This is a genomic window from Phycobacter azelaicus (assembly GCF_014884385.1).
Classification (GTDB): Bacteria; Pseudomonadota; Alphaproteobacteria; order Rhodobacterales; family Rhodobacteraceae; genus Phycobacter; species Phycobacter azelaicus.
This window is the reverse complement of the sequence record NZ_WKFH01000003.1, coordinates 1383981-1435000: the sequence shown is the minus strand read 5'-3', so window position 1 is coordinate 1435000 and position 51020 is coordinate 1383981. Positions and strand designations below refer to the sequence as shown.

Sequence of the window (51020 nt, the reverse complement as noted above, 5' to 3'; positions counted from 1 at the left end):
AGTACGCGGTAGGCGGTGCCCGGCATTTCCTCGGGCCGGTAGAGCGTTTCGAAGGCAACATATTTGGCACCCTCCTGCACGCCCGCCATATTCAGAAGGTCCGCCAGTTCGAACCCGTTCCAGGGCACCACCATCGACCAGGCTTCGACACAGCGGAAACGATAGATACGCTCCTCTATGGTCATCTCACCAAGGATCTGCTGGAAATCATAGTCGCCGGGTTTGTCCACCAGCCCGTCAATCTTGACGCTCCATGGAGAGGTTGTCATCCGCCCCGCGTAAGCCGCCGGATCGCCCTTGCCGGTTCCGAACTCATAAAAGTTGCAGTAGGTGGTCACGTCCTCCCAGCTGTTAGGCTCCAATTCACCTTCTGCAGCCTGCGCCTGCCCCGCCCCAGATAGGGACGCAAGCCCCATCCCCGCAATGCCCGCGATGATTTGGCGGCGGTTCCAAAAGGCGGCCTCGGGGGTGACATCGGCAGGGGTCAGGGTGTTGGTCCAGCGACGGGCCATTCTTGCGCTCCTTCATATCTGATCGACCAAGAGCTAGCGCAGCAGGTGCGCCGCGCCAAAACATATCCTGTCACGAGTCCGCGATGGCACTGTAACTTGGCATGATCTCGTTCATGGGGCGCGAGGTGCCATCATCCAGAACCATCCGCACGTGCCGGCGGCGCAACTTGCGGGGTTCCGTAACGCCAACCGAATGCGCGATGGTCTCAACCTCGTGGATCACCTCCCGCGCGTAGCGGGCCACGCGCAAGTATTTGTCCTCGACCACCAGCCCCTGCTGCAGGCGCGCATCATGGGTGGTAATGCCAGTGGGACAGCTGTTCTTGTTGCACTTCAACGCCTGAATGCAGCCCAGCGAGAACATGAAGCCGCGCGCCGAGGTCACAAAGTCGGCTCCAGCCGCTAGCGCCCAAGCGACATCACCCGGATTGACCAGCTTGCCACTGGAGATCAGGCGGATGCGATCCTTCATTCCGTATTCGTCGCGCAGGTTGCAGACCATCGGCAACGCCTCGCGCACCGACATGCCAACCAGATCGATCAGGGGCATCGGCGCGGCGCCCGTCCCACCCTCTCCACCATCAATGGTGATAAAATCCGGTGCATCATCAGGGCGCGTAGCGATATTCATGAACATCTCGCGCATGGCCACCTCGGAACCAACCACAGTCTTGATACCTACCGGCTTGCCTGTGACGTCACGCACGCGGGCGATCATGTCCAATAACTCGTCATAACTTCCGATCTCCGGATGACGGTTGGGAGAGATGCTTGCCTTGCCTTCTGGAATGCCGCGAATGGCCGCAATCTCGGCGTTGACCTTGGCGGCGGGCAAAATGCCCCCTTTGCCCGGCTTGGCGCCTTGCGAGAGTTTGAGTTCGAACATCCGCACACAGGGGTGCTCGGCCACCTTGCGAAGCTTGTCGTCGCTTAGATTTCCATGCTCATCGCGTACACCGTATTTTGCGGTGCCAATCTGGAAAACGATGTCGCAGCCACCCTCAAGATGGAACGGGCTGAGACCACCCTCGCCAGTGTTCATCCAGACGCCGGCCTCACGCGCCCCGCGGCTTAGCGCGCGCACCGCAGGCCGAGACAGGGCACCATAGCTCATACCCGAGATGTTAAAGAAGGACGGCGCCCGATAAGGCACCCGCGCCCCAGCCCCAATGACCATAGGCTCTGAACTCGCATATTGATCATCCAGCGGCGGGAATGGTGCGTTCACAAAAATCGCCGTACCCGGCACCGAGGTGTTGCGGGTCGAGCCGAATGCTACTGTGTTCCCCTGCCCTTCGCTGGCGCGACTCACCCATTCGCGCTGCGCCCGGTTGAAGGGCAGTTCCTCGCGGTCCATGGCAAAGAAATACTGCCTGAAGAATTCACCCAAAGTACTAAAGATATGCCGGAACCGTCCGATCACGGGATAGTTGCGACGGATGGCGTCCCTGGTCTGAACCCTGTCCACGACAAAGGGGATGAGCACCACCAGCCCCGTAGCCCCCAGGACAAACACAAAGGCCAGCGCCAGGAATTCCATGGCATTCGCAGTGATACCCATTCAAAAACTCCTATGTGATAGTATATGTGATAAATGAGGCGCGCGGCCGATGACACCGCCGCCCGCGCCTCCCTAGACTGGGGAGGAATGTCGGGGCGGGCAAGCGAGCACTGCTCACAAAAGGGAGATTATCCATGAAATCCATTGTTGCGAACATTGCAGCCACAGTCACAGCCTCGGTCACCGCCCTGTCCGTGGCGACCAGCGCCGTGGCAGAGGATATGGTGAGCTATACCACGACCCTGTCCTTCGACGATGTGACCTTTGGCCTTGAGAATGCCATCACCGACCGCGGGCTTCTGGTGGATCACATCAGCCACGTCGGCGACATGCTGGAACGCACGCGCGCAGACGTGGGGTCCGACATCATTCTTTTCGAAAAGGCGAATGTCTATTCCTTCTGCTCGGCGCAGCTATCCCGGCAAGTGATGGAGGCCGATCCGATGAACATCATGTTCTGCCCCTACGACATCTTCGTGGCGCAGTTTCCCGGCAAGGACGAGATCACCATCGGATATCGGGCCTTTCCCGAAGGCGAGATGCAGATCATTCAGGATCTACTGGATGGTATCGTGCGCGAAGCCATCGAAGAATAAACTACGCCGGACCATATCCTGAAAAGACGCCGTATGTCGGCCTGAAGTCATCCTCCTCAGCAGGCCACAGCACACTGGCCTGCGAAAAATCATTCAACGACTTCAATCAGATAGTACGTGGAAAATTAGCCCAAATTTAACATCCGAAAAATATCACCTCTCCATCGAACCCTTTGGGAAATTTCTAGGGAAGAAGAGGTCTCATGTTTTTCAAATTCAAGGCTACCGAACGTGCGCAAGACCAGGAAGACCTGCTTGGCATATTGGGGGTCTTAGAAAAAACGCAGGCCGTGATCGAGTTCAGCCCAGACGCGACAATCCTGCGCGCAAATGACAACTTCCTCACCTCCGCCGGATATACCGAGGCGGAGGTCCTGGGCAAGAATCACGCGATGCTGCTGGCGCCGGACTACGCGCAAAGCGCCGAGTACAAAACCCTTTGGGCAGCCTTGTGCGACGGCGAGCACTTTACCGATCAATACCCAATGCGATCCAAATCCGGCGAAGAGCTGTGGATCCAGGCCACCTTTGCCCCTGTGATGGGCGCCGATGGCCAGCTGCGCAAAATCGTCAAAATCGGAACGAATATCACCCATCGCCGCAAGGCCATTCAGGATATTTCACGCGGGCTGATTGCCCTGCGCAATGGCGCGCTCGATCATCGTATCCCGGTATCCGATATCGAAGATCTAGGAGCCGTGGCGCGCGACTTCAACGAGGCTGTCACCCAGCTTGAGACGGTGATATCGACTGTCAAATCTGTCTCGGGCACGGTTGAGAACACGGCCGAAGAGATCAGCCACTCTTCGACCGAACTGTCCACGCGAACCGAAACCCAGGCGGCCACGCTCGAAGAGACCGCCGCCGCCATCGAAGAGCTGACATCCACAGTCAAATCCGCTGCACAGGGCGCACAGGATGTGGAGCAGATCGTCACAGGCGCCAAGGCAACCGCCGAAGACAGCAGCACGGTCGTTCAAGAAGCCATCGACGCGATGGATCAGATCAAGGCCTCATCCGAAAAAATCTCGACCATTCTGACGGTTATTGACGACATTTCTTTCCAGACCAGCCTGTTGGCGTTGAATGCCGGGGTCGAAGCTGCCCGTGCGGGCGAAGCGGGACGGGGCTTTGCCGTTGTCGCATCCGAGGTGCGCGCCCTTGCAAAACGCTCCACCGAGGCTGCGAGCGAAATCAAGCAACTCATCAACGAAAGCTCCACACATGTGGTGCATGGCGTGGATCTGGTGGGCCGCGCGGGCGGGGAATTGAAAACCATCATAGAAAGCGTCAGCACGATCTCGGGCCATGTAAGCGACATCGCACGCGGCACCCAGGAACAATCGGCAACCCTGTCCGAGATCAACACCGGCATGGGACAGCTTGATGAGGTCACCCAGAGCAACGCCGCAATGGTGGAACAGGCGACCGCGGCAAGTCAGACCATGGCCAACAATGCCAAAAGCCTGTCGCAACAGGTCGCGCTGTTTCGCACCAGCTGCACAAGCGGAGTAAACACCCGCGCTCCCATCGAGCAGGCTTCAGCATCGGGTCGCCTCGCGACGACCACTCCTGCACGTGCAGCCGTAGCGAACGGTTGGGACGATTTCTAGGGAGGCTCGCGGCGCATCTTCGCCCAGATGTGAGAAACGAATAAGGCCCGCCAATTCTGGCGGGCCTTGCTATTTTGACACTGCAGATCTTAGTGCACCACAGCATCGTCCGGTTTCGGCCGGTCGCTGGTGCCGATACGATCTCCGATGATCAGCCCCTCGGCCCCGGCAGAAACCGGAACGGTGTCACCATCCCGGATATCCCCGGCCAATAGCAGCTCGGCCAGCGGGTTCTGCAAGGCACGCTGGATCACACGCTTGAGCGGGCGGGCCCCGAAGACCGGATCATAGCCTTCATCTGCCAGCCAAGTCATCGCCCCCTCATCCAGTTGCAGGGTGATCTTGCGATCGGCCAGACGTTTCTCAAGCCGCTTTAGCTGGATCTTGACGATGCCGTCCATATCTGCGCGGGCCAGACGGTCAAAAATGATCGTCTCGTCCAGGCGGTTCAGGAACTCGGGCCGGAAGTGCGCCCGCACCGCATCCATCACGTCACGCTTGGCATCTGCCGCATCGGCGCCCTCGGGCAGCTGGCTCAGCGCCTGCGCACCCAGGTTCGAGGTCAGGATGATCAGCGTCTGCTTGAAGTCCACGGTGCGGCCCTGACCATCGGTCAGCATGCCGTCATCCAGAACCTGCAACAGAACGTTGAACACATCCGGGTGCGCCTTTTCGACCTCGTCGAACAGGACCACCTGATAGGGGCGCCGCCGCACGGCCTCGGTCAAAACGCCACCTTCCTCGTAGCCGACATAGCCCGGAGGGGCACCGATCAGACGCGCCACAGCGTGTTTTTCCATGAACTCGGACATGTCGATCCGCACCATGGCGTTGTCGTCATCGAACAGGAACTCGGCCACGGCCTTGGTCAGCTCGGTCTTACCGACACCGGTCGGCCCGAGGAACAGGAAGCTGCCCAGCGGACGGTTCTCATCATTGAGACCCGCACGCGCCCGGCGCACCGCATTGGCCACCGCCGTCACGGCCGAATTCTGACCGATCACACGGGCGTGCAGGTCATCCTCCATCCGGAGCAGTTTCTCGCGTTCGCCTTCCAGCATCTTGGAGGTCGGGATCCCGGTCCAGCGTTCAACCACACCGGCGATCTGTTCGGGGCGCACGGCCTCTTCGACCATCAGACCCTGCTGTTCCTTTTCCTCGGCCTCGGCAAGCTGTTTCTCAAGCCCCGGAATGACGCCATAGGACAGCTCACCCGCACGGCCAAGATTTCCTTCACGCTTGGCGATGTCGAGTTCGGCGCGGGCCTTGTCGAGCTGCTCTTTCAGATCGCGCGCCCCGGCCAGCTTGTCGCGTTCGGCCTGCCACTGGGCGGTCATCTCTGCGCTCTGCTCCTGCAGGTCCGAAAGCTCCTTTTGCAGGGTTTCAAGGCGATCACGGGATGCAGCATCATCTTCCAGCTTCAGCGCCTCTTCCTCAATCTGCATCTGCAGGATCTGGCGATCCAGCGCGTCCAGCTCTTCAGGCTTGCTGTCCACCTGCATACGCAGACGGCTGGCAGCCTCGTCCATCAGGTCAATGGCCTTGTCCGGCAGGAACCGGTCCGTGATATAACGGTTCGATAGGGTTGCCGCCGCCACCAGCGCCGCATCGGCGATACGCACACCATGATGCAGCTCGTACTTTTCCTTGATGCCGCGCAGGATCGAGATCGTGTCCTCCACCGTTGGCTCGGTCACCATAACTGGCTGGAACCGGCGGGCCAGCGCCGCGTCTTTCTCTACATACTTGCGGTATTCATCAAGCGTGGTTGCACCAATGCAGTGCAATTCGCCCCGCGCCAGGGCAGGCTTGATGAGGTTGGCCGCATCCATGGCGCCATCGGATTTGCCCGCACCCACAAGGGTGTGCATCTCGTCGATGAACAGGATGATTTCGCCGGCGGCTTCGGTAACCTCAGTCAGGACCGCCTTGAGGCGCTCTTCGAATTCACCGCGATATTTCGCACCAGCAATCAGCGCGCCCATGTCCAGCGCCAGCAATTGCTTGTCACGTAGGCTCTCGGGCACGTCGCCATTGACGATGCGCAGCGCCATGCCCTCGGCGATGGCAGTCTTGCCGACGCCCGGCTCACCGATCAGCACCGGGTTGTTCTTGGTGCGGCGGCTAAGGACCTGCATGGCGCGGCGGATTTCCTCATCCCGGCCGATGATTGGGTCGATCTTGCCCTCGCGGGCCGCTTCGGTCAGGTCGCGGGCATATTTCTTCAGCGCATCATAGCCTTCTTCGGCGGTGGCGCTGTCGGCGGTGCGGCCCTTGCGAATATCGTTGATCGCCTCGTTCAGTTTCTGCGCGGTGACATTGCCTGCCTCCAGCGCCTCCTTGGCCTTGGATTTGACCATGCAGAGCGCCATCAGGATGCGTTCAACCGGAACGAAACTGTCGCCAGCCTTGTCAGCAATCTTTGCGGCCTCATCCAGCACCTTGGCGGTCTGCTGGTCGAGATACATCTGCCCCGCATCACCGCTGACCTTGGGCAGTTTGGACACGGCCGCATCGGCCGATCCCGCAACCTGGGTGGCATCGCCGCCCGCACGGGTGATCAGGTTGGCGGCAAGCCCCTGATCGTCATCCATCAATGCTTTCAAAAGGTGTTCGGGCACCATGCGCTGGTGCTCTTCGCGCAGGGCAATGGTCTGCGCCGCCTGCACGAAACCGCGTGCACGCTCGGTGAACTTGCTCAAGTCCATCTCTCTCTCCTTTTACAAGCGCCCGATCAATATGGCAGCGCCCGCTTGGCGGCACGCCCCGGTCCGGGCCTCACACTTCAACTTGGGAAGTCTTCGCCTCCCTTCAAGCCCATGTTGACCGGAAAGCGGTTCATTTTCTCTGACCTTGATCAAATCCCCTGCACGAAAAGAGGCACCAGATACCTTGCTTTTTAGGGTTTTCGAACCGCCGCGTAAGGATTAGGAAAGCGCAATTTCCTTTTCCCTGCCGCCCAGAAAACCGGAGTTTCGCCATGTCTGCCACACCGCTTGCTGATGACCGCCTGATCGTTGCCATGGATGTCCCCAATGCGCTTGACGGGCTGAAACTGGCCGAAACGCTGGGCGATGCGGTCTCTTTCTACAAGATCGGCCTTGGCATGCTGACGGGGGGCGGGCTGGCCCTGGCGAACGAGCTGAAGCAGGAGCACGGCAAGCGGATCTTCCTCGACATGAAGCTGTTCGACATCGGCGCCACGGTGGAAAACGCGGTGCGCGGGCTGGCGCAATTCGATCTCGACTTTCTGACCGTGCATGGCGACCCTTACGTGGTGCGCGCCGCCAAGGAAGGCGCGGCGGGCAAGGAGATGAAGATCCTTGCCGTCACCATCCTCACCTCGCTGGATCGCGCCGATCTGGACAGCGCGCTGATCAAACCCGGCGAGATCCGCGATCTGGTGCAGGAGCGGGCTGGTAATGCCTTTGCCGCCGGCGCCGATGGCGTCATCGCCAGCCCGCAGGAGGCTGCCCTGATCCGCACCCTACCTGAAGCTGAGGGCAAGCTGATCGTGACCCCGGGCGTGCGCCCAGCCGGTGCGGATCTTGGCGACCAGAAACGCGTCGCCACCCCAGCCACGGCCATAGCGGATGGCGCCGACCATATCGTCGTCGGCCGCCCGATCTGGAAAGCCGAAGATCCGCGCAAGGCGGCTGAGGCCATTCTGTCCGAACTGCACAGCCCGCAGGCAAATCAGCCCAATCGCGGTTAAGTCCCGCCAAAATCACGCGCAAAGCGGCGTCCGGAACGGAAACCTCTCACACCGTTTCGGACAACTATGGCGTCATCTGCGCAATTTTGCACATTTTTTGAGCAAAACGGATTGCGTTTGACGTGCACCTTTGGGCTGCTGGATTCTCGCGTTCAATACCGGATGACCAAGCGTCAACGTCATAATAATTAACAAGAATACCAATCAGCGCCGTATGCGATAGGATACGGCGCTGTGTCCCTAAAGGCACAGCCATCGGTGACACGAACAATTCACATAGGCGCAGAATTTGCGTCACTCGGCCGGATCGGCGAGTCTGGAGCCAACACTCCCCAGACGAACTGGTCTTCCTGAGGTTCGTCACCTGCCCCCGCCATCATGTGCGGGGGATTTTCTTATCAAAGCCTGTCAGCATCGGGTCTCAACCGGTCTCCGCCAGATACTGCACTATCTGAGTGGTAAAATGCGGCACCGCCAGTGGATGCGCGCAATAGTCCTGCGGGTCCATAAGCCGCCAGCGCTGCCCTTCCGAGCCAAGCCGGATATCCGACACCAGCCCCGCAGGCTGGTGCGAGACGAAGAACCAGACCCACCCACGAGGACGCTGATAGTGCCGGGACCATGACAGATCATCCACCGTCAGCCGCAGGCCGATCTCCTCCTCGGTTTCACGCAGAGCGCAAGCTTCAGGTGTTTCATCCCCTTCCCGCCCGCCACCGGGCAAGTCCCAATGACCAGGATAAGGGATATCCGGCTTGTCATCGCGCTGGATCACGACGATCTGCGACCCAAGAAACAAGGCCAGTTTTGCACCGGAAAAAGACATTCTCGGAACATGTGCCCCTTGTGGCCTAAAGACAATATGTTCTTCGCACAGTACTCTTGCGTCCCGTCACCGCAATGACGATTCATCTCTGGTTGCCAATGTCCTCCAATCCCGCCGCTCTCTGCCGCGACTGCCTGTCCCAGATCCCGGCGCCCTCGCGCCGACCGCTGCGCTGCCCCGCCTGCGGCAGCCCGCGCGTGAAGGTGCATGACGAGCTGTTCTCGCTAAGCATTGCCCATATGGATTGCGATGCCTTCTATGCCAGCGTGGAAAAGCGCGACGATCCGACCCTGGCAGACAAACCGGTGATCATCGGCGGCGGGCGGCGCGGTGTGGTCTCGACCGCCTGCTATGTAGCGCGCATTCGCGGCGTGAAATCTGCCATGCCGATGTTCCAGGCACTGAAACTCTGCCCCGATGCGGTAGTGATCAAGCCGCGCATGCAGGTCTATGCCGAGGTCAGCCGCACCATTCGCGACATGATGTACGAGTTGACACCGGACGTGGAGCCGCTGTCGCTGGATGAAGCCTTCATGGATCTATCGGGCACCGAAAAACTGCATGGCGCGCCGCCTGCGGTGATGCTGGCGCGGCTGGTCAAACGCATGAAGGAAGAGCTAGGCATCACCGGCTCCATCGGCCTGAGCCACAACAAGTTCCTCGCAAAGGTCGCGTCCGATCTGGACAAGCCGCGCGGGTTCTCGGTGATTGGCAAGGTCGAGACGGCAGAGTTCCTGCGCGACAAACCGGTGCGGCTCATTTGGGGCATCGGGCCTGCAGCGCAGGCTTCGCTGGAACGGGCAGGCATTCGCAGCTTTTCCGATCTGTTGCGCTGGGAGCGGCAGGATCTTCATGCCCGGTTTGGCTCGATGGGGGATCGGCTGTGGCACCTGGCGCGCGGCGAGGACCGGCGGCGTGTGTCCGCCAACGCTCCAGTCAAATCCATATCTAAGGAAACGACCTTTTTTGAAGACACCGCCAGCACCGAGGTTCTGGACGGTCATCTTTGGCGTCTGGCCGAGCAGGTGTCCGACCGGGCCAAGGCCAAGGACAAGGCCGGGCGCATTGTGACCCTGAAGCTGAAACGCGCCAATCATACTGCTCTGACCCGCCGCACCGCTCTTCGCAGCCCCACACAGATGGCCGATACCATCTATCGCACTGCGCGGGCGCTCTTGGACCAGGTGGGTAACGAGGGTCCCTATCGCCTGCTCGGCTGCGGGATTTCTGAATTGGTCCCAGCGGATCAGGCAGATGATACGGGCGATCTGCTGGATCCACAGGCCGGAAAGCGCGCCGAAGCTGAACGCGCCAGCGACGCTATCCGCAAACGATTCGGAAAAGGCGCGATTCTCAAGGGGCGCGCGCTACGCTGAATTCAGAACGCTGAGGACACACTACTCCGCCGCCATGGGACGGGGCGCAACCTCCCGATCCCTGTCATTCTGCGCGTCGCTCCCTGCCGCGGTGATATCGGCAATCACATCGCGCAACACCGCTTGCAGCACAGGGAAATTCTCGTTCGGGCGGATCGCCTCTTCATCCATATAAAGGGAGCGGTCGATTTCTACCTGAACCGCATGCTGATTGCGCGAGGGACGTCCATAGGCTTGGGTGATATAGGCTCCGGCAAAGGGCGCATTCCGGGCGACGCGCAGCCCCGCGCGGGCAAAGGCTGCCTCGATCCGATCGACAATCTCACCGGAGGCGGCCGCCCCGAACCGATCACCAAGCACCACATCCGGCAAGTGGCCAGATCGCCTTGGTACGGTTTCGAGCGCCTCATGCGGCATGGAATGGCAGTCCACCAGAATCGCGTGGCCAAACTGCTGATGAGCGCAGTCCAAAAGGCCCTGCAAGGCGCTGTGGTAGGGCTTCCAATAGTCCGCGATACGCCGATGCGCCTCGGCGATGGGGATTTTACCTCTGTATATGGCACGCCCGCCGGCGACGACCCGCGGGATCACCCCCAACCCGGACGCCACTCGCGGATTTTGCCCGCGCCGCGCGACGCCTTCGATCAGCGCCGGGTCCAGCTCTTCAGGCGAGCGGTTGAGATCAAGATAAGCGCGCGGTTTCTTTGCAGTCAGCAATGGGGCTCCGTACAAGGGCGCCACAGAAAAGAGCTGATCAACAAAGGCATCTTCGGAGCTACGGATGCAATGGTTATCGAGAATCGATTCCCGCAGGAACCTATCCGGGTAGTCGCTGCCGCTGTGCGGAGACGCAAAAACAGCCGCAGAGCGAAGCTTGCGCGGTGAAAACACAGAAAAAGCGGCCTCTGACATCGCGGCTCCCGCCCATTGGTACTAGGAAACAGCATAGAGCGTAAATTTCTGGGGTCAAAAGCTCTTGCACCCTCTCGCGACTCTTATTATAGACCCCTTCACCGGCGCGGCACCCCGCGCCCCATTTGTTTATGGGGAGAGGTGTTGCAAGGGTTTCATGGGCGATTAGCTCAGCGGTAGAGCACTTCGTTGACATCGAAGGGGTCACAAGTTCGAACCTTGTATCGCCCACCATGAATTCATTGTTTTGACCCAAGGGTCGGAACACCCGCTAACCCAGGCGCTGGTTCGCGCCGCAGAACAGGAGAAGGACCATGAAGGTCAAGAACTCGCTCCGCTCGCTCAAGAACCGGCACCGTGACTGCCGCGTTGTGCGTCGCAAGGGCCGCGTATACGTGATCAACAAGACCCAGCGCCGCTTCAAAGCGCGTCAGGGCTAAAAGATCCGGACTGATACAGTCACAGAGACATTGTGAAAACCGCATCTTCGGATGCGGTTTTTTTGTTTTTTCACAGGTGGTTAAGCTTAGATCAAACCGGGCTATCGTTGCTCGACACACTTTTCCAAGTAAAACTGTCGGTTTTTGTTTTCTTTCATCTCAGAATCATTTAATTGACTAAATCAGTCAGAAACGAGCACAAATCTTTGACGGGAGAAAACATGTCCAAAGCAACCACGATCCTGGCCGGAGCCCTGGCAGCCACGATGGCGACCTCTGCTGCTGCAGAAGGCGAATTGAACCTCTATTCCTCGCGCCACTATGACACTGACGAACGTCTCTACTCCGATTTCGAAGAGGCCACTGGCATCCGCATCAACCGCATCGAAGGCAAGGCGGATGAACTGATCGCCCGCATGCAGGCCGAAGGCGAAAACTCTCCGGCGGATATCCTGCTGACCGTGGATACCTCGCGCCTCGCCCGCGCCAAGGATGCGGGGATTTTGCAAGCGATCGATAGTGCAACCCTGGAATCCCGCGTACCCGGTTACCTGCAGGACGAAGACAACCAGTGGTTCGGCTTCTCCCAGCGCGCGCGCATCATTTTCTATGACAAAGAAGACGTCGCAAACCCACCGCTGACCTACCTTGACCTGGCCGATCCGGCCTACAAGGGCATGATCTGCATCCGCTCCTCGACAAACGTCTACAATCAGACGTTGATGGCGGCAATCGTGACCAATCACGGCAGCGAAGCGGCGACAAAGTGGGCGGAAGGTGTGCTTGCCAATATGGCACGCGACCCACAGGGGGGTGACACTGACCAGCTGCGCGGCATCGTCTCCGGTGAATGTGAAATCGCAGTGTCCAACACTTACTATTTCGCGCGTTCGATCCGCAAAGACGTCAAAGGACTGTCCGATTCCCGCGAGATGCTTGGCTGGGTCTTCCCGGCTCAGGATGCCGAAGGCGCGCACATGAACCTGTCAGGTGGCGGCGTTGCTGCACATGCGCCGAACCGCGAGAACGCAATCAAGTTCCTTGAGTACCTCGCCTCGGATCAGGCGCAGGAGTATTTCTCGGCAGGCAATGATGAATTCCCGGCTGTCCCCGGCGTTGGCCTTGCCCCGAGCATCGCGGCTCTTGGTCACTTCAAACCCGACGATGTAAACCTTTCGGATGTTGCCAAGAACATCCCTGAGGCTCAGAAGATCTTCAACGCCGTCGGCTGGAAGTAAGCGACCTCAAAGCAGGCGAATCGCAATCAGGAAAGGCGCAGAGTGCTCTGCGCCTTTTCACCGTTCAGCAGCCGTCTGATCGAAAACGCGCGCTGGATCATCGCAGTCGCCTGCCATTCCGGCACCCTTAGACAGAAAACGGAGTTTCTACAGGATTCGGTTGATAAACACGCTAAGTTTTACGGTCTGCTTATGGACCTGCCGCGCTTTGCCCCCTATAGGTTCAGCTGTTGTTTAAAGGGGATTGAGACAAATGCAGGCTTACCTGATCACCGGATCATCGCCTCTTGCACGAGGGGCCCTGCTATGAAGAGACTCCCGGTTACGATTATCAGCGGTTACCTTGGCGCAGGAAAGACCAGCCTCATCAACCGCCTGCTGGCCGAAGATCACGGGATGAAAGTGGCCGTCATCGTCAATGATTTTGGCGCAATCAACATAGACGCAGACCTGATCAGTGATACGGACGCGGATACCATTGCACTTTCAAACGGCTGCGTTTGTTGCACTATGGGTACCGATCTTGCCATGACGCTGCGCCAGTTAGCCCTGCGCGAAAACCAACCCTGCCACCTTGTCATCGAGGCGAGCGGCGTGTCGGACCCCATCGCCATCACCAATACGGTAATGGCAGAAAGCGGTTTCAGCTATGCAGGGATCATAACCTTGGTTGATGGTAAAAATGCCGAGGCGCTGTTTGACGATGAAGACATCGCACCGCAGATAACTCAGCAAATCCGTGCCGCTGACCTGACATTGATCTCCAAATGTGAATCCCTTGCGCCCAGCCTTTTGGAAAAACTTCAGGAGATCGGTGCACGCACACCGACGGTTCTGAACGGTGCACCGGTATCTGATCTGCTCCTCGACATTGTACCTTTGCCGAAAGGCAAGAGCACAGCCATGCACCCGGCCTACGCCACCTGGCAGCATAGAAGCAAAGCTCCTCTGGACCGGCGTACATTGGGCGAGAAACTAGCGAACCGTCCAAATGGTCTATATCGGATGAAAGGTCATGTTCTGACCTCTGGTGGGGCCTATCAGTTGCATATCGTCGGTCGGCATGTAGAGGCGCGCCACTGTGATGCAGAAGAAACGCTCCTGGTCGGGCTTGGTCTTGCGGACCGCGTAACGCCCGAACAGATTGATGCCTGGTGGCATAGCTGAAACTATCTGCGCCGCCCCACCTGACGGCAAATTAGCACAACCGGCAGAAGGCCCACAGCCACGATCACAAGGGACGGCACCGCCGCCCCTTCAAGCCGCTCGTCCGAGGCCAGGCGATAGGCCTGCACCGCTAAAGTGTCATAGTTGAATGGACGCATGATCAGCGTTGCAGGCAATTCCTTCATCACATCCACAAAGACGATCAAAAGCGCCGTGAGCAGGCTTGGCGTCAGAATCGGCAGATGCACCCGCCGCAGCATCCCAAGCGGGCTTTGCCCGAGTGAGCGCGCGGCTGCATCCATATTGGCATGCACCGTGGCCTGCCCGCTTTCATAGGCACCGAGCGCCGCAGCGAGGAAACGCACCATATAGGCGGCAACCAAAAGCCAGATCGATCCGGTGATCAAAAGCCCGGTTCGAATATCGAAAGTGGCCCGCATCCAGGCATCCAGCGCATTGTCAAAGGCAGCGAAGGGCACCATCAACCCCACCGCTATCACACCACCCGGGACCGCATAGCCAAGCCGCGACATATAAGCCGCTGTCGATGATCCGCGTCCTGGACGCAAACGCTGATAAAAGCCCAGCGTCACCGCCGCCAGCACCGTCAGCATCGCCGCCACCGAAGCCAGGATCAGCGAATTCTGGATAAATCCGACATAGCGGCGACTTAACAGATCCTGCTCTGACTGCAGCCCCATGTTGAACAGGATCACCACTGGCAAGAGAAAGCCAAAGGCAACCGGGATCGCACACAGCACCCAAGCCGCAACTGCGCGCGTGCCCGTCAGCTCGGCGGGCGGCATCTCAGCATGGTGTTTACCGGCCTGATGATAACGCGCCTTGCCGCGGGTCGATCGCTCGACCACCGCCAGCATTAGCGCAAAACTCAACAGGCACAGCGCCAGCTGTGCCGCCCCGGCCCGGTCCGCCAGAGAAAACCAGCTGGTGTAGATACCAGTCGCGAAGGTCTGAACCCCAAAATAGGAGACCGTTCCGAAGTCAGCGATCGTCTCCATCACTGCGAGCAGCACACCCGAGGCAATCGCCGGACGCGCCATCGGCAGGCTCACACGCCAGAAGGCTTCCCATGCGCTTTTTCCAAGAGCGCGCGCGGCCAGAAAGGCGCCTGCGCTTTGCTGCATGAAGGCGGCCCGCGCCAAGAGGTAGACATAGGGGTACAAGACCAGGACCAGCATAACCGCGGCGCCGCCGGTAGAGCGGATTTCCGGGAACCAATAGTCACGCGGCCCCCAACCGGTCACCTGCCGGAGTGTGGTTTGTACGATTCCCGGGTGATCCAGTATGAAGGTATAGGCATAGGCCAGCACGTAGGCCGGAAAGGCAAGTGGCAGAACCAGCGCGATTTCGAACAGGCGCACACCGGGAAAGTAGGTCATGGTCACCAACCAGGCTGCCCCCACCCCAACCAACAGGGTGCCCAGTGAAACAAGCGCGACAAGGACAACCGTGGTACCCGTGTAGCGGGGCAAGACGGTCGCGGCGAGATGTGTGATCGTGTCAGTACCGCCAACCGCGGCGGCCAGCGCCACAGCCAGCATGGGCAGAACGCAGGCCAGAGCCACGAGCCAGCCAAGCGCGACAAACACACCGGTACCGCCCTTGCGCCCACTGCGGGCGCCTTTCGGGGCGTAGTCAGGACTGTGGCTGGCCTCTGTCATGGATGCAGGCGATCCTTTCGGTCTTTTGAGCCTTTCCTATTTCGATCATTTATGTCGGAAATTCCAGCAGGAAACAGGCCTCCCCGGAAAACAGGCAAGAGCAAAACGGAAAACAGCCGGGCCTTTTTGCCAGCCCGGCTGTTTCATGCAACGACTCTCAATTTCTCAGTCGTAACTGCGCTGATCCTCGATCACGAGGCCATCCTTTGGCAGGCTACCGGGCGCGACAACTTCAATCTTACCCTTCAGTTTCAGAACTTCGATCACCGATTTGCCGAATTTGATGTCGTCGCCGCCATCAGCTTCGATCTGCACGGTCATCGTGTCCATCTCGCCATCGCGCGCGGCGATGACGCGGGCCTTGACGATCTCGTCATGTTTTTCGACAAGGGCGGCCACCTGTTCAGGACGTACGAACATGCCCTTGATTTTGGTGGTCTGGTCGGCCCGACCCATCCAGCCCTTGATCCGCATGTTGGTGCGCCCGCAAGGCGAGGCACCCGGAAGTACTGCCGACAGATCGCCGGTGGCAAACCGGATCAGCGGATAGTCGGGGTTGAGGGTCGTCACGACCACCTCACCCACCTCGCCCGGCGCCACGGGGGTGCCTGTACCTGGAGTGACGATTTCAACGATGACGTTTTCGTCGACGATCATTCCCTCCATCGCAGCGCTTTCATAGGCGATATTGCCTAGATCCGCCGTAGCGTAGGACTGCAGGCAGGTGATGCCGCGATCGGCGTACTCTTGACGCAGCGACGGGAACAGAGCCCCGCCCCCGACAGCGGCCTTTTTGAACCCGAGCTGCACGCCCATGGTTTCGGCCTTGTCGAGGATGACTTTCAGGTAGTCAGGCGTACCAGCATAGGCGGTTGCGCCCACATCCCGCGCGGCCGTTACCTGGAGTTCCGTTTGGCCGGTGCCCGCCGGCAGAACCGCGGCGCCCACAGCGCGTGCGCCACTCTCGAAGATCATGCCCGCCGGTGTCAGGTGATAGCCAAAGCAGTTCTGCACCACATCCCCGGCGCCGATGCCGACCGCATGCAGGAACCGCCCCATGCGCCACCAGTCGTGCTCGCTGCCACCCGGCTCGTAGATTGGTCCAGGCGACTGAAAGATATGCGCAAACCCGTGGGCCGGTTTCACCGTAAAACCACCAAAAGGCGCATTCTCAGCCTGGGCACGGCTCAGTTCGGATTTGCGCAGCACCGGCAAGGACGCTAGATCCGCAGCGCAGGTAATTTTTGCGGCATCCACATCGGCAAGGGAGGCCCCATAGCCGGTCGCGGATTTGGCGCGGGCGATCTGTTCGGGCAATGCCTTCGCCAGATCCGCCGCGCGTTCATCAGCCGAGCGGGTTTCGAGTGTATCAAAAAAACTCATATCATTTCCGTCCCGCATCAGCTCAACCACCGCTTGCGGCGGCGATAGGACCTTACATCACGGAAGCTCTTTCGGCCCTCGTCGGACATACCGAGGTAGAATTCCTTAACATCCGGGTTCTCACGCAGCTCAGCTGCTGGGCCGTCCATCACCACGCGGCCCGATTCAAGGATATAACCATAGTGGGCAAAGCGCAGCGCAACGTTGGTGTTCTGCTCGGCCAAGAGGAAGGTCACGCCTTCGTTCTCGTTGATCGATTTCATGATGCCAAAGATCTGCTCCACCAACTGTGGGGCCAGGCCCATGGAAGGTTCATCCAGAAGGATGGTTTCGGGGCGGCTCATCAAGGCGCGGCCCATGGCCACCATCTGCTGCTCACCGCCTGAGGTGTAGCCCGCCTGCGATTTACGGCGTTCCTTCAGGCGCGGGAAATAGCTGTAGACCATTTCAAGATCGCGCTGAATATCGCCCTTGCTGTCACCACGGGTATAGGCGCCTGTCAGGAGATTCTCTTCGACGGTGAGGTGCTCAAAACAGTGACGGCCTTCCATCACCTGGATCACGCCCTTGCGGACCACATCGGCCGGGTCGAGTGCGTGCATGTCCTGGCCGCGATACTTGATCGAGCCCTTGGTCACTTCGCCGCGTTCAGAATGCAGCAGGTTGGAAACCGCCTTGAGCGTGGTCGTCTTGCCGGCGCCGTTGCCGCCCAGAAGCGCGGTGATACCGCCTTTTGGCACCTTCAGGCTGACGCCCTTCAGCACGAGGATCACGTGATTGTAGATCACCTCGATATTGTTGACCTCAAGCAGGGTTTCGGCCTGCACATCGGTGGTGTTTGCTGCGTCGAGCATCAAAGTTTGTCCTCATGCGGTCACGGCCTGATGCGGCCTGCTCCGGTTCGGTTCCTGCGCTGTCAATGCACGTTGTCCGTCCGGATCGGTGTCTCTTCGGAGGGGGTGCGGCAGCGCGCCGCCGCACCGGATTTTGATCCCGCTCCTCCCAAGGCAGGAGCGGAATAGGCCTTACTTACAACGCTCTTCGATTTTGTTTTCCGAGGCGTAAGAGGCCGAGTCAGCTTCGATCAACGGCTGGATCACAGCGGTGTCGGTCTTCTGGAAGTCCGAGATCAGGCTCCAGGTCTTGGTGTCCGCATCCCACTGGGTCATGCCAACGAGGCCGGGGCCACCGTGGTTTTCACAGGAAACGTTGAACGAGGGGCCGAAGTAAGGCATGCCGAGCGAGGACATACGTGCCTCAGGCATTTCCAGCGCTTCCATACCGTCGCGCATCATCGCCGGGGTGATGTCCTTCACGCCGTGGATTTCCTGAGCGGTTTTGGCAGCTTCGACAGCCAGCATCGCCGCGTACATGCCACGGTTGTAGAGCACGTTACCAATCTGATCGCCCGCACCAGCTGCGAGGCCCTTGTCCACGACATACTTCTGGATGTCATTGAAGACCGGGAAGTCGCGGCCAACATTGTGGAAGGTCACGGCCTTGTAACCGTCTGCCTTGGCGCCTGCGGACAGAACGTCATGCTCAGCACCGGACCACCAGACGCCGATGAAGTTTTCCATCGGGAAGCGGACGTTCGCGGCTTCCTGGATAGCAACCTGATTCATCACGCCCCAGCCCCACATCACGACATAATCGGGACGGTCGCGGCGGATCTGCAGCCACTGGGACTTCTGCTCCTGACCAGGGTGGTCAACGGGCAGGGTCGACAGTTCGAACCCATGTTTCTTGGACAGCTCTTCCAGAGTGCGGATCGGTTCCTTGCCATAGGCAGAGTTGTGATACAGCAGGGCAATCTTCTTGCCTTTGATGTCGCCGCCATTGCTGTCCAGCAGGTAGGTGATGATGCCCGAGGCGCCATCCCAGTAGTTTGCCGGGTAGTTGAAGACGTTGCCGAACACCTTGCCGTTGGCAGCCGAGGTCCGGCCATAACCCATGGTGTGAAGCGGGATGCCGTCAGCGGCAGTCTTGGGGATCAGCTGGTAGGTGATACCGGTGGACAGCGGTTGATAGATCAGCGCGCCTTCACCTTTGGTGGATTCGTAGCATTCCACACCTTTTTCAGTGTTGTAGCCGGTCTCACATTCGATCACGCGCGCCTTGACGCCACCAATGCCGCCGTCACGCTCGTTCACGAGGGTGAAGTAGTCGGCATAGCCATCCGCAAAGGGGATGCCGCTGGCAGCGTAGGGGCCGGTACGATAGCTGAGCGACGGGAACACGAGGTCCGCCATGGCGGGGCCTGCGGCCATCAGCGCACCCAGCGCCAGGGTAGTCAGTTTCATTTTCATCGGGTTCATTCCTCCCATTGGTCTCATCCGATTGCTTTACTGCGGGCTCGTTTTGCTGGATTTTTTCTTATTCCCGCGTCGATCTGCCAGTCCCGCCTCAGTGCGGGAAAGGCCAGAGTCTCAGTTTTTCCTTCGCTACGCGCCACAGCTGGGCCAGCCCGTGCGGCTCGACGATCAGGAAGAAGACGATCAGCGCGCCAACGATCACCAGCTGGAAATGCGCCACGATGTCCGTCGGCCAGCCCATCAGGTCCACGCCGATCACCTTCAAAACCACCGGCAGCAGAACCAAGAAGGCCGCACCGGCAAAGGAACCAAAGATCGAGCCCAGACCGCCGATGATCACCATGAACAGCACAAGGAACGACTTGTTGATGCCAAAGGCCTCACCCACTTCGACGGCGCCAAGGTAGACGGCAAAGAACAGCGCGCCCGAGATACCAATGAAGAAACCGGAGACCGCGAAGGCGGTGAGTTTCGCCTTGAGAGGGTTCACGCCGATGATCTCGGCCGCGATGTCCATGTCGCGGATCGCCATCCAGGTCCGCCCGGTGGTGCCGCGCGTCAGATTGCGGGCCACAATGGCGCAAAAGGTGAGGAAAATCAGGCAGAAGAAATAGGTCGCCCACGAGGGTGCATTCGGGCCGGTGATGATGATACCGAAGAAGTCACGCTCGGGCGCGTTGATCTGACCGGAAGCCGAATAGTTGTAGAACCACGGCACTCGGTTGAACAGCCACACCAAGAAGAACTGAGCCGCCAGCGTTGCCACCGCGAGGTAGAAGCCCTTGATGCGCAAGGAAGGCAGGCCGAAGGCGACACAGACAAGCGCCGTAATACCACCCGCCAGCAGAACATGGATGAACATGCTCACTTCGGGGAAGGCGGTCATCAGCTTGTAGACCGCATAGGCGCCCACCGCCATGAAACCACCGGTGCCGAGGCTCACCTGGCCGCAGTATCCGACGAGGATATTGAGGCCAATGGCCGCGATCGAGTAGATCAGGAACGGCAGCAGGATCGCATTCGCCCAGTAGTCGTTGATGACAAAGGGGATGACCAAGAAGGCCACGGCCAGCACCGCGTAGTAGCGATAGCGATCGAACTTGATCGGAAACGTCTGGCTGTCGTCCTGGTAAGAGACCTTAAAGTCCCCGGCTTCACGGTAGAACATGCTCTAGATGCTCCCTTTTTCCTGCGCGCGGTTGCGGGCCGCTGCGTCCAGTTGATTTGTCTTCTTCGCGTATCCGCTGAGCTCGGCCATGCGGGCCAGTCGCAGATAGGCTAGGATCCCTGTAAAAAGACCGGCAGCAGCAAGAAGGGCAGAGATCACGACCTGCGTGTCGGAAAAATCTCCGGAGGTCAGCGCCAGGTAGCCAAAGGCCCAGAAACCCGACCAGGCGATCACATTGACGATGGCGATGAGCTTTCGCATGTGTCTTTCCTCCCCGTCTTTACTTACGTTCAGTCTCCTGCGGTGCGGCCCCATCCCTCCCTGAACGGAGCCACCCTTGATATCATTGGGTGCGTCAGACCCTTTCGATGATCTTCTCCCCAAAGAGGCCTTGCGGACGGAACACCAGGAACAAAAGCGCCAGCACATAGGCGAACCAGTTCTCGGTGGCGCCGCCAACCATCGGGCCGATGGCGAATTCGAAGAGTTTCTCGCCTACGCCGATGATCAAGCCGCCCACGATGGCGCCGGGGATCGAGGTGAAGCCACCCAGCATCAGTACCGGCAGCGCCTTGAGGGCGATCAGCGACAGCGAGAACTGCACGCCCGACTTGGTGCCCCACATGATGCCCGCGACCAATGCCACGAAACCGGCAACCGACCAGACCAGAACCCAGATGAAGTTCAGCGAGATCCCGACCGACAGAGCCGCCTGGTGGTCATCCGCCACGGCGCGCATGGCGCGGCCTTGTTTGGTGTACTGGGCAAAGATCACAAGGCCCGTCACCAGAAGCGCCGCCACGATGGTCGCCACGATGTCCAGATTGTCGATGAAGAAGCCGTAGCCAAAGATGTTGTAGGTCTTCTCGTCGATCCAGAGATTGATGCCCTGCGGGATACCGACGTCCAGCGTCTTGATCTCGGAGCCCCACATCAGGTCGGCAACGCCTTCGAGGAAGTAGGCTAGGCCAATCGTCGCCATAAAGAGGATGATCGGCTCCTGCCCCACCAGATGCTTCATCACCAGCACCTGCACAAGCCAAGCCAAAAGGACCATCACCGCCACGGTCAGGAGAATTGCTATGAAGGACGGAACCGTCCAGCCAAAGTGGGTGATGTGGCCACCGAAGATCGCGTTAATCAGATGCGCAAAGGGCACCTGCCCGTCCATGATCCCCACCAGTGTCATCGCCGCAAACAGCGCCATGACGCCCTGGGCGTAGTTGAAGATGCCGGATGCCTTGTAGATCAGGACAAATCCGAGCGCGACAAGCGCATAGAGCACGCCGGCCATCAGACCGTTGAGCGTGACTTCCATCGCAAAAATCAGTTGTTCAGGCATGTTTCGCCTCCCTCAAGCCGGTCTGATGGTCAGTCATGCGCAACGCCAAGGTAGGCGTCGATCACATCCTGGTTGTTGCGGACCTCGTCCGGCGTTCCATCGCCGATCTTCTTGCCGTAATCCATCACGACCACCCGGTCGGACAGATCCATCACCACGCCCATATCGTGTTCAATAAGGGCGATTGTGGTGCCGAATTCATCATTCACATCCAGGATAAAGCGGGACATGTCCTCTTTTTCCTCGACGTTCATACCGGCCATGGGTTCATCCAGAAGAAGCAGGCTCGGCTCGGCCGCAAGGGCACGCGCCAATTCCACCCGTTTCTTCAGACCATAGGGCAAACGCGCCACCGGGGTCTTGCGGATGTGCTGGATTTCCAGAAAGTCGATGACCCTTTCCACAACTTCGCGGTTCTCGGTCTCTTCCTGTTCGGCCTTGCCCTTCCACCACGCCTGCTGCAACAGGCCCGTTTTCATGTAGTTGAGCCGTCCGGTCATCACGTTGTCCAGAACGCTCATCCCTTCAAACAGAGCGATATTCTGGAAGGTGCGTGCGATGCCCTGACGCGCAACCTCATAAGGGCGCATCTGGGGGCGCGGTTTGCCCTGATAGAAAACCTCGCCTTCCTGCGGGATGTAGAAGCCCGAGATCACGTTCAGCATCGAGGATTTACCCGCACCGTTCGGACCGATGATCGCGCGGATCTCGCCCTGGCGGATGTCGAACGAGATGTCCTTGATCGCAACCACACCGCCAAACCGCAGGGTGATATTCTTCATTTCCATCACCACACCGCCAATCTTGCGGCCATCCTCGGTGATGTATCCTTCTTCCATATCTTTCACGTGCCCAGCCCCTTTTTCTGGCTGTCTGTCTTTGTCGCTCGGATCATCATTCGGCTGCCACCTGCTGCGGAGCGACCGCAGCCACCTTTGCATCCATTATGGTCAGCGTAGCGCTGATGGCGCCCTTGCGGCCGTCCTCGTAGGTCACCTCGGTTGTGGTCGAGATCTGCTCGGAACCGTCATAAAGCGCGGTGATGATATCGGCGAACTTGTCCTCGACGATGCGGCGGCGCACCTTGCGGGTGCGGGTCATCTCACCATCATCGGCGTCCAGTTCTTTGTGCAGCACCACAAAGCGATGCACCTGGCAGCCCGACAGCATTTCGTCGGCGGCGACGGATTTGTTCACCTCTTCAACATGCTCGCGGATGCTCTCCAGAACCTTGGGATGGCCCGCCAGCTCCTGATAGGAGGCATAGGCGATGTTGTTGCGTTCGGCCCAGTTGCCCACGGCGGTAAGGTCAATGTTGATGAAGGCCACACAGCGGTCCTTACCATTGCCAAAGAGCACAGCCTCAAGGATGTCGGGATAGAACTTCAGCTTGTTCTCGACATACTTGGGCGCGAACATCGCGCCGTTGGCCATTTTGCCGACGTCCTTGGCGCGGTCGATGATGCGCAGGTGGCCGCTGTCCGTCTCGATGAACCCCGCGTCGCCTGTTGCCACCCAACCTTCGGGGTCCTTGGTCGAAGCAGTGGACTCGGCGTTCTTGTAGTATTCCACAAAGACACCCGGCGAGCGGTAGAAGATCTCACCATTGTCATCGATGCGGATTTCCACATCCGGTGCAGGCACACCAACGGTGTCGGCGCGCACTTCGCCATCGGGCTGCACAGTGATGAACACCGTCGCTTCGGTCTGACCATAGAGCTGTTTGAGGTTGATCCCCAGCGAGCGGTAGAAATCAAAGATCTCCGGGCCAATGGCCTCACCGGCGGTATAGCCGACGCGGATACGGCCATAGCCAAGCGTGTCTTTCAGCGGGCCGTAGACCAGAATGTCACCCAGCTTGTATTTCAGCCGGTCCATGAGGCCCACGGGCTTGCCATCCAGGATGTCGCCGCCGACCTTCTTGGCGTGGGCCAAGAAGTGGTGGAACATCTTGCGCTTGAGACTGCCTGCGTCCTCCATCCGGATCATGACGCTGGTCAGCTGGCCTTCGAACACGCGCGGCGGCGCAAAGAAGTAGGTCGGACCGATCTCTCGCAGGTCGGTCATCATCGTGTCCTGGCTTTCCGGGCAGTTCACGCAGAAGCCGCACCAGTAGGCCTGGCCGATCGAGAAGATGAAATCCCCCACCCAGGCCATCGGCAGGTACGAAAGAATGTCCTCGTTGCGGGTGAGCCCATCGAAATCGGCCGAATTCTTTGCGCTTTCAATCACGTTGCGGTTCGAGAGAACCACGCCCTTGGGCTTGCCCGTGGTGCCCGAGGTATAGAGCATCACGCAGGTGCTGTCGTAGGTCAGCTTGGCCCGGCGTTCCTTCAGGTCGGTGATCCACTCGTCATAGGCGGCGCGGCCCTGCTCCTGCACGTGGCTGTACTGGTGCAGCGTGTGGTGGTCATATTTGCGCATGCCGCGCGGATCGAGGTAAATCACGTGCTTGAGATCATGCAGTTGGTCCTGGATCTCCAGCACCTTGTCGACCTGTTCCTGATCTTCCGCAATCACATAGCGCGCGCCGCAGTGATCCAGCACATAAGCCAGTTCTTCGGCGGCAGAGTCGTTGTAGACCGGCACCGGCACCGCACCCACGGATTGCGCGGCAACCATCGACCAATAGAGGTAGGGACGGTTGCGCCCGATGATTGCGATGAAGTCGCCTTCCTGAACCCCAAGATTGATCAGGCCAAGAGCCAGCGCCTCGATCTCCTTGGCGGCTTGCGCCCAGGTCCAGGCCTGCCAAATGCCGAATTCCTTTTCCCGGTAGGCGGGCTGATCGGCAAACTCGGTGGCATTACGTTCAAGCAGCGCCGGCAAGGACTGAAGTCCTGCGGCGCTCGACTGCGTCTGAGCCAATTTTATCTCCTCCCTTTCCGGCCTCCCCCGGCCGGACGATCGCTGTGCCGCGATTCTGGTCCCGATTAGGACCTGCCCCAAGGTAGTGCGTCAACTTTTTCCTGATCTTTTCCCAAATCTTACGAATTGTAACAGGGCCGATTATTCGGCCTTGTCCTTGTTTCATATTGGTTTTCTCGACACCTCGGCATCCCACGCCGGGACACGACACAACAGCCCTGCCGCGCCCGCAGGTGTCGTGCGATCCCTTGGCGGGCCCGGCTGGGGAGGCGTTTTCGAGAAAATGCCGGTTCAGGCGGGAACGCTTTCCCGCGCGGAAGATTGACACAGAAGCCAACGCGGACTTGAAAGCCTTGCGCGCCCTCTTGCCATGCGGCTGCAGAATGATAGCCAAGGAACGGGAGAAAAAATGAAGCACTCAGACAAACAGCGCGCCGCAATGACGACTGCCGGGCTCAACCTGATTGCCCAGGCCTTGTCGATTTACGACAGTGACCTGCGTCTGGCCGTCTGCAATCGTCGTTTCAAGGAGATGTTCGCCCTGCCCGACAGGTTGGTCACGCCCGGCGCACGCTTCGACGACACCATCCGCCACATCGCCGAAAGCGGAGAATATGGCCCCATCGAGGATATCGACGATTTCGTTCAGGCCCGCGTCGAACAGGCGCTTGCCTTTGTTCCCCACTACCTGGAACGCACCCGGGCCAACGGGCAGGTGATCTCGATCGAAGGGGCGCCACTGCCCCAGGGCGGATGGGTCTCCGTCTACACGGATATCACGCGCACCAAACGGGTCGAACTGTTGCTCAGGGCCCGGTCCGAGGAAATGTCGGATCGGCTGATCACTCACACTGAAGAGCTCTCTGCCGCCAACCGCAAGCTCGCCGCCACCAATAGCGCCCTGGAAGAGGCCAAGCGGCAGCTGACCGAGATCGAAGCGCGCACCCGTCTGACCACCGAGATGATGCCGGCCCATATCGCCCATGTGGACGCGGAGGGCTACTACACCTACACCAACAGGCGGCTTAGCTCGGTTTTTCCCAGCCGCCCCTCGGACATCCTCGGAATGCATATTTCCGAAGCGCTTGGACCTGCCGCCTTTGCCCGGATCGAACCTCACCTTATGGCGGCCTACAAGGGCAGCAGCCCGGTCTTTGAATTCACCGAGGAACACGGCAGCCGCCGAATCCGCGTCGCCTTTACGCCCGACAACAGCGGCGGTGTATTCATCCTCTCGATGGACGTTACGGAAGAAACCCAGGCCCGCGTCGCCCTGCAACAGGCCCGTCGCCGCGAGATGGCGGCACAGATGACCTCGGGTCTGGCGCATGACTTTTCCAACCTTCTGACCATCATACTTGGCATGCAGGGCAAACTTGCAAAAATGGATCTGCCGCCCGAGGCTGAGGAATTGATCCAAGGCACACTGTCTGCAGCACGGCGCGGCGGTCGGCTGCTCAACCGGATAGGAGAGATGACCGGCCAGCGGACGCTCCGCCCGCAAGCCACGGACATGCATGTGCTTCTCAACGAACTGAAGATCCTTGCCTCCCCCTCTTTGCCGCAGGGCATCGGCCTCAGCATTCTCGACAACATGCCAGATGTCCTGTTGCTGCTCGATGCGGGCAAACTTCAGGATGCCCTGCTGAATTTGATCTTCAATGCTCGCGATGCCTGCGGCACAACCGGGCAGATCACCGTCAGCGCCCATGCGGTTGGGGAAACCTGGCTTGAAATCACGGTCACGGACACAGGCCCGGGCTTTTCCCCCGAAGCGCTCAAGCAGGCGCTGAACCCCTTCTTCACCACCAAGGGCAGCGAAGGGTCAGGTCTTGGCCTGCCCACCGTCTATGATATGGCAAAATCTACGGGCGGAGACATGCGCATCGGCAATACCGTGTCAGGCGCAAGCGTTACCCTGCGCCTACCCTACAGGCTGGCGCCTGACGCCTCCGGCGGGATTGCACTGCTGGTTGAAGACAGCGAGAGCCTGCGCGCCACTTTCCGTGACATGCTGATCGCCCTCGGCTATTCCGTGATCGAAGCCACCAGTGTAGATGAGGCGTCGGCCCTGACGGCGGATATTCCCGATATCGCATTGGTCCTGTCGGATATTCGCTTGGAAGGAGAGGCAACAGGCATCGATCTGGCCGATCGTCTGGCGGGTTCTCACTTGCCGCATATTCTGATGACCTCCCTGCCACCGGGAGATGCGCTTCACCGCGCCGCCCTTCGGCGCGGGCCCGTCCTGCAGAAACCCTTTACCACCCAGCAGCTCTCGGCGCTGATCAAACCGGAGACCGCATCATGAGCGCGCCCTTAGTGACCATTTTGGATGATGAACCGGAAATCCGGCGGATCCTGACCGAAACTCTGGAAGATGCAGGCTTTCGCACGCAGAGTTTCTCTCGCGCACGCGAATTCGAAGCCTCACTGAAGCGCGTGACCCCCGATGTCTGTCTTGTGGACCTGTCGCTGCCCGACACCGACGGGCTGAGCCTGGTGCACCGCCTAGCCCTTGAACAAGGTGCGGCGGTGATCATCATCTCAGGGCGGGCACAGGTACAGGACCGGGTTACTGGCCTAGAGCTGGGCGCCGACGACTACATAACCAAACCTTTTGATCCCACCGAAGTGGTCGCTCGGATCCGTGCCCGCCTGCGCGGCGGTCCCCGCGCACAGGTGCAAGGCGGAAACTCGGCCCAGTTCTCCGGCTGGACGGCGCATTTCGATCGCTATGTGCTCGAAGATGCGGACGGAGGAGAAACGCCCTTTTCCCACGCAGAAGGAGAGGTCCTGCGCCTGTTCCTCGAAAGTCCAAAAAGGCTGATTTCCCGCGCCCAGATGCAAGAGGCCTTGGGCGGCGCGGCCGGAGACAGCTTTGACCGAGCAATGGATGTACGCGTCTCCCGTCTGCGTACCAAGCTTCGTGAAGACCCAAAGAACCCCCGGCTTATCAAGACGATATATGGTGCGGGCTATATCTTCCTTGGGGATGTGAGCTGGACCTGAGAACCGAAGCGCTGCACCTCTTTTCGTGCATTTCCCGCCCGTCATTCGCGCCTCCCGTTGGGCCTCGCAACGGAAAGGAGCACCTTCCAGAGTGATCGCCTCTTGTCGCCGCGAATCGGTGTAAGTAAATTCAATACATGACCACCTGCCTGCTCTATCGCCAGACCCCCAAACGCCCTGCGCGGTTCTATCGGATCGAATTGGCAATGAACCTGTTTTCCGAGGTGTCAGTGCTCCGGGAATGGGGCGTTTCAGGGCGAGGCGGGCAGAGCGTCATCAATATCTACGGCAATCTGCGAGAAGCCTCTGTCGCGGCGGACAGGCACCGAAACCGCATGCTCAAACGCGGCTACGGCCGGGCCAACATGTCAGCCGTCGCAGCCGAGTAAGAAGCCGTTGGAGGCCCGCAACAGGTCACAGTGCCTCTGCCGCCTTTGCAAGCACCTCAAGCCCCAGGACCAGATCCTCTTCATCCGTGTCTTCGTCAAATGCGTGGCTGATCCCGCCGATCGAAGGCACGAAGAGCATTGCGCTTGGCATGATCGTTGCCACATTGGACGCGTCATGCAAAGCGCCCGATGGCATCTTGCGCCACTGCCCCGGCGCAAGTTCTTCTGCAGCAAAGGCCAGAGCCGCTTGCAGCCGGGCGTCCATGGCGGTGGGGTCGATACCCATCACGGTGCCGAGATCCGCAACGACCCCGTAGTCACGGGCGATTTCGCTGCAGCTGTCGCGCAGGATCTGCTCCATGACCTCCAGGCGCTGCTTGTCGGCATCGCGCCACTGGAACGTGAAAACAGCCTTACCCGGCACAACCGAAGAAGCATTTGGATGCAGCACCACATGCCCGAGGGTCCAGACCGTTGCAGGCGTGACGACCTCCGCAAACCTTTCGTTGAGGCGCATGTTCAAGGCTGACACTGCCTGGAAGGCGTCCCTGCGCAAATGCATAGGGGTGGTACCTGCGTGGTTCTGGCGTCCGGTGAACGTGATCTGAACATTCCGAATACCGACGATATCCGTGACCACACCGATCCGGTCTGTGGAGGAATCCAGAACAGGCCCCTGTTCGATGTGCATTTCGAGATAGCCTGTGAACTGATCATGCGGCACGGTCCTGTCCGCCCCTGCCTTCATCCGTTGGCGCGCCGACTGCAAGGTCTGGCCACTGCTATCCGTCAGTTGATCCGCCTTGGACATCGGCAAACGCCCCGTCCAGACATCGGAGCCCGTGAGAACGCCAAAACGCCCCTCTTCATCCTGAAAGCTGACAACGGAAATGGGCGGCCCACCTGCTTCCTTGCTGGCCCGTGCGATCTCCAGCCCGGCGATGACACCCAGCGCACCATCGAGCCAGCCGCCTTCGGGCTGGCTATCACTATGGGAGCCTATGAGGAGCGATTTTTTTCCTGCCAAACCGAACAGATTTCCAAGCGCATCAAAGCGAACCTCAAGCCCTGCTTCCTGCATGCGACTGGCCAGCCATCGACGTGAGGCGATTTCAACAGCGGAATAGGCCGGTCGCACCACCCCTTTGCCAACGCCAGAGGCCCCAAATGACCTCAGTGTATGCAAATCGGCCAAAAAACGCTGGGGATTGATCGTCATCCCGGGTCTCCTTAGTTTCCGGCTCATCCGTCCTGGAGGCCATAGTGCACTTCGCGCAGCGATTTCCACATCTCCACAATTTGTTAACCTTTTGCAAGCTGCACATTGGACCGGATGTTCAACCGGCAGGACGAGGCGATGCGAAAAACTACCTCCAGCCGGAAACCTTCCTTCCATGTCGGCGATCGCTCGCCTAAGAGTCCCGGCAAAGAGCACTGGAGCAACCGTCATGTCTCACATCACGCTGATCCGCCACGGGCAGGCAAACACCGAGGCGCGCGACGAACACAGCTATGACCGCCTCAGCGATCTGGGGCACCGGCAGGCCGCCTGGCTGGGCGAACACCTGCGCGCCAGCGGCGCCAGCCATCCGCGGATCTATTGCGGCACCCTGACCCGCCATATCGAGACCGCAGCTGGGATGGGCTTCACCGAAGAGGTGGTTCAGGATCCTCGCCTCAACGAGATGGAGTATTTCACGCTGGCGCAAGCAATGGAGGCGCAGCACGGGCTTTCCATCCCGCAAGAACGCGAAGGCTTCATCGCCCATCTGCCACAAGTTCTCAGCGCCTGGGCCGAAGACAAAATCGACGGCGCCCCCGAAAGCTGGCACGATTTTGAAACCCGGACCCAAACGGCCCTGAGCGAGATCGCAGAAGGGGAGGGTCCGGCGCTCGTTGTCACCTCAGGAGGGCTGATATCAATGGCGATGCGGCAAGCCATGGCGCTGGATATCAATGGCATGTCTCGTATGGCCCTTGCCATCATGAACACGTCGATGCACCGTCTGTTCCCGATCGGTGGCCACCTGTCTCCGGTGTTGTTCAACGCGGTGCCGCACCTTGAAACGCCAGAGCGGCATTATGCCCAGACGCACCTTTGACCATTCCCAGAACATGAGGATTGACCATGCAGCTCTATTTCACACCCGGAACCATTTCGATTGCCGTGGCCATCGCCCTTGAAGAAGCAGGTCTGCCATACGAATCAGTTCAGGTGGATTTCGCCAGCGCCGAACAGACCAAGCCCGCCTATCACCAGATCAATCCAAAAGGCCGTGTACCCGCACTTGTGGTCGAAGGTGGCATTCTGACGGAAACCGGCGCCCTGCTGGACTATATCGCGGATCTCGCTCCCGAGGCAGGTCTGCGTCCCGAAGATGCGCTGCAACAGGCCCGCATGCGCGAGGTGATGTACTACCTTGCCTCTACCATGCATGTGAATCACGCCCACAAGATGCGCGGCAGCCGCTGGGCGACGCAGCAATCCTCGTTTGACGACATGGCCGCAAAAGTGCCGGAAACCATGGCCACCTCTGCCGCTTATATCAGCGAAAACGGCCTGCGTGGCCCCTTTGTGCTGGGGGAGAAAATCTCCCTTGCGGACTGTTATCTTTTCGTGGTCTGCAACTGGCTCGAAGGGGATGGGGTATCAATTGCGGACTACCCCAAGATCCAGGAATTCATGACGGCGATGGAACAACGCGCCTCGGTCCAGGCGGTGCGCGCCAAATCCATGCTATGACAGACGTTTGAGGGAATGAAAAAGCAATGACTCATCTCTGGGTACGGGCCGAGCAGCGCCCGAACGAAGAACGGGTAGGGCTGACCGGCGAAGGCGCAAAGGCGCTGATCGAGGCCGGGATCAAGGTCACGGTCGAGGAAAGCTCAGTCCGGGCGTTGCCCCTGCAAGGCTATATCGATGCGGGCTGCGAGATCGCGCCGGAAAACAGCTGGCCGGAAGCGCCCAGGGACGCGATCATCTTTGGTCTCAAAGAGCTGCCCGAGGATGGCACCCCATTGCCTCATCGCCACATCATGTTCGGCCATGCCTTCAAGGGACAGCACTCCGGCAAGGAGCTCCTGCGCCGGTTCCGCGAGGGCGGCGGTACGCTTTACGATCTGGAATATCTGGTCGAGGAAAACGGCCGCCGGGTTGCTGCTTTCGGCTATTGGGCCGGCTATGCGGGTGCGGCGGTCACGCTGAAATGCTGGGCCGCACAGCAGCGCGGTGAGACTTGCGGTCCCGTTGGTGTCTACACAGACAAGGATTCGCTGATCGCAGATCTTGCAGCTGAGCTGTACAATGTGGCGAACGCTCGGCCCAATGCCATCGTGATCGGCGCGCTTGGCCGTGTCGGCACTGGTGCGGCAGACCTCTTGGAGACCATGGGCGTCGTGGTCACCAAATGGGACATGGCGGAAACCGCGCATGGCGGCCCCTTCCCGGAAATCCTTGAGCACGATCTGTTCCTCAACTGCATCTTCGCACGCCCCGGCACCCCGGTCTTCGTGCCGCAATCGGCGCTGAACGCACCGCGCAAGTTGACCGCCATCGGCGATGTCGCCTGCGATCCGGACAGCGATTACAACCCGGTGCCTGTTTACAGTCGCGCCACAACCTGGGACGCTCCCGCCGTACGCGTAGCCGAGGATCCGGTGCTCGATGTGATGGCGATCGACAACCTGCCCTCGATGCTACCGGCCGAAAGCTCGGTCGACTATGCCGAGCAGCTGTTGCCCTCTCTGCTGACGCTTGGCGACCTCGACAAAGGCGTTTGGGGCCGGGCCAAGGCCACCTTTGACGAGCACATGAACTCCTGATGGAACTCTACATCGGATATCTAGCCGGGGCGATGGGTACGATCTGCTGGATCCCTCAAGCGTGGCGCGCCTGGAGTACGCGTGACACATCCGGCCTGTCGCTGGCGGCAAATCTGATGTTTCTACTCACTGTATCGCTCTGGCTCATCTACGGGCTAATGGTGGGCGACATGCCATTGATCCTGGCCAATTTCTGCGCGGTGCTGATCGTCATCAGCATCGTGGCGGCTAAACTGAAATACAAATAGGGAGTCACATTCATGACCATTCACTGGTGCGGAACCGGCCTGTCGGCCATCCCCGGCCTGCGCCGCCTTCTGGAGGCGGGCCATGACGTTGCGGTGTGGAACCGCACCCCCGAAAAAGCGCGCGAAGCGGTGGGTGATCTGACCACCAATATCCATGCCTTCTCCATTTCGAACCTCGCCCAGATGCTGAGCCCGGCCGATGTGGTCGTCTCGATGCTGCCCGGCGACTGGCACGTGGAGCTGGCGGAGCTGGCGATCTCAAAGGGTGCGCATTTCGTCTCCTCCTCCTATATCGCGCCCGAAATGCGCGCACTCGACGACAAGGCCCGCGCGGCGGGTGTGGCGCTGGTGAACGAGGTCGGTCTTGATCCCGGCATCGACCACCTGATGGCCCATGCGCTGGTCCATGACTACAAAGCCTCGGCCGCTTATGATTCCGACAACCACATCAGCTTTATCTCCTACTGCGGCGGCATTCCCAAGACGCCCAACCCCTTCCGCTACAAGTTCAGCTGGTCGCCGCTTGGCGTGCTGAAGGCGCTGCGCTCGCCCTCGCGCTCGGTGCGGGATTACTCCGAGCTGCGCGTCGACCGCCCCTGGGACGCGATCAGCAGCTATGACGCACCGCTGCCCACCCCTGAAAGTTTCGAGGTTTATCCCAACCGCGACTCCCTGCCCTTCATGGCGCAGTATGAGTTCGAAGAGACTTGGCCGGTTAAGGAGTTCGTCCGCGGCACCCTGCGCCTGAATGGCTGGTCCGAAGCCTGGGCCGATGTATTCAAAGAGGTCGAAACCCTCGAAGGCGAGGCTGGCGATGCCCGCCTGAAAGAGATGTCCGACCAGTTCTGGGATGAAAACGCCTATGACGAGGGTGAGCCGGACCGTGTTGTCCTATGCGTCAGCCTGAAGGCGGAAAAGGACGGCGAGACCGTCTGGCACAAGACCTATGTGATGGATGCCTGGGGTGATGAGCGCGGCACTGCAATGGCGCGGCTTGTGTCCTACCCAGTCAGCTTTGCCATCGAGGCGGTGATGAACCGCCAGATCCCAGCGGGCGTCCATGCCGCCCCCAGCGATCCCAAGCTGATCGAAGATTGGATGGGCAAGATCGGCACGCTGGCGCAGCACTTGGAAGTTATCGACCACACAGGGTGATGCATGCGTCAAGGCTCTGCCGTTGCTTTGTGGAGCCTTGACGATATTGTTTTATTGCATTTGCGATTTACCGGATTTTAGCCTGAACTTGCAAAGGTCCCCTCACGGACTTTCAGGGTCATCAGCATCCGCGCTCAATCGTCCCGGAATCCACCGCGTGCAAAACCTGTCGGAGGACTCCGCATGACACCAGAGCAAAAGGCGTTTCTCGACAAGATCGAACAGGCCGTTTTCGTTCTTGAACCGGACGAACAAAACATCCCGCGCTACACGGCATTCAATACTTACGCACGTGGCCACATCCTGCGCCCCGAGTCCGAAATACTGGGCGCAACCATCAAGGACCTTTTCCCGGGACGCAACGGAGAAACAATTTTCGGGCACCATATGCACGTACTCGAAACAGCCCAACCCTATAGCTATCAGGCCCATCTGCCGCTGCACGGTGACGTTCACCAGATTGAAGTCACGCTCCGGCCGTTGCTCAACGATGCAGGAAAAGTCGTTCAGATCGTTGGAACCACCAAGGATATTTCGACCTTGGGTCACCTTCAAGCCATGCAGATCGGCGCCGAGATCATCCAAGGCGAAATCGAGGATTTCGTCAATCTTGCGGCCCACGACCTGCGTACACCGATGCGCAATGTGACTGCTATTGCCGAAATGCTGCGCGACGATTTCGAGGATCTGGGCGATGGCAAGCTCGAGCTGATAGATATGCTTGAACAGATCGCCACGAAGGCCACGTCGCTGATTTCAGACATCCTGTCTCACGCACAAGCAACTTCGACCAAATCCGACATTCAGGAATTCAGTTTTGAAGACCTCGGAAAAGAGATCTTTGCCCTTCTGGATCCGTTGAAACACTGCGACTTTCACATCACCGGCGGAACACTCCGCGGCGATCGGGCCGCGACGTTGATCGTCCTTCGGAACCTGATCGACAATGCCATCAAGCATGGAAAACCGAAAGACGCAGCCAACGGAAAACTACAGATCCAGATCAGCCTTACGCCAGCGAGACCCGGCTTTTATGCAGTTCAAGTCCAGGACAACGGGCCCGGTCTCGCCGACCCTTCGGTTGCGCTTCTCAACACTGGAACGCTCCGCAAGGATGGCGGGTTCGGCTTGTTTGGCACCCGGCGCCTTGTTCAAAACCGTGGCGGCCTGATCGAGGCGAAGAACTGCGACGCCGGACACGGGGCCATCATCACCTTCACTTTACCGGGCGAAGTATTCACACAAACCTAGAGACGTGACCTGACAACGGCACCATTCAGCGGCCGATCACATCTTCCTCGACATCGCCCACATCAATGCCCAAGGCCTCGAGGCCCGCCTCGATGTTGTCCGCAAGGTGCGGCGTTCCGATCAGGTAGTCGGCGGTCGGGATGGTTGCTTCGCTGCGGGCTGTGGCGATCGCTTCGCCGAGTTCCTCGACCTCGAAACTGCCGCGACCAATCCACATGACCGCTGTCAACTCGGCCTGGTCGTCCATGCTCATCCGCTCGATGAAGGCACGCAATTCGCCCTCCGCACGATCCAGTTCGCGCGCCATCATTGCAACCTGGGCCACCTTTCTTGGGGAAATCTCCAACATGTCACTGTCTCTCCTGCTGTTCGCGTGGGTTATCCCCATCAGACAGTAGCAGGTTTCACCGGTCTTTGATCTGGGGCAATTCCCTGTGCATCCGGCTCGATCTGCCCCCGTGCGAAGACAGCCAGACCATTGCTGCGCCCGCGCAGGTGTACCGGTGGCAGGGTGAACCATCCGTCGCGCGCGGGCTCTGTTCCGGCAGCTGCAATAACTGCGTCAGACACAATAACACGGACATTGGCGCTGCGTGTCAGCTGCTCCAGCCGGGCCGCCGTATTCACCGTATCGCCAAAGACGCTGTACTCCAGCCGCTCTGAGTTGCCGACAACGCCTGAGAAAACCTCTCCCCAGTGCAAGCCAATTCCGGCCAGAATGGGTGCCTCTCCGGCATTGGCACGCTCGGTGCTCCAGTCTTCGAGTTCTGCATCAAGGGCATCGACGCAGTCCAGCGCGCGGCAGGCGCCATCCCTACCTTCGAACAGCAGCATGGCTGCATCGCCAATGTATTTGTCGATCATCCCACCGGTTTGCGCTGACGCCCGCTGCACCCGGTGGCGAAACTCGGTGATAAGGGCGCTGACCTCCTGCGGATCGCGCCCCTCCGACCAACGAGTAAAGCCACGGATGTCGATGAACAAAACGGCCATGTCCTGCCGGTGGCCCTGTCGCAGTTCCTCAAGGCCACCATCAGCAAGGCGTCCAGCCAGTTGCGCGGGCAGATAGCGGGTCAAATTGGTGCGCGCCTGAGCCTCGGTGATGGAGCGATGCAAGAGGGCGCGCATACGATAGGCCGCCACCACCAGAACCACCCCCGCCAGTGCGATCATCGAGATACGGATGATGTTGGGAGGCAGTGACAGCAGGAACAGAGCCCGTTCTGCAGCCTGAACGGGCATCTCTTCGGGTTGCCACAGGATCATCAAGGACAGCCCCGAGACAATCAGGATCACTGTATAGGCCTGCAGGTATGGATTAAACCTCAAGACCGCAAAGGCCAGAACGGTCGGCACCAGCCAGATCGGTGGCAACAGAAAGGTCACCCCGCCTGGCAGAGAGGTATTCTCAAGCCCCACCCAGGCATTCACCAGCAAAAAGGCGCAGTCCAGCGTCACGCCCGTCCAGATCATCCATCCCCGGAACATACCGCGACGGGCGCGCCACAGCGTAAATAGGCCCAGCAGCAGGTATGAAATCATGGTGGCCAGCGCAAAGAGCCATTGCCTGCGCAGGTAGTCTTCGACTGTTTCCACACTGTCCCAGACGGTCAGGAAGAAGATCCCAAGCAACCCCAGTGATACACCGATACGAAGAAGAGAGACCACGCGTTCGGCGTCAACCTCTGCTCGCCGCAACAGAAGGCGATCTGGCGACAGGTTACTCATCGTTCGGGATGCTCCAGCGGCACCACGGTGCCGGTCGGATCAGACCCGGCGCCCGGGTCGATCTCTTCAAAGTCGAAATTATCTAGCCGCTGCGCCCGCCGCCCGGCCTTGTCGGCGCTGATCTTGATCTCCGCCACATCCTTGGCGGCCTGGGCAAAATGCCGGTCGAGAGTACCAACGCGATCCCCCAGCCGCTCCACATCGCGGTGCAAAAGGCCCAGCTCATTGCGGATGGCCCCCGCTTGTTCGCGCATGCGGGCATCTTTCAGGATCGCACGCATGGTGTTGAGCGTCGCCATGCAGGTGGTGGGTGAGACAATCCAGACCTTCGCTGCAAAACCTTCGCGCACCAGGTCGGTAAAGTTGGCGTGCAGCTCGGCATAGACCGCCTCGGACGGCAGGAACAGGATCGCGCCGTCTGCTGTCTCTCCTTCGATGATATACTTCTGCGCAATCGCCTGGATATGGGCGCGCAGGGCAGTCTTCATCTGCCGCGCCGCATAGGCGAGTTCGTCCTGCGTCTGCGCCCGGCGCAGAGCCTCATAGGGTTCCAGCGGGAACTTGCTGTCGATCACGATCGGCCCCGGAGGATTCGGCAGGTCGATCAGGCAGTCCGCGCGCTTGCCATTGCTGAGCGTCGCCTGAAACCGATAGGCATCGGCAGGCAAAGCTTTCGAGACGATATCGTTGAGCTGGATTTCCCCAAAAGCGCCCCGGGTCTGCTTGTTCGACAGGATATCCTGTAGCGTCAGCACATCGCCCGACAGTTTGGTAATATTGTCCTGCGCCTTGTCGATGGTGGCGAGCCGCTCCTGCAGTTGCGTCAGGGAGGTCACGGTGCGTTTCGCACTGCCATGCAGGCTTTCCTGCATCCGCTCTTGCATCTCGGCCATGGCGCGGGCCTGACGCAGAGCATTGTCGGCTAGCCGGTCGTTCATATGCTGCTGCACATCCGAAAGCCGCGCCTCCACCGTCTGCACCATCTGCACCTGCGCATTCGCCTGCATGTCAGAGACGTGCTGCAAACCACCACGCAGCTGCTGCACCGACTGGCCGAGGTATTCCATCTGCTGCGCGAGCGGTGCCACCGCAGAGGCCGCCCGGGCCGAGGCACGCAGTGACATTACCAAAAGCAGGATCAGAAGCACCGCAAAACCAGTCGCGATCAGAATCAGCGTCCCGATCTGGTCCATGTTCGCGATGGCCTCTTCCATACCTTCCATCACGTGCGCCCGAACAGCCGTTCAATATCAGAGAGTTTCAGCTCCACGTAAGTCGGGCGGCCGTGGTTGCACTGGCCGGAATGGGGCGTCGCCTCCATTTCCCGCAACAGCGCGTTCATCTCTTCACCGCGCATCCGCCGACCCGACCGGATCGAGCCATGACAGGCCACCCGGCTCAGGATCGCCTCAAGCCGCGCCTGCACCAGCTGGCTTTCGCCTTGATCGTCCAACTCGTCCAGAATGTCCTTCACCATGGCCTCTGCGTTGACCTCTCCCAATATCGCAGGAGTTTCACGCACGGCGACGGCATTTCCGCCGAAAGCCTCGATGCCAAGACCGAATTTGGCCAGTTCCTCCGCCACCGCCAGGAGGCGCGCGCAGTCATTGTCCGAGAGTTCAATGATTTCAGGTATCAAAAGTGCCTGCGCCGCGACACCGTTTTCGCCCATCTGTTTCTTGAGCTTTTCATAGACCAGCCGTTCATGGGCCGCGTGCTGATCGACGATCACCATGCCGTCGGCGGTCTGGGCGATGATGTAATTCTCATGCACCTGCCCACGCGCCGCCCCCAAGGGGAGCGCCTCGGGCGGTTGCTCCTGTTCTGCCGCGGGCGCTGATGGCTCGTCAATTACCTGCCCGCTATAGGCGCTGGCCATCTCGGCAAAACCGCCTGTCTGCTGCGGCGGCTGATAGGGCGGCACCGGCGCATAATCAGGCCGCTGGGCGCTATAGGCCGCCGTGCGCGCGCCCATCGAGGGGCGATCCATCTGGTAGACATGGGGGGCGCCCTGACCGCCTGCCTGTTCAGGCCGCATGGCGCCTAGCGTGGCCCCGGCAACGGTGGTGGAGGCACGATGCCCCGCCTCTGCCAGCGCATGGCGCAGGGAAGAGACGATCAGCCCGCGCGCCAACCCCGGATCGCGGAACCGCACCTCTGATTTCGCCGGATGCACGTTCACGTCTACCAAAGTCGGGTCACAGTCGATGAACAGCGCTGCTGCCGGGTGACGATCGCGGCTGAGGAAATCGAAATAGGCCGCGCGCAGGGCGCCGGTCAGCATCTTGTCCTTCACGGGGCGCGTGTTCACGAACAGGAACTGCGCCACTGCCGCGCCGCGCGTATAGGTCGGCAGCGCTGCATAGCCATAAAGACGAAGACCCTCGCGGGTCGCATCGATCTTGAGCGCGTTTTCGGCAAACTCCCGCCCCAGCACCGAAGAGAGCCGCCCGTGCAGCGCATCAAAAAGATCACCCGACAGGGGATCAGCGCGGAAGGTCACGCGCCCCTCGCCCCCGCCCGAGACATCCCGCAGAGTGAAACCCACCGAAGGCTCTGCCATGGCGAGGCGTTTGATGACATCGCCGATCGCCTGCGCCTCTGCCCGGTCAGTGCGCATGAACTTGAGCCGCGCCGGGGTGGCGTAGAACAGATCGCGTAGTTCCACCACGGTGCCCGCGCGCAGGGCGGCAGGCTTCACCGGATCCACCTTGCCCCCGGCAACACGGACCTGAGCGGCATCGTTGCCCGACGCGCGGCTGGTGATCGTCAGGCGGCCAACTGCGCCAAGGCTGGGCAGGGCCTCACCGCGAAAGCCAAAGGTGTGAATATTGAGCAGGTCCGAGCCATCGATCTTGGAGGTGGCATGGCGCGACAGGGCAAGCGGCAGATCCTCGGCGCTCATGCCGCAGCCATCGTCGGTGACCCGGATCAACGTCTTGCCGCCATCGGCGATGTCTACCGTGATACGGGTAGCGCCCGCGTCGATGGCGTTTTCCACCAATTCCTTAACCGCCGAGGCCGGACGCTCGATCACCTCACCGGCAGCGATGCGGTTGATGGCGCTGTCATCCAGCTGACGGATGGTGGAGCGGGATGCTTCGCTGATTTGGGGGTCTGGGCTGCTCATACCGCTAAATTTAGCATGGAGCCCTTCGATTCTGCCACCCGCAAAGCGCTTGGGTTATACGCCCGCAGGCGCCCCCGCGCGGCGGCGGCAGGGGCCAAACCTGGCGGCCATGGCCAAGATCACGCCCGAAACGGTGGCGATCATGCCCGCCGCGCTCACCGCGTCCGCAGCGCCCAGCCAGAGGGGGCCATAACCCGCCAGAACATAGCCCAGAACGGCAGAAAGGGTGGCGAATACCACGCTCCATCCGATCTGTGTTTCCAGCCGGTCCGTCATCATCCTTGCGGCAGCGGGCGGGCAGATGAACATGGCGATGACGATGATCGACCCCACCGCGTCAAAGGCTGCCACCGCAGCAATCGCTGCCATGATCACCAGCGCCAACCCCAAAAGGTCGGTTCGGATCCCCAGCGTGCGGGCAAAGCCCTCGTCAAAGGTGGAAATCTTCAGCGCCCGCCAGAACAGAGCGATGAACGCGGCCACGCCAAGCAGCGTCAGCGCCATGCGCGGCAACTCGGGCGGCAGATAACGCAGCGCCTCAAGGTCCCAAAGGGAGGACCAGCCCGTCGCATCGAGCCAGATCAGGCTTTCGAGATTGCCATAAAGTGCGTGCTCCACATCCAGGTGCACGGTAGAGGTATCGGTCTGCTCAAGCAGCAACACACCGCCCGCGAACATGGTGGTGAAAATGACGCCCATGGCCGCGCCGGGTTCGATGCGGCCCAGGCGACGCACCGCCTCGATCAGGATCACGGCAGTGACGGCGGCGCCGGCGGCGCCAAGCAGCATGGGGCCTGCGGCAATCGCTCCGGTCAAAAGAAAGGCCACGACGATACCCGGCAGAACGACATGGCTGATCGCATCGCCGATCAAAGCCTGTCGGCGCAGCAACAGGAAATTTCCGGGTAAAGCGCAAGCCACGGCGGCAAAGATGCCGATCAGCAGGGGCGTCAGGGACAGGGGGACAAATTCAGCGCCGCTCATCACGCGGAAACCTCCTGCGGGCCGCCGATGCGGCGGTCGATTTCGCTGATCTGATCGGGGGTCAGCACCGTCTCAATCTCGCGCAGACCATCGTAAAGGGCGGCGGCGGCCTCATGCGCCAGATCGCTGCGCACCAGCTCCCAGCGTTTTTCATCGCGCAAGGCCTTGGCAGCGCGGGCGCGCCCTTTTTCGGTGGCCACACCATCGGCGCGCACAAGTCCGGCACGGCGCAACAGGCGCAGGGTAAGCGGCTCATAGATCGGCTGCCGCTGCGCCAAGGCCAGCAAGCCCTGCCGCAGATGCACCCGGCGCTGAAACCTCTGGTGGCGCAGCACGGCAGCCAGAACACCTCGGTTTGGGGCGAAGAGCAGCGACAGAACAAAGAGGACAAAGGACACAAGCACGATGATCGGCCCGGTGGGCAGGTTCGGCGCCGAGGCCGAGATCGCCGCGCCCACGTAGGCCGAAGCGGCACCGGAGACACCAGCAATGACGACCACGCGGTCTGACCGCTCGGTCCAGAAGCGGGCGGTGACGGCGGGGATGATCAAAAGGGCGACGATCAAGATCAGACCGACAATTTTCAGCCCGACAACTGTCACGGCCATCACCAGTCCCATCATCAACATATCAATGCGATGCACCGGCAGGTCGCGCGCGGCGGCATATTCGGGATCAAAGGCCACCAGCATCATCGGGCGGCGCATCAGGAGGATCACTAAGAGCGCCATCGCACTGCCGCCCGCGATGATCAGCGCATCGCTCAGCAGCATCCCGGCGGTGGAACCCAAAAGGAAGCCTTCAAGCCCCGCCTGCCGTCCAACACCCAGGGTCTGAATTACGGTGAGCAGGACGATCCCAAAGCCGAAGAACACCGACAGCACTGCCCCGATGGCCGCATCCTCGGCCAGACGGGTGTTGCGGGTCAGCCAGTTCATGCACAACAGACCCACGCCCGCCGACAAGGCCGAACCAATCAAAAGCCCCGCCAGATTGCGCCCGTCGCCGCCAAGGAATACCATCACCAGAAAGGCAATTCCGACACCGGGAAGGGTGGCATGGCTTACGGCATCGCTGACCAGAGCCCGCTTGCGCAGGAACAGGAAAGTCCCGGAAATTCCCGCAGCACCGCCAAGCAGGGCCGCCCCGATCGAGACCAGCGTGGCGTTGTAGCCAAGTTGCAAGAGAAGCGCATCCAGCAGCATGAGTTCAGACCTACAAAGCCGAAAGCTGGTCGATCTGCGCGGTCGCCAGCCTGCCGCCATAAGCCGCCTGAAGCGTCTCGGGAGTGAAGGCCTCCGCCACCGGGCCTTCGGCGACCTTGCGGGTGTTGATCAGGAAGACGTTGTCGAAATAGTCTGACACCGTGGCCAGATCGTGATGCACGACAACCACGGATTTACCCGCTTCGCGCAGGGATTTCAAAACGGTGATGATGGCCTTTTCGGTTGCGGCATCCACCCCCGCAAAGGGTTCGTCCAAGAGGTAAAGATCCGCGTCCTGCGCAAGGGCGCGCGCAAGGAACACGCGCTGCTGCTGGCCGCCCGAAAGCTGGCCGATCTGACGATCCGCGAAATCGCCCATGCCGACGCGATCCAGACAGTCGCGCGCCACGGTGCGATGATGTCCACGGATGCGGCCCAAAAGGCCCAACTCCCGGTAAAGCCCCATCATCACCACGTCGATCACGCGGGTCGGAAAATCCCAGTCGATGCTGGCGCGCTGGGGCACATAGGCGATCCTAGAACGCATTGCCTCCAGAGGGCGGCCAAAGACCTGCACCCGGCCAGAAACGGGTGGTACGATCCCAAGCGCGGCCTTCAGAAGCGTCGATTTGCCGGCGCCATTCGGCCCTATGATCGCCGTCATCTTGCCCGGCTCCACCGTCATGTCGACGCTGAAGACGGCAGGCTTTTCTCCGTAGGTGACCGTAAGACCGCGAATGGCGAGCGGGCTGGCCTCAAGCGGTTGTCCTGCCGTGTCAGCGCCTTGGGTACTTACCAGTTCAACCGTCTGCCCCATGATCAGAGTCCCGCCGACAATTTGCCATCCATGCCACGCTCCGGCACATCGGCGCCCAGCGCCCCGGCAATGGTGGTGATGTTATGATCCAGCATGCCAAGGTAGGTGCCCTCGTACGTCCCGTCCGCTCCCATTGCGTCCGAGAACAGCTCTCCGCCGATCTTGACCTCATGACCCTGCGCTGCCGCCCCTTCGATCAGGGCGCGCATGGAGCGGTCCGAGACCGAGCTTTCGACAAAGACTGCGGAAATACGCCGCTGCACCAGAAAGTCGACTAACTCGCTGATCCGGTTAAGGCCCGCCTCGGACTGGGTGGAGATGCCCTGAATGCCCAGCACCTCGAAACCAAAGTCACGGCCGAAATAGCCAAAAGCATCATGGGCCGAGATCAACACGCGGCTGTCTTCCGGGACAGAAGCAAGAGTTTCATTGGCATAGGCCAGCAGACGATCCAGATCTGCCATATGCGCCTTGGCATTGGCCGCAAAAACATCCGCTTGGTCCGGACGGACCTCGCTCAGCACCTCGGCCACTCGCGCCACGACCTCTTTCCATAGAGCGGGCGTCATCCAGACATGCGGATCGAACTTGTTGTCATAGTCATCATGGGCCCGCAGAAGGTCCTTTGGCAGGCTCTCGGCAACTGCGACAACAGTACTCTTGCGGGACAGATCCTTTAGGAAATCTTCCATCTGCGCCTCAAGATAGAGACCGTGATAGAGCACCAGATCCGCGCGGGTCATGGCCACGATGTCAGAGCGGGTCTGACGATAGGCATGAGGATCGACGCCCGGTCCCATCAGGGCCCGCACGTCCACGGCATCACCGCCCACCTGACGGGTGGCATCCGCGATCATGCCAGTCGTCGCAACCACCTTGAGCGGCGCCTCTGCCCCGGCACGGCCTGCAGAGGCAACAAGCATCACCGGAACAGCCAGCAACACAGCCAAGCCCATCAACGCATAGCGCAAGCGATTCATTCTGGATCTCCTTTGGACGTCAGACTGGCTATAATATGAGAACGGTTCGCAAGAAGGTCAATGTAAATGAGAATTATTCGCAACTAATTTCCTCTTTTTGTCCAAGAGGTCAAAATTACCGCACGGAAAGCGGGCGGTTTGCTTGCCAAGATGCCGCACCCGTGCGAATTTCGCGCAAACCTGTGATGAGGAAACCCCCGACAATGGAAAGCCACGTCTCTGAGAATGCTGCGCTGGGCACTGCTGCGGGCAATACGCAACTGCCGCAGATAAGCGAGCCCCGCAATCCAGGTATGGAGCTGGATCTGGATTGGGCACTGGGGCTGCAAGCCAATACCTCTGCCATTGAGAGGCGCTGCGCAAGCCTGCCCGGACGACGCAGCGTAAAGAAAGAATACCAGGCCGCTTGGCTCTTGAAGGCGATCACCTGCATCGACCTGACCACGCTATCGGGCGATGACACCGCCGGGCGGGTTCGGCGCCTTTGTGCCAAGGCGCACCAGCCGGTGCGCGCAGACCTGCTTGAGGCACTTGGCACCCCCGGCATCACCACCGGTGCGGTCTGCGTCTATCACGACATGATCGCCCCAGCCGTCGAGGCACTGAAAGGCACGGGCATTCCCATCGCAGCGGTGTCCACCGGGTTCCCGGCGGGTCTGTCGCCCTTTCATCTGCGCGTTGCCGAAATCGAGGAAAGCGTCAAGGCAGGCGCCCATGAGATCGACATCGTGATCTCGCGTCGCCACGTGCTGAGCGGCAACTGGCAGGCGCTCTATGACGAAATGAAAGCCTTCCGCGCCGCCTGTGGCGAGGCCCATGTAAAGGCAATCCTCGCCACCGGTGAACTGGGGTCCCTGCGCAACGTCGCACGCGCCTCGATGATCTGCATGATGGCGGGGGCCGATTTCATCAAGACCTCAACCGGCAAGGAGAGCGTCAACGCCACTCTGCCTGTCTCCCTGGTGATGATCCGAGCGATCCGCGACTACTACGATCGCACCGGCTACCGCGTCGGCTATAAACCCGCCGGGGGGATTTCCAAGGCCAAGGATGCGCTGGTCTATCTCAGCCTGATGAAAGAAGAGCTAGGCGACCGCTGGTTGCAGCCCGACCTGTTCCGCTTTGGGGCCTCGTCCCTACTGGGCGATATCGAACGCCAGCTCGAACACTATGTCACCGGCGCCTATTCCGCCGGCTACCGCCACGCGATGGCCTGAGGAGTGCGCAAATGTCCATCAAAGAGATCTTTGACACCATGAGCTATGGTCCCGCCCCCGAAAGCGCTGCCGAGGCGCTGGCCTGGCTGGTCGATCAGGGCGACCGCTTTGGCCATTTCATTAACGGTGGTTTCACCGCGCCCGGAGATGGGTTCAACAGCCAGAACCCCGCCACCGGAGAAGTGCTGGCGACCCTGACCCAAGCCACTCAAGCCGATGTGGACGCCGCAGTCGCCGCTGCCCGCAGCGCTCAGCCGAAATGGGAAAAGCTCGGTGGGCCGGGCCGCGCCAGATACCTTTATGCCATCGCGCGTCTTTTGCAGAAACACAGCCGTCTGTTCGCGGTGCTTGAAACCATGGACAACGGCAAGCCGATCCGGGAAAGCCGCGACATCGATATTCCCCTGGCGCAGCGGCATTTCTACTATCACGCCGGCATGGCCCAGCTGATGGAGAGCGAACTGCCGGACCGCACCGCGCTTGGCGTGTGCGGGCAGATCATCCCGTGGAACTTCCCGCTGCTGATGCTGGCCTGGAAGGTCGCGCCCGCCATTGCAATGGGCAACACCGTGGTGCTGAAACCGGCGGAATATACCTCGCTCACCGCGCTTTTGTTCGCCGATATCTGCCGTCAGGCGGGCCTGCCGAAGGGCGTTGTGAACATCGTCACCGGCGATGGCGCCGTGGGTGAGATGATCGTGGCCTCGGATGTGGACAAGATCGCCTTCACCGGCTCCACCGCCGTGGGTCGCCGCATCCGCGAGGCGACCGCAGGCAGCGGCAAAGCGCTGACGCTGGAGCTGGGCGGCAAGTCACCCTACATCGTCTTTGACGATGCCGACATCGACTCAGCTGTCGAAGGGCTGGTGGATGCGATCTGGTTCAACCAAGGTCAGGTCTGCTGCGCTGGCTCGCGTCTGCTCGTGCAGGAAGGCATAGCCGAACGGTTCCACACCAAACTGCGCGCCCGCATGGACAAGCTGCGCATCGGCGATCCACTTGATAAATGCATCGACGTGGGCGCCGTGGTGGATCCGGTGCAGTTGAAGACCATCACCGATCTGGTCGCCTCCAATGACGCGGGCCAGACCTATCAGGCCAAGGTGGACCTGCCCGAAGAAGGCTGCTTCTACGCCCCTACCCTGATTGAGGGGCTCACCCCGGCAGACCGGCTGATGCAGGAAGAAATCTTTGGCCCCGTTCTGGTCTCCTGCACCTTCCGCACCCCGGCAGAGGCGGTGGAGCTGGCGAACAATACGCGCTATGGCCTCGCCGCCAGCGTCTGGAGCGAGAACGTGAACCTCGCCCTGGATATGGCGCCGAAACTCGCCTGCGGCGTCGTTTGGGTTAACGGCACCAACATGTTCGATGCGGCGGCGGGATTTGGCGGGGTGCGCGAAAGCGGATTTGGTCGTGAAGGTGGCTGGGAAGGGCTGTCGGCCTACACCAAACCAAAAGGCAAAACCAAGGCGCTGGGCAAAGTCGAAGCCTTCGGCGGTCAGGGCAGCGGCAGCGATCTCATCGATCGCACCGCCAAGATGTACATCGGCGGCAAGCAGGCCCGCCCCGACAGCGGCTATTCCAGCGCGGTCTGTGACAGGTCCGGCAATATCCTCGGCCATGTGGGCATGGGCAGCCGCAAGGACGTGCGCAACGCGGTCGAAGCCGCAGCTGGCGCCAAGGGATGGGCCAAGACCACCGGCCACCTGCGGGCGCAAATCCTCTACTACATCGGCGAAAACCTCTCGGCGCGGGCGGATGAGTTTGCCCAGCGCATCGACCACATGACCGGCCGTCGCACCGGCGCGCAGGAGGTTGAGGCCTCAATCCAGCGCCTGTTCACCGCCGCTGCCTGGGCCGACAAATATGACGGTCAGGTCCATGGCGTGCCGATCCGTGGTGTGGCGCTAGCGATGAAAGAACCTGTTGGTGTTATCGGCGCGCTTTGCGCAGACGAGGCGCCACTTCTCGGACTGATTTCCGTAATGGCGCCCGCCATTGCCATGGGCAACCGGGTGGTGCTGGCGGCCTCCGAGCCATTCCCGCTGGCGGCCACCGATTTCTATCAGGTGCTGGAGACCTCGGACGTGCCCGCTGGCGTGGTCAACATTCTCACCGGCAGCCACAGCGATTTGGCAGGCCCGCTGGCATCGCATATGAATGTGGATGCGGTCTGGAGCTTTTCCTCGAGCGATCTGTCGGCAGAGATCGAAAAGGCCTCCGCCAGCAACCTCAAGCGAACCTGGGTCAACAACGGTGCCGCGATGGACTGGCACAGCGACCACAGCCGCCGTTTCCTGGAAGCCGTGACAGAGGTCAAGAATATCTGGGTGCCCTACGGCGAGTAAAGTTGAACCCAAACCAAACAAAGCGGGCCGGAGATGACTCTTCGGCCCGCTTTCGTTTTTCAATGTGGCTGGGATCAGCCGCCAGTCTTCAAACCTTCGGGCCGTCCAACGACAACGAAATGCAGGTTCTCGGGCAAAAGCACTTCGGAGGCAACTTGCTTAATCTCCTCCAGCGTCACGGCGTTGATCTTGTCGTTTCGGGTCACGACATAGTCGATCGGGAGGTCGTCCATCTGCATCCCCACCAGGATCGAGGCGATCCGTCCATTGCCATCAAAGCGCAAGGGATAGGCGCCGGTCAGATAGGTCTTGGCGTCCTGAAGTTCCTTTTCAGTAACGCCTTCGGTTGCCATACGGGTCCATTCCGCGCGGATCACCTCCACCGCTTCGGCCATCTTGGTATTCGCAGAGGCAAGCGAGCCCATATAGACCGCACCGAGGTCGCGGGGCACCAAGTAGGAATACACCCCATAGGTCAGCCCCCTTTTCTCCCGAACTTCATTCATCAAACGGCTTTCAAAGGACCCACCACCAAGGATCTGGTTCATGATATAGGCCGCAAAAAAGCGCGGATCATGCCGATCAAGGCCAATATGGCCAAACAGCGCAACGGACTGCGGCGTGTCAAAATCGATCACCGTCGTACCGCCCGCGATGGAGACATCTGCAGGGCCAGGCTGGGGCGCACCGGTTTCCGGAAGATCGCCAAGCAAAAGGTCCAGCAGGGTGCCAAGTTCCTCTTCGGTGATGTCTCCGACGGCAGAGACATAAAGCCGGTCACGGGCAAATACGGCCGCATGGGCCTCGAACATGTCCTGACGGTTCAGGGCAGACACACTTTCCATCGTGCCGGTTCCGTCGCTCCCGTAGGGATGATCGCCAAAGGCCATCCGGGCAAAGGCGCGGCCAGCGATGCTGTCTGGATCCTTTTCGTCCGAGCGCAACCCGGACAGAACCTGCGCGCGCACCCGGTCGAGCGCATCCTGATCAAAGCGGGGCTCAAGCAGCGTCTGGCGCAACAAATCCACTGCAGCATTGCGATTCTCGGTCAGGAAGCGCGCAGACACCGACAGGGATTCCTTGTCCGCATCATATGAGAAACTCGCTGCAAGGCTTTCCAGCGCCTTGGTGTACTCCTGCGCTCTCATATCACCTGAACCTTCCTCGAGAAGGCCTGTCATCAAATGGATCGCGCCGCGCTTTCCGGGTGCATCCAAAGAGGTGCCCCCCCGGAACCGCAGCTCTAGTGCCGCAAAGGGAATCGAGTGATCTTCCACAAGCCACGCGGTTATGCCGCCGGGAGAAGTGACCTCCTTGATGTCGATCTCCGCCGCTGCCGACAGCACAGAGAACAACAGGGCAAAACACGACAGCAGCCCGGCCCGGATCGTAGTCAAAACAGTCATTGGGTGACCTCCTCTGGGCGCATCATCCATCCAGTGACGGAGACCTCGGGCCGCAGGAATTCCCGCGCGACCGCAAGGATCTCATCTGCGGTGACCGATTGCAGGATCTTCGGCCAGTCCTGCACGTCCTCAACCGTCAAACCCGAGGTCAGCGCCCGGCCATAGCGGTTGGCAATGCGATCCACGTTGTCACGTGCATAGATCTCTGACGCGCGCAGTTGCAGCTTGATCCGGTCCAGTTGCTCTTGATCGACACCATCCTGGAGGAACTTGCGGAAAGTCTCATCAAGGGCATCTTCCGCCTCTTGCAGGGACACCCCTTGGGCAGGGACGATCAGGAAGGTGAAATTGGTCTTGTCCAGAGAGACCCCGGAATAGAATGCTCCTGTGTAAACCGCGGTCTGCTGATCGAACTGCAGGGCATTGGCGAGGTACGAGGTGTTCCCGCCTCCCAGAAGCTCGGAAAGAAGGTAAAGCGCCGCAGCGGTTTCCTGCGCGCCACTGTCGCGTTCAGGCACCAGATAGGAGCGTTGCACATAAGGCTGCGCGACACGCGGATCACGGTAAGTCATGCGCCGCGCTGCAGTTTGTGGCGGATCCTGACTGCGAAACCGTTCAGGCAGATCGGGGTTAGCGGGGATTGCACCGTAGTATTTCTCCGCGAGGGTGCGCACCTCTTCAGGTGTCACATCGCCCGAGACAACCAGGATCGCATTATTGGGGGCATAGTAGGTCTTGTAAAACGAGAGCGCATCCTCACGGTCAAGCGTTTCCATCTCGTGCCGCCATCCGATCACAGGCTGACCATAGCGGTGATTGAGGTATTGCGCTGCGCGCAGCTGTTCGCGGAACAGGGCGCGGGGGTCGTTGTCGGTGCGCTGGTTGCGCTCTTCGAGGATCACTTCACGCTCGGTCGCGATTTCCTCTTCGCTGAGACGGATGTTGACCATCCGGTCGCTTTCCATCTTCATCATCAGTTCCAGTCGATCAGCGGCGATGCGCTGGAAATAGGCCGTGTAATCGTAGCTGGTGAAGGCGTTATCGCGCCCCCCATTGGCCGCCACGGTCGCCGAAAGCTCACCAGGTGCCAGAGTATCTGTGCCCTTGAACAGGAGATGCTCCAGAAAATGCGCAACGCCGGACTGACCGGGCGGCTCGTCTGCGGATCCGGCGCGATACCAGACCATGTGCTGAACGACCGGCGCACGGTGATCCTCGATCACCACAACCTCCATACCGTTCTCGAGGGTAAAGGCGGTGACCATATCCTCGGCCTGTTGTTCGGCGCGCAGAGGCGCTGAGATCAGGGCCGTCAAAGCAATGGCACTTAAAACGATCCGTCGGATCATGCGACATCCTCCAATCCTATCGGCCCATGGTGACGCACCATGGACAATCCTGCTTGAGGCTCTCGCAAAGTCGGAAAACCACCGCCCGAAGAGCGCTCGGGCTCCAAGCATTGTGGAGCAATCATGGTTAACCACAAGCTAAGCCGATGTGATTGATGCGCAAGTCGTACAAACAAGAATGTGAAATCAGCCCCATATGAGCCGGGTGTCACTGTATGCCCGCCGTAAGTGTCTTACTCGCTGGTTGCAGGGGGAGCTGTCGGCGTCGCGACGCCTGCGCGGCGGAACCGTTCATTGGCCGCAAAGGGGTCAAGGGTCTGTTTGGCATAGATCTGCTCATAGCGATCAACCGGGAACAGTTTGATCCGGCCCGTAATCCGCTTGCGCTTGAGGAACTGAGCGTCTTCCTCAGCCAGCTCCTGACGGACGGTTGGGGAGACACCATAGCGGCTGGAGGCAGAGACCAGCGCCAGTTCCGAGCTCGGCACGCCCTGTCCCGGCACCAGCGCCGATGCCTTACCCCCAAGCGCAGCCACGGCATCCGCCTTTGGTGTCGCGTCGGTGATGTTGGTTCCACCCGGTGTAGGGGTTGGCAGGCTGGAGTAATCGGCAGGCTCGCTCAACGGCTTGCTCGGCAGAACGAGGAATTCGTCCGGACCGGTGCCAGTCTTGCGAATATCGCGCAGCCCTTTTTGCGAGCAGCCCGCAACAGCCACCGCGCCCACCAGAACAATCATGCCCAAAGGGATCCGCATTCCCAGATACTCCTGCCAGTTTCGAGGTTCTTCTACCGCAATTTCAGACCAAGGTCACGCGGGGTTTTTCCCGCCTCGGTCAAATAGGATCAAACCTGCCGCCCCGGCAAATATAAAGACATCGGCCACGTTGAAGACAAACGGGTTGGTGATGCCGCAGCAAGACATGTTCAGGAAGTCGAGCACATAACCATAAAGCAGCCGGTCCGCCACATTGCCCAGCGCCCCGCCGATCACCAATCCAGCCGCCAGGGCCATCAATCTCGCACTACGATGCGAACGGTTGATCCAGTAAGCCAATGCAACACAGATGACCAGCGACAGCACGATCAGAACCCAGCGCGACGCATCATCGCCTCCGCCGAACAGGCCGAAGTTGATCCCGGTGTTCTCACCATAGCGAAAGTTCAGCAGGGGAGGCAGCACATCGATGGCCAGGCGCTGTGAAAGGCCCATCCAGTGAATCACCAGATATTTGCTGGCCTGATCCAACAGAAAGGCCCAGAAGGC

At 60.1% G+C, this 51020-nt stretch carries 45 protein-coding genes and 1 tRNA gene (2 of these 46 cut by a window edge); 19 read left to right on the top strand and 27 right to left on the bottom strand.

From position 1 onward, the window contains the following. Together msrP and INS80_RS07860 are read right to left on the bottom strand one after the other, a co-directional pair. Window positions 1-512 carry the 5' portion of a protein-methionine-sulfoxide reductase catalytic subunit MsrP gene (msrP, locus tag INS80_RS07865; RefSeq protein WP_192965103.1) on the bottom strand. Its footprint begins 400 nt before the window's first position, so only the first 512 of its 912 coding nucleotides appear in the window; its start codon is at window positions 510-512; its stop codon lies beyond the left edge, outside the window. 70 nt (window positions 513-582) lie between these two features. Then, a complete protein-coding gene (locus INS80_RS07860; protein ID WP_192965102.1) occupies window positions 583-2073 on the bottom strand; it encodes an FMN-binding glutamate synthase family protein in 1491 nt (496 codons plus the stop codon). Window positions 2074-2207: 134 nt separating this feature from the next. On the opposite strand from INS80_RS07860, the gene INS80_RS07855 reads away from it, so the two are divergent. Together INS80_RS07855 and INS80_RS07850 are read left to right on the top strand one after the other, a co-directional pair. Further along, on the top strand, window positions 2208-2669 hold the full coding sequence (locus INS80_RS07855) for a DUF302 domain-containing protein (RefSeq protein ID WP_192965101.1): 462 nt from the start codon (window positions 2208-2210) through the stop codon (window positions 2667-2669). A 203-nt stretch (window positions 2670-2872) separates the two neighbouring features. Beyond that, a complete protein-coding gene (locus tag INS80_RS07850; RefSeq protein WP_192965100.1) occupies window positions 2873-4282 on the top strand; it encodes a methyl-accepting chemotaxis protein in 1410 nt (469 codons plus the stop codon). A gap of 89 nt (window positions 4283-4371) precedes the next feature. On the opposite strand, the gene clpB is transcribed toward INS80_RS07850, so the two are convergent. Further along, window positions 4372-6990: an ATP-dependent chaperone ClpB gene (clpB, locus tag INS80_RS07845; RefSeq protein WP_192965099.1), complete on the bottom strand. Its 2619-nt coding sequence runs from the start codon at window positions 6988-6990 to the stop codon at window positions 4372-4374. 272 nt (window positions 6991-7262) lie between these two features. On the opposite strand from clpB, the gene pyrF reads away from it, so the two are divergent. Further along, entirely contained in the window at window positions 7263-7997 is a 735-nt protein-coding gene (gene pyrF, locus INS80_RS07840) for an orotidine-5'-phosphate decarboxylase (protein ID WP_192965098.1), read from the top strand. A gap of 421 nt (window positions 7998-8418) precedes the next feature. Here pyrF and INS80_RS07835 read toward each other — a convergent pair whose 3' ends face one another. Next, window positions 8419-8823, bottom strand: a complete 405-nt coding sequence (locus INS80_RS07835) for an NUDIX hydrolase (RefSeq protein WP_192965097.1) — start codon at window positions 8821-8823, stop codon at window positions 8419-8421. 98 nt (window positions 8824-8921) lie between these two features. Between INS80_RS07835 and INS80_RS07830 the strand changes: the two genes are divergently transcribed. Beyond that, window positions 8922-10199 (top strand): DNA polymerase IV, encoded by a 1278-nt coding sequence (locus INS80_RS07830; RefSeq protein ID WP_192967232.1) that lies wholly within the window; start codon window positions 8922-8924, stop codon window positions 10197-10199. A 21-nt stretch (window positions 10200-10220) separates the two neighbouring features. On the opposite strand, the gene INS80_RS07825 is transcribed toward INS80_RS07830, so the two are convergent. Next, entirely contained in the window at window positions 10221-11111 is an 891-nt protein-coding gene (locus INS80_RS07825; protein ID WP_192965096.1) for an N-formylglutamate amidohydrolase, read from the bottom strand. 159 nt (window positions 11112-11270) lie between these two features. Between INS80_RS07825 and INS80_RS07820 the strand changes: the two genes are divergently transcribed. From INS80_RS07820 to INS80_RS07805, 4 genes are all read left to right on the top strand, one after another. Next, a tRNA-Val gene (locus INS80_RS07820) sits at window positions 11271-11345 on the top strand. An 80-nt stretch (window positions 11346-11425) separates the two neighbouring features. After that, the gene (ykgO, locus tag INS80_RS07815; protein WP_008562923.1) at window positions 11426-11551 is read left to right on the top strand and encodes a type B 50S ribosomal protein L36; all 126 of its coding nucleotides are present in this window, start codon (window positions 11426-11428) and stop codon (window positions 11549-11551) included. A gap of 221 nt (window positions 11552-11772) precedes the next feature. Beyond that, a complete protein-coding gene (locus INS80_RS07810) occupies window positions 11773-12789 on the top strand; it encodes an extracellular solute-binding protein (protein WP_192965095.1) in 1017 nt (338 codons plus the stop codon). A 42-nt stretch (window positions 12790-12831) separates the two neighbouring features. Next, window positions 12832-13956, top strand: coding sequence for a CobW family GTP-binding protein (locus INS80_RS07805; protein WP_369411380.1), 1125 nt, complete (start codon window positions 12832-12834; stop codon window positions 13954-13956). A gap of 2 nt (window positions 13957-13958) precedes the next feature. Here INS80_RS07805 and INS80_RS07800 read toward each other — a convergent pair whose 3' ends face one another. The 9 genes from INS80_RS07800 to INS80_RS07760 form a co-directional block, all read right to left on the bottom strand. Beyond that, window positions 13959-15638: an ABC transporter permease gene (locus INS80_RS07800; RefSeq protein WP_192965094.1), complete on the bottom strand. Its 1680-nt coding sequence runs from the start codon at window positions 15636-15638 to the stop codon at window positions 13959-13961. Between the two features lie 165 nt (window positions 15639-15803). Beyond that, window positions 15804-17021: a phenylacetate--CoA ligase family protein gene (locus INS80_RS07795; RefSeq protein ID WP_192965093.1), complete on the bottom strand. Its 1218-nt coding sequence runs from the start codon at window positions 17019-17021 to the stop codon at window positions 15804-15806. 17 nt (window positions 17022-17038) lie between these two features. Beyond that, on the bottom strand, window positions 17039-17875 hold the full coding sequence (locus INS80_RS07790) for an ABC transporter ATP-binding protein (RefSeq protein WP_192965092.1): 837 nt from the start codon (window positions 17873-17875) through the stop codon (window positions 17039-17041). Between the two features lie 171 nt (window positions 17876-18046). Further along, entirely contained in the window at window positions 18047-19330 is a 1284-nt protein-coding gene (locus tag INS80_RS07785; RefSeq protein WP_192965091.1) for an ABC transporter substrate-binding protein, read from the bottom strand. A 97-nt stretch (window positions 19331-19427) separates the two neighbouring features. Continuing rightward, window positions 19428-20504 carry a branched-chain amino acid ABC transporter permease gene (locus INS80_RS07780; protein WP_192965090.1) on the bottom strand — a complete coding sequence of 359 codons (1077 nt, stop codon included), beginning with the start codon at window positions 20502-20504 and terminating at the stop codon, window positions 19428-19430. 3 nt (window positions 20505-20507) lie between these two features. Next, window positions 20508-20765, bottom strand: a complete 258-nt coding sequence (locus INS80_RS07775) for a hypothetical protein (protein ID WP_192965089.1) — start codon at window positions 20763-20765, stop codon at window positions 20508-20510. Window positions 20766-20859: 94 nt separating this feature from the next. Then, window positions 20860-21846, bottom strand: coding sequence for a branched-chain amino acid ABC transporter permease (locus INS80_RS07770; protein WP_192965088.1), 987 nt, complete (start codon window positions 21844-21846; stop codon window positions 20860-20862). Window positions 21847-21875: 29 nt separating this feature from the next. Next, window positions 21876-22685: an ABC transporter ATP-binding protein gene (locus tag INS80_RS07765; protein ID WP_192967230.1), complete on the bottom strand. Its 810-nt coding sequence runs from the start codon at window positions 22683-22685 to the stop codon at window positions 21876-21878. Between the two features lie 55 nt (window positions 22686-22740). Beyond that, a complete protein-coding gene (locus INS80_RS07760) occupies window positions 22741-24714 on the bottom strand; it encodes an AMP-binding protein (protein WP_192965087.1) in 1974 nt (657 codons plus the stop codon). A 409-nt stretch (window positions 24715-25123) separates the two neighbouring features. On the opposite strand from INS80_RS07760, the gene INS80_RS07755 reads away from it, so the two are divergent. The 3 genes from INS80_RS07755 (at window position 25124) to INS80_RS07745 (ending at window position 28115) form a co-directional block, all read left to right on the top strand. Next, complete coding sequence (locus tag INS80_RS07755; protein WP_192965086.1) at window positions 25124-27025, top strand: hybrid sensor histidine kinase/response regulator; 1902 nt, start codon at window positions 25124-25126, stop codon at window positions 27023-27025. Further along, window positions 27022-27726, top strand: a complete 705-nt coding sequence (locus tag INS80_RS07750; protein ID WP_192965085.1) for a response regulator transcription factor — start codon at window positions 27022-27024, stop codon at window positions 27724-27726. The genes INS80_RS07755 and INS80_RS07750 overlap by 4 nt, the downstream gene beginning before the upstream one ends. A gap of 137 nt (window positions 27727-27863) precedes the next feature. Beyond that, window positions 27864-28115, top strand: a complete 252-nt coding sequence (locus tag INS80_RS07745) for a WGR domain-containing protein (protein WP_192965084.1) — start codon at window positions 27864-27866, stop codon at window positions 28113-28115. A gap of 25 nt (window positions 28116-28140) precedes the next feature. Here INS80_RS07745 and INS80_RS07740 read toward each other — a convergent pair whose 3' ends face one another. Beyond that, window positions 28141-29334 (bottom strand): hydantoinase/carbamoylase family amidase, encoded by a 1194-nt coding sequence (locus INS80_RS07740; RefSeq protein WP_192965083.1) that lies wholly within the window; start codon window positions 29332-29334, stop codon window positions 28141-28143. A gap of 229 nt (window positions 29335-29563) precedes the next feature. On the opposite strand from INS80_RS07740, the gene INS80_RS07735 reads away from it, so the two are divergent. The 6 genes from INS80_RS07735 to INS80_RS07710 all read left to right on the top strand — a co-directional run bounded on the left by INS80_RS07735 (window position 29564) and on the right by INS80_RS07710 (window position 34591). Next, window positions 29564-30217, top strand: coding sequence for a histidine phosphatase family protein (locus tag INS80_RS07735; RefSeq protein WP_192965082.1), 654 nt, complete (start codon window positions 29564-29566; stop codon window positions 30215-30217). A 26-nt stretch (window positions 30218-30243) separates the two neighbouring features. Continuing rightward, complete coding sequence (locus INS80_RS07730; RefSeq protein ID WP_192965081.1) at window positions 30244-30858, top strand: glutathione S-transferase family protein; 615 nt, start codon at window positions 30244-30246, stop codon at window positions 30856-30858. Window positions 30859-30884: 26 nt separating this feature from the next. Beyond that, complete coding sequence (locus INS80_RS07725) at window positions 30885-31937, top strand: saccharopine dehydrogenase (RefSeq protein WP_192965080.1); 1053 nt, start codon at window positions 30885-30887, stop codon at window positions 31935-31937. Beyond that, on the top strand, window positions 31937-32185 hold the full coding sequence (locus INS80_RS07720; protein ID WP_192965079.1) for a SemiSWEET family sugar transporter: 249 nt from the start codon (window positions 31937-31939) through the stop codon (window positions 32183-32185). Before INS80_RS07725 ends, INS80_RS07720 begins: the two co-directional genes overlap by 1 nt. 12 nt (window positions 32186-32197) lie before the next feature. Next, window positions 32198-33340 (top strand): saccharopine dehydrogenase family protein, encoded by a 1143-nt coding sequence (locus tag INS80_RS07715; RefSeq protein ID WP_192965078.1) that lies wholly within the window; start codon window positions 32198-32200, stop codon window positions 33338-33340. Window positions 33341-33523: 183 nt separating this feature from the next. Next, window positions 33524-34591, top strand: a complete 1068-nt coding sequence (locus INS80_RS07710; protein WP_192965077.1) for a PAS domain-containing sensor histidine kinase — start codon at window positions 33524-33526, stop codon at window positions 34589-34591. 25 nt (window positions 34592-34616) lie between these two features. Here INS80_RS07710 and INS80_RS07705 read toward each other — a convergent pair whose 3' ends face one another. The 8 genes from INS80_RS07705 to INS80_RS07670 are packed head-to-tail and all read right to left on the bottom strand — an operon-like array spanning window position 34617 to window position 43411. Beyond that, complete coding sequence (locus tag INS80_RS07705; RefSeq protein ID WP_192965076.1) at window positions 34617-34940, bottom strand: DUF3775 domain-containing protein; 324 nt, start codon at window positions 34938-34940, stop codon at window positions 34617-34619. Between the two features lie 38 nt (window positions 34941-34978). Next, window positions 34979-36319: an adenylate/guanylate cyclase domain-containing protein gene (locus INS80_RS07700; RefSeq protein ID WP_192965075.1), complete on the bottom strand. Its 1341-nt coding sequence runs from the start codon at window positions 36317-36319 to the stop codon at window positions 34979-34981. After that, window positions 36316-37542, bottom strand: a complete 1227-nt coding sequence (locus INS80_RS07695) for a DNA recombination protein RmuC (RefSeq protein ID WP_192967229.1) — start codon at window positions 37540-37542, stop codon at window positions 36316-36318. The genes INS80_RS07700 and INS80_RS07695 overlap by 4 nt, the downstream gene beginning before the upstream one ends. Then, complete coding sequence (gene mutL, locus INS80_RS07690) at window positions 37542-39449, bottom strand: DNA mismatch repair endonuclease MutL (protein ID WP_192965074.1); 1908 nt, start codon at window positions 39447-39449, stop codon at window positions 37542-37544. Before mutL ends, INS80_RS07695 begins: the two co-directional genes overlap by 1 nt. A 54-nt stretch (window positions 39450-39503) precedes the next feature. Next, complete coding sequence (locus INS80_RS07685) at window positions 39504-40433, bottom strand: metal ABC transporter permease (protein WP_192965073.1); 930 nt, start codon at window positions 40431-40433, stop codon at window positions 39504-39506. After that, complete coding sequence (locus tag INS80_RS07680; protein ID WP_192965072.1) at window positions 40433-41638, bottom strand: metal ABC transporter permease; 1206 nt, start codon at window positions 41636-41638, stop codon at window positions 40433-40435. Before INS80_RS07680 ends, INS80_RS07685 begins: the two co-directional genes overlap by 1 nt. A 10-nt stretch (window positions 41639-41648) precedes the next feature. Next, the gene (locus tag INS80_RS07675; protein WP_192965071.1) at window positions 41649-42455 is read right to left on the bottom strand and encodes a metal ABC transporter ATP-binding protein; all 807 of its coding nucleotides are present in this window, start codon (window positions 42453-42455) and stop codon (window positions 41649-41651) included. A 2-nt stretch (window positions 42456-42457) separates the two neighbouring features. Further along, window positions 42458-43411 carry a metal ABC transporter solute-binding protein, Zn/Mn family gene (locus tag INS80_RS07670; RefSeq protein WP_439650956.1) on the bottom strand — a complete coding sequence of 318 codons (954 nt, stop codon included), beginning with the start codon at window positions 43409-43411 and terminating at the stop codon, window positions 42458-42460. Between the two features lie 227 nt (window positions 43412-43638). Between INS80_RS07670 and deoC the strand changes: the two genes are divergently transcribed. Together deoC and INS80_RS07660 are read left to right on the top strand one after the other, a co-directional pair. Further along, window positions 43639-44652 (top strand): deoxyribose-phosphate aldolase, encoded by a 1014-nt coding sequence (deoC, locus tag INS80_RS07665; RefSeq protein ID WP_192967228.1) that lies wholly within the window; start codon window positions 43639-43641, stop codon window positions 44650-44652. Between the two features lie 11 nt (window positions 44653-44663). Then, window positions 44664-47000 (top strand): aldehyde dehydrogenase family protein, encoded by a 2337-nt coding sequence (locus tag INS80_RS07660; protein ID WP_192965069.1) that lies wholly within the window; start codon window positions 44664-44666, stop codon window positions 46998-47000. Window positions 47001-47074: 74 nt separating this feature from the next. Here the strand turns inward: INS80_RS07660 and INS80_RS07655 are convergent, their stop codons facing one another. The 4 genes from INS80_RS07655 to lspA all read right to left on the bottom strand — a co-directional run. Next, entirely contained in the window at window positions 47075-48406 is a 1332-nt protein-coding gene (locus INS80_RS07655; protein WP_192965068.1) for a M16 family metallopeptidase, read from the bottom strand. Further along, the gene (locus tag INS80_RS07650) at window positions 48403-49755 is read right to left on the bottom strand and encodes a M16 family metallopeptidase (protein ID WP_192965067.1); all 1353 of its coding nucleotides are present in this window, start codon (window positions 49753-49755) and stop codon (window positions 48403-48405) included. Before INS80_RS07650 ends, INS80_RS07655 begins: the two co-directional genes overlap by 4 nt. 233 nt (window positions 49756-49988) lie before the next feature. After that, complete coding sequence (locus INS80_RS07645) at window positions 49989-50510, bottom strand: DUF3035 domain-containing protein (RefSeq protein ID WP_192965066.1); 522 nt, start codon at window positions 50508-50510, stop codon at window positions 49989-49991. Between the two features lie 54 nt (window positions 50511-50564). Beyond that, window positions 50565-51020 carry the 3' portion of a signal peptidase II gene (lspA, locus tag INS80_RS07640; protein WP_192965065.1) on the bottom strand. Its footprint extends 27 nt past the window's final position, so 456 of the gene's 483 nt are visible here — the last part of the coding sequence; its start codon lies beyond the right edge, outside the window; it ends in the stop codon at window positions 50565-50567.

What these genes read in the sequence shown, in the direction of transcription:
- INS80_RS07790 (WP_192965092.1), bottom strand. Translation starts at nt 17,875, where the DNA reads ATGCTCGACGCAGCAAACACCACCGATGTGCAGGCCGAAACCCTGCTT.
- INS80_RS07670 (WP_439650956.1), bottom strand. Translation starts at nt 43,411, where the DNA reads ATGGGCTTGGCTGTGTTGCTGGCTGTTCCGGTGATGCTTGTTGCCTCT.
- INS80_RS07855 (WP_192965101.1), top strand. Translation starts at nt 2,208, where the DNA reads ATGAAATCCATTGTTGCGAACATTGCAGCCACAGTCACAGCCTCGGTC.
- ykgO (WP_008562923.1), top strand. Translation starts at nt 11,426, where the DNA reads ATGAAGGTCAAGAACTCGCTCCGCTCGCTCAAGAACCGGCACCGTGAC.
- INS80_RS07745 (WP_192965084.1), top strand. Translation starts at nt 27,864, where the DNA reads ATGACCACCTGCCTGCTCTATCGCCAGACCCCCAAACGCCCTGCGCGG.
- INS80_RS07770 (WP_192965088.1), bottom strand. Translation starts at nt 21,846, where the DNA reads ATGCCTGAACAACTGATTTTTGCGATGGAAGTCACGCTCAACGGTCTG.
- INS80_RS07730 (WP_192965081.1), top strand. Translation starts at nt 30,244, where the DNA reads ATGCAGCTCTATTTCACACCCGGAACCATTTCGATTGCCGTGGCCATC.
- INS80_RS07705 (WP_192965076.1), bottom strand. Translation starts at nt 34,940, where the DNA reads ATGTTGGAGATTTCCCCAAGAAAGGTGGCCCAGGTTGCAATGATGGCG.
- INS80_RS07780 (WP_192965090.1), bottom strand. Translation starts at nt 20,504, where the DNA reads ATGTTCTACCGTGAAGCCGGGGACTTTAAGGTCTCTTACCAGGACGAC.
- deoC (WP_192967228.1), top strand. Translation starts at nt 43,639, where the DNA reads ATGGAAAGCCACGTCTCTGAGAATGCTGCGCTGGGCACTGCTGCGGGC.
- INS80_RS07685 (WP_192965073.1), bottom strand. Translation starts at nt 40,433, where the DNA reads ATGAGCGGCGCTGAATTTGTCCCCCTGTCCCTGACGCCCCTGCTGATC.
- INS80_RS07715 (WP_192965078.1), top strand. Translation starts at nt 32,198, where the DNA reads ATGACCATTCACTGGTGCGGAACCGGCCTGTCGGCCATCCCCGGCCTG.
- INS80_RS07710 (WP_192965077.1), top strand. Translation starts at nt 33,524, where the DNA reads ATGACACCAGAGCAAAAGGCGTTTCTCGACAAGATCGAACAGGCCGTT.
- INS80_RS07765 (WP_192967230.1), bottom strand. Translation starts at nt 22,685, where the DNA reads ATGGAAGAAGGATACATCACCGAGGATGGCCGCAAGATTGGCGGTGTG.
- INS80_RS07800 (WP_192965094.1), bottom strand. Translation starts at nt 15,638, where the DNA reads ATGACAGAGGCCAGCCACAGTCCTGACTACGCCCCGAAAGGCGCCCGC.
- INS80_RS07755 (WP_192965086.1), top strand. Translation starts at nt 25,124, where the DNA reads ATGAAGCACTCAGACAAACAGCGCGCCGCAATGACGACTGCCGGGCTC.
- INS80_RS07750 (WP_192965085.1), top strand. Translation starts at nt 27,022, where the DNA reads ATGAGCGCGCCCTTAGTGACCATTTTGGATGATGAACCGGAAATCCGG.
- INS80_RS07645 (WP_192965066.1), bottom strand. Translation starts at nt 50,510, where the DNA reads ATGCGGATCCCTTTGGGCATGATTGTTCTGGTGGGCGCGGTGGCTGTT.
- INS80_RS07675 (WP_192965071.1), bottom strand. Translation starts at nt 42,455, where the DNA reads ATGGGGCAGACGGTTGAACTGGTAAGTACCCAAGGCGCTGACACGGCA.
- INS80_RS07650 (WP_192965067.1), bottom strand. Translation starts at nt 49,755, where the DNA reads ATGATCCGACGGATCGTTTTAAGTGCCATTGCTTTGACGGCCCTGATC.
- INS80_RS07695 (WP_192967229.1), bottom strand. Translation starts at nt 37,542, where the DNA reads ATGGAAGGTATGGAAGAGGCCATCGCGAACATGGACCAGATCGGGACG.
- INS80_RS07735 (WP_192965082.1), top strand. Translation starts at nt 29,564, where the DNA reads ATGTCTCACATCACGCTGATCCGCCACGGGCAGGCAAACACCGAGGCG.
- INS80_RS07720 (WP_192965079.1), top strand. Translation starts at nt 31,937, where the DNA reads ATGGAACTCTACATCGGATATCTAGCCGGGGCGATGGGTACGATCTGC.
- INS80_RS07825 (WP_192965096.1), bottom strand. Translation starts at nt 11,111, where the DNA reads ATGTCAGAGGCCGCTTTTTCTGTGTTTTCACCGCGCAAGCTTCGCTCT.
- INS80_RS07655 (WP_192965068.1), bottom strand. Translation starts at nt 48,406, where the DNA reads ATGACTGTTTTGACTACGATCCGGGCCGGGCTGCTGTCGTGTTTTGCC.
- INS80_RS07660 (WP_192965069.1), top strand. Translation starts at nt 44,664, where the DNA reads ATGTCCATCAAAGAGATCTTTGACACCATGAGCTATGGTCCCGCCCCC.
- INS80_RS07785 (WP_192965091.1), bottom strand. Translation starts at nt 19,330, where the DNA reads ATGAAAATGAAACTGACTACCCTGGCGCTGGGTGCGCTGATGGCCGCA.
- INS80_RS07835 (WP_192965097.1), bottom strand. Translation starts at nt 8,823, where the DNA reads ATGTCTTTTTCCGGTGCAAAACTGGCCTTGTTTCTTGGGTCGCAGATC.
- INS80_RS07830 (WP_192967232.1), top strand. Translation starts at nt 8,922, where the DNA reads ATGTCCTCCAATCCCGCCGCTCTCTGCCGCGACTGCCTGTCCCAGATC.
- pyrF (WP_192965098.1), top strand. Translation starts at nt 7,263, where the DNA reads ATGTCTGCCACACCGCTTGCTGATGACCGCCTGATCGTTGCCATGGAT.
- INS80_RS07795 (WP_192965093.1), bottom strand. Translation starts at nt 17,021, where the DNA reads ATGAGTTTTTTTGATACACTCGAAACCCGCTCGGCTGATGAACGCGCG.
- INS80_RS07810 (WP_192965095.1), top strand. Translation starts at nt 11,773, where the DNA reads ATGTCCAAAGCAACCACGATCCTGGCCGGAGCCCTGGCAGCCACGATG.
- INS80_RS07850 (WP_192965100.1), top strand. Translation starts at nt 2,873, where the DNA reads ATGTTTTTCAAATTCAAGGCTACCGAACGTGCGCAAGACCAGGAAGAC.
- INS80_RS07740 (WP_192965083.1), bottom strand. Translation starts at nt 29,334, where the DNA reads ATGACGATCAATCCCCAGCGTTTTTTGGCCGATTTGCATACACTGAGG.
- INS80_RS07860 (WP_192965102.1), bottom strand. Translation starts at nt 2,073, where the DNA reads ATGGGTATCACTGCGAATGCCATGGAATTCCTGGCGCTGGCCTTTGTG.
- INS80_RS07775 (WP_192965089.1), bottom strand. Translation starts at nt 20,765, where the DNA reads ATGCGAAAGCTCATCGCCATCGTCAATGTGATCGCCTGGTCGGGTTTC.
- clpB (WP_192965099.1), bottom strand. Translation starts at nt 6,990, where the DNA reads ATGGACTTGAGCAAGTTCACCGAGCGTGCACGCGGTTTCGTGCAGGCG.
- INS80_RS07700 (WP_192965075.1), bottom strand. Translation starts at nt 36,319, where the DNA reads ATGAGTAACCTGTCGCCAGATCGCCTTCTGTTGCGGCGAGCAGAGGTT.
- mutL (WP_192965074.1), bottom strand. Translation starts at nt 39,449, where the DNA reads ATGAGCAGCCCAGACCCCCAAATCAGCGAAGCATCCCGCTCCACCATC.
- INS80_RS07680 (WP_192965072.1), bottom strand. Translation starts at nt 41,638, where the DNA reads ATGCTGCTGGATGCGCTTCTCTTGCAACTTGGCTACAACGCCACGCTG.
- INS80_RS07725 (WP_192965080.1), top strand. Translation starts at nt 30,885, where the DNA reads ATGACTCATCTCTGGGTACGGGCCGAGCAGCGCCCGAACGAAGAACGG.